Origin of the sequence: Aeromicrobium sp. PE09-221, assembly GCF_002174305.1 — a bacterium.
Taxonomy (GTDB): Bacteria; Actinomycetota; Actinomycetes; order Propionibacteriales; family Nocardioidaceae; genus Aeromicrobium.
Window position 1 is genome coordinate 1 of sequence record NZ_MIJB01000021.1, and the last position, 57671, is coordinate 57671.

Annotated in this window: 54 protein-coding genes, 1 pseudogene and 1 riboswitch (1 of these 56 running past the window's edge); of the genes and pseudogenes, 24 read left to right on the plus strand and 31 right to left on the minus strand. The window is 68.8% G+C overall.

All coding sequences use genetic code 11. The features are described 5' to 3' along the window. Positions 1-45: 45 nt before the first annotated feature. On the minus strand, positions 46-696 hold the full coding sequence (phoU, locus tag BHE97_RS11290; RefSeq protein ID WP_087624146.1) for a phosphate signaling complex protein PhoU: 651 nt from the start codon (positions 694-696) through the stop codon (positions 46-48). A gap of 134 nt (positions 697-830) precedes the next feature. Between phoU and BHE97_RS11295 the strand changes: the two genes are divergently transcribed. Both BHE97_RS11295 and BHE97_RS11300 read left to right on the plus strand, forming a co-directional pair. After that, on the plus strand, positions 831-1964 hold the full coding sequence (locus BHE97_RS11295) for an ATP-binding protein (protein ID WP_087624147.1): 1134 nt from the start codon (positions 831-833) through the stop codon (positions 1962-1964). Then, positions 1961-2644: a response regulator transcription factor gene (locus BHE97_RS11300; protein ID WP_087624148.1), complete on the plus strand. Its 684-nt coding sequence runs from the start codon at positions 1961-1963 to the stop codon at positions 2642-2644. The genes BHE97_RS11295 and BHE97_RS11300 overlap by 4 nt, the downstream gene beginning before the upstream one ends. 101 nt (positions 2645-2745) lie before the next feature. Here BHE97_RS11300 and BHE97_RS11305 read toward each other — a convergent pair whose 3' ends face one another. Next, a complete protein-coding gene (locus BHE97_RS11305; RefSeq protein ID WP_087624149.1) occupies positions 2746-3489 on the minus strand; it encodes a phosphoglyceromutase in 744 nt (247 codons plus the stop codon). 388 nt (positions 3490-3877) lie between these two features. On the opposite strand from BHE97_RS11305, the gene BHE97_RS11310 reads away from it, so the two are divergent. Further along, on the plus strand, positions 3878-4228 hold the full coding sequence (locus BHE97_RS11310; RefSeq protein ID WP_087624150.1) for a hypothetical protein: 351 nt from the start codon (positions 3878-3880) through the stop codon (positions 4226-4228). Between the two features lie 6 nt (positions 4229-4234). Here the strand turns inward: BHE97_RS11310 and BHE97_RS11315 are convergent, their stop codons facing one another. The 4 genes from BHE97_RS11315 to BHE97_RS11330 are packed head-to-tail and all read right to left on the minus strand — an operon-like array spanning position 4235 to position 7554. Continuing rightward, positions 4235-4810, minus strand: a complete 576-nt coding sequence (locus tag BHE97_RS11315) for a DsbA family protein (protein ID WP_170931375.1) — start codon at positions 4808-4810, stop codon at positions 4235-4237. Between the two features lie 19 nt (positions 4811-4829). Then, positions 4830-5327: a YbjN domain-containing protein gene (locus tag BHE97_RS11320; RefSeq protein WP_087624152.1), complete on the minus strand. Its 498-nt coding sequence runs from the start codon at positions 5325-5327 to the stop codon at positions 4830-4832. Next, the gene (gene mshA / locus BHE97_RS11325) at positions 5324-6574 is read right to left on the minus strand and encodes a D-inositol-3-phosphate glycosyltransferase (RefSeq protein ID WP_343286117.1); all 1251 of its coding nucleotides are present in this window, start codon (positions 6572-6574) and stop codon (positions 5324-5326) included. The genes BHE97_RS11320 and mshA overlap by 4 nt, the downstream gene beginning before the upstream one ends. A gap of 50 nt (positions 6575-6624) precedes the next feature. Next, a complete protein-coding gene (locus BHE97_RS11330; RefSeq protein ID WP_170931376.1) occupies positions 6625-7554 on the minus strand; it encodes a putative sulfate exporter family transporter in 930 nt (309 codons plus the stop codon). A 70-nt stretch (positions 7555-7624) separates the two neighbouring features. Between BHE97_RS11330 and BHE97_RS11335 the strand changes: the two genes are divergently transcribed. From BHE97_RS11335 to BHE97_RS11345, 3 genes are all read left to right on the plus strand, one after another. Then, the gene (locus BHE97_RS11335) at positions 7625-8503 is read left to right on the plus strand and encodes a LysR family transcriptional regulator (protein WP_087624154.1); all 879 of its coding nucleotides are present in this window, start codon (positions 7625-7627) and stop codon (positions 8501-8503) included. Between the two features lie 15 nt (positions 8504-8518). Then, entirely contained in the window at positions 8519-9283 is a 765-nt protein-coding gene (locus BHE97_RS11340; protein ID WP_087624155.1) for an SDR family NAD(P)-dependent oxidoreductase, read from the plus strand. Between the two features lie 78 nt (positions 9284-9361). Continuing rightward, positions 9362-11092 (plus strand): BCCT family transporter, encoded by a 1731-nt coding sequence (locus BHE97_RS11345; protein ID WP_236757653.1) that lies wholly within the window; start codon positions 9362-9364, stop codon positions 11090-11092. Between the two features lie 66 nt (positions 11093-11158). On the opposite strand, the gene BHE97_RS11350 is transcribed toward BHE97_RS11345, so the two are convergent. The 4 genes from BHE97_RS11350 to BHE97_RS11365 all read right to left on the minus strand — a co-directional run bounded on the left by BHE97_RS11350 (position 11159) and on the right by BHE97_RS11365 (position 14972). Beyond that, positions 11159-12706: a DHA2 family efflux MFS transporter permease subunit gene (locus BHE97_RS11350; protein WP_087624157.1), complete on the minus strand. Its 1548-nt coding sequence runs from the start codon at positions 12704-12706 to the stop codon at positions 11159-11161. Further along, positions 12699-13157, minus strand: coding sequence for a MarR family transcriptional regulator (locus tag BHE97_RS11355; protein WP_087624158.1), 459 nt, complete (start codon positions 13155-13157; stop codon positions 12699-12701). Before BHE97_RS11355 ends, BHE97_RS11350 begins: the two co-directional genes overlap by 8 nt. Positions 13158-13342: 185 nt before the next feature. Beyond that, positions 13343-14596, minus strand: a complete 1254-nt coding sequence (locus BHE97_RS11360; protein ID WP_170931377.1) for a DUF6596 domain-containing protein — start codon at positions 14594-14596, stop codon at positions 13343-13345. 16 nt (positions 14597-14612) lie between these two features. After that, positions 14613-14972 carry a YciI family protein gene (locus BHE97_RS11365; protein ID WP_170931378.1) on the minus strand — a complete coding sequence of 120 codons (360 nt, stop codon included), beginning with the start codon at positions 14970-14972 and terminating at the stop codon, positions 14613-14615. A gap of 78 nt (positions 14973-15050) precedes the next feature. On the opposite strand from BHE97_RS11365, the gene typA reads away from it, so the two are divergent. The 8 genes from typA to BHE97_RS11405 all read left to right on the plus strand — a co-directional run bounded on the left by typA (position 15051) and on the right by BHE97_RS11405 (position 26882). Continuing rightward, complete coding sequence (typA, locus tag BHE97_RS11370; RefSeq protein ID WP_087624161.1) at positions 15051-16916, plus strand: translational GTPase TypA; 1866 nt, start codon at positions 15051-15053, stop codon at positions 16914-16916. A gap of 93 nt (positions 16917-17009) precedes the next feature. Beyond that, on the plus strand, positions 17010-19655 hold the full coding sequence (locus tag BHE97_RS11375; RefSeq protein WP_170931379.1) for a LuxR C-terminal-related transcriptional regulator: 2646 nt from the start codon (positions 17010-17012) through the stop codon (positions 19653-19655). 159 nt (positions 19656-19814) lie between these two features. Beyond that, on the plus strand, positions 19815-20432 hold the full coding sequence (locus BHE97_RS11380) for a hypothetical protein (RefSeq protein WP_140400106.1): 618 nt from the start codon (positions 19815-19817) through the stop codon (positions 20430-20432). A 10-nt stretch (positions 20433-20442) separates the two neighbouring features. Beyond that, a complete protein-coding gene (locus tag BHE97_RS11385; RefSeq protein WP_140400108.1) occupies positions 20443-21930 on the plus strand; it encodes a hypothetical protein in 1488 nt (495 codons plus the stop codon). Then, on the plus strand, positions 21927-22550 hold the full coding sequence (locus BHE97_RS11390) for an LPXTG cell wall anchor domain-containing protein (RefSeq protein ID WP_087624165.1): 624 nt from the start codon (positions 21927-21929) through the stop codon (positions 22548-22550). The genes BHE97_RS11385 and BHE97_RS11390 overlap by 4 nt, the downstream gene beginning before the upstream one ends. Further along, the gene (locus BHE97_RS11395; protein WP_087624166.1) at positions 22547-24181 is read left to right on the plus strand and encodes an RCC1 domain-containing protein; all 1635 of its coding nucleotides are present in this window, start codon (positions 22547-22549) and stop codon (positions 24179-24181) included. Before BHE97_RS11390 ends, BHE97_RS11395 begins: the two co-directional genes overlap by 4 nt. Positions 24182-24306: 125 nt before the next feature. Further along, on the plus strand, positions 24307-24747 hold the full coding sequence (locus BHE97_RS11400; protein WP_140400110.1) for a hypothetical protein: 441 nt from the start codon (positions 24307-24309) through the stop codon (positions 24745-24747). 23 nt (positions 24748-24770) lie between these two features. Beyond that, positions 24771-26882, plus strand: a complete 2112-nt coding sequence (locus tag BHE97_RS11405; RefSeq protein WP_140400113.1) for a hypothetical protein — start codon at positions 24771-24773, stop codon at positions 26880-26882. A 20-nt stretch (positions 26883-26902) separates the two neighbouring features. Here the strand turns inward: BHE97_RS11405 and BHE97_RS11410 are convergent, their stop codons facing one another. From BHE97_RS11410 to BHE97_RS11425, 4 genes are all read right to left on the minus strand, one after another. Continuing rightward, positions 26903-27604, minus strand: coding sequence for an energy-coupling factor transporter transmembrane component T (locus tag BHE97_RS11410; protein ID WP_236757654.1), 702 nt, complete (start codon positions 27602-27604; stop codon positions 26903-26905). Between the two features lie 223 nt (positions 27605-27827). Continuing rightward, positions 27828-29201 carry an ATP-binding cassette domain-containing protein gene (locus BHE97_RS11415; RefSeq protein WP_087624170.1) on the minus strand — a complete coding sequence of 458 codons (1374 nt, stop codon included), beginning with the start codon at positions 29199-29201 and terminating at the stop codon, positions 27828-27830. Then, positions 29202-29813, minus strand: coding sequence for an ECF transporter S component (locus BHE97_RS11420; protein ID WP_087624171.1), 612 nt, complete (start codon positions 29811-29813; stop codon positions 29202-29204). Then, a riboswitch (TPP riboswitch) is annotated at positions 29803-29912 on the minus strand. (Overlaps the previous gene by 11 nt.) 182 nt (positions 29913-30094) lie before the next feature. Next, positions 30095-30472: an ankyrin repeat domain-containing protein gene (locus tag BHE97_RS11425; RefSeq protein WP_087624172.1), complete on the minus strand. Its 378-nt coding sequence runs from the start codon at positions 30470-30472 to the stop codon at positions 30095-30097. A gap of 92 nt (positions 30473-30564) precedes the next feature. Between BHE97_RS11425 and BHE97_RS11430 the strand changes: the two genes are divergently transcribed. The 4 genes from BHE97_RS11430 (at position 30565) to BHE97_RS11445 (ending at position 36238) form a co-directional block, all read left to right on the plus strand. Next, complete coding sequence (locus BHE97_RS11430) at positions 30565-31227, plus strand: GPP34 family phosphoprotein (RefSeq protein ID WP_087624173.1); 663 nt, start codon at positions 30565-30567, stop codon at positions 31225-31227. Positions 31228-31286: 59 nt separating this feature from the next. Continuing rightward, the gene (locus tag BHE97_RS11435) at positions 31287-31832 is read left to right on the plus strand and encodes an NUDIX hydrolase family protein (protein ID WP_087624174.1); all 546 of its coding nucleotides are present in this window, start codon (positions 31287-31289) and stop codon (positions 31830-31832) included. A gap of 84 nt (positions 31833-31916) precedes the next feature. Beyond that, positions 31917-33107, plus strand: a complete 1191-nt coding sequence (locus BHE97_RS11440) for an MFS transporter (protein WP_201791422.1) — start codon at positions 31917-31919, stop codon at positions 33105-33107. Positions 33108-33292: 185 nt separating this feature from the next. Beyond that, positions 33293-36238, plus strand: coding sequence for a heterodisulfide reductase-related iron-sulfur binding cluster (locus BHE97_RS11445; RefSeq protein WP_170931381.1), 2946 nt, complete (start codon positions 33293-33295; stop codon positions 36236-36238). A gap of 55 nt (positions 36239-36293) precedes the next feature. Here BHE97_RS11445 and BHE97_RS11450 read toward each other — a convergent pair whose 3' ends face one another. The 12 genes and pseudogenes from BHE97_RS11450 to BHE97_RS11505 form a co-directional block, all read right to left on the minus strand. Then, positions 36294-38201: an ABC transporter permease gene (locus tag BHE97_RS11450; protein WP_087624175.1), complete on the minus strand. Its 1908-nt coding sequence runs from the start codon at positions 38199-38201 to the stop codon at positions 36294-36296. After that, positions 38198-38953, minus strand: coding sequence for an ABC transporter ATP-binding protein (locus BHE97_RS11455; protein ID WP_087624176.1), 756 nt, complete (start codon positions 38951-38953; stop codon positions 38198-38200). Before BHE97_RS11455 ends, BHE97_RS11450 begins: the two co-directional genes overlap by 4 nt. 127 nt (positions 38954-39080) lie before the next feature. Further along, a complete protein-coding gene (locus BHE97_RS11460) occupies positions 39081-39752 on the minus strand; it encodes a response regulator transcription factor (RefSeq protein ID WP_087624177.1) in 672 nt (223 codons plus the stop codon). Then, on the minus strand, positions 39749-40984 hold the full coding sequence (locus BHE97_RS11465) for a histidine kinase (protein ID WP_087624178.1): 1236 nt from the start codon (positions 40982-40984) through the stop codon (positions 39749-39751). The genes BHE97_RS11460 and BHE97_RS11465 overlap by 4 nt, the downstream gene beginning before the upstream one ends. 72 nt (positions 40985-41056) lie before the next feature. Then, positions 41057-41374: a DUF4342 domain-containing protein gene (locus BHE97_RS11470; protein WP_087624179.1), complete on the minus strand. Its 318-nt coding sequence runs from the start codon at positions 41372-41374 to the stop codon at positions 41057-41059. 108 nt (positions 41375-41482) lie between these two features. Then, positions 41483-42680 (minus strand): annotated as a pseudogene (locus BHE97_RS11475) (IS3 family transposase). A gap of 225 nt (positions 42681-42905) precedes the next feature. After that, positions 42906-43787: a sugar kinase gene (locus tag BHE97_RS11480; protein WP_087624180.1), complete on the minus strand. Its 882-nt coding sequence runs from the start codon at positions 43785-43787 to the stop codon at positions 42906-42908. Beyond that, positions 43772-44674: a pseudouridine-5'-phosphate glycosidase gene (locus tag BHE97_RS11485; RefSeq protein WP_087624181.1), complete on the minus strand. Its 903-nt coding sequence runs from the start codon at positions 44672-44674 to the stop codon at positions 43772-43774. Before BHE97_RS11485 ends, BHE97_RS11480 begins: the two co-directional genes overlap by 16 nt. Positions 44675-44717: 43 nt before the next feature. After that, positions 44718-46307 carry a PH domain-containing protein gene (locus tag BHE97_RS11490; protein WP_087624182.1) on the minus strand — a complete coding sequence of 530 codons (1590 nt, stop codon included), beginning with the start codon at positions 46305-46307 and terminating at the stop codon, positions 44718-44720. Continuing rightward, positions 46304-46828, minus strand: coding sequence for a PH domain-containing protein (locus BHE97_RS11495; protein ID WP_087624183.1), 525 nt, complete (start codon positions 46826-46828; stop codon positions 46304-46306). Before BHE97_RS11495 ends, BHE97_RS11490 begins: the two co-directional genes overlap by 4 nt. A gap of 110 nt (positions 46829-46938) precedes the next feature. Beyond that, positions 46939-47517 carry a dCTP deaminase gene (dcd, locus tag BHE97_RS11500; RefSeq protein ID WP_087624184.1) on the minus strand — a complete coding sequence of 193 codons (579 nt, stop codon included), beginning with the start codon at positions 47515-47517 and terminating at the stop codon, positions 46939-46941. A gap of 9 nt (positions 47518-47526) precedes the next feature. Further along, positions 47527-48678 (minus strand): SGNH/GDSL hydrolase family protein, encoded by a 1152-nt coding sequence (locus BHE97_RS11505; RefSeq protein ID WP_087624185.1) that lies wholly within the window; start codon positions 48676-48678, stop codon positions 47527-47529. Positions 48679-48759: 81 nt separating this feature from the next. Here BHE97_RS11505 and BHE97_RS11510 point away from each other — a divergent pair, with 81 nt between their 5' ends. Beyond that, on the plus strand, positions 48760-49728 hold the full coding sequence (locus tag BHE97_RS11510) for an SDR family NAD(P)-dependent oxidoreductase (RefSeq protein WP_087624186.1): 969 nt from the start codon (positions 48760-48762) through the stop codon (positions 49726-49728). A gap of 9 nt (positions 49729-49737) precedes the next feature. Here BHE97_RS11510 and BHE97_RS19760 read toward each other — a convergent pair whose 3' ends face one another. The 5 genes from BHE97_RS19760 to BHE97_RS11530 form a co-directional block, all read right to left on the minus strand. Further along, positions 49738-49923: a hypothetical protein gene (locus BHE97_RS19760; RefSeq protein ID WP_140400114.1), complete on the minus strand. Its 186-nt coding sequence runs from the start codon at positions 49921-49923 to the stop codon at positions 49738-49740. 70 nt (positions 49924-49993) lie between these two features. Next, on the minus strand, positions 49994-50737 hold the full coding sequence (locus tag BHE97_RS11515; protein WP_087624187.1) for a sulfite exporter TauE/SafE family protein: 744 nt from the start codon (positions 50735-50737) through the stop codon (positions 49994-49996). 137 nt (positions 50738-50874) lie between these two features. Further along, on the minus strand, positions 50875-51483 hold the full coding sequence (locus BHE97_RS11520) for an MBL fold metallo-hydrolase (protein ID WP_087624188.1): 609 nt from the start codon (positions 51481-51483) through the stop codon (positions 50875-50877). Further along, complete coding sequence (locus BHE97_RS11525; RefSeq protein ID WP_087624189.1) at positions 51480-52583, minus strand: S-(hydroxymethyl)mycothiol dehydrogenase; 1104 nt, start codon at positions 52581-52583, stop codon at positions 51480-51482. Before BHE97_RS11525 ends, BHE97_RS11520 begins: the two co-directional genes overlap by 4 nt. A gap of 148 nt (positions 52584-52731) precedes the next feature. Continuing rightward, positions 52732-53316, minus strand: coding sequence for an NAD(P)H-binding protein (locus BHE97_RS11530; RefSeq protein ID WP_236757655.1), 585 nt, complete (start codon positions 53314-53316; stop codon positions 52732-52734). Positions 53317-53628: 312 nt separating this feature from the next. Between BHE97_RS11530 and BHE97_RS11535 the strand changes: the two genes are divergently transcribed. From BHE97_RS11535 to BHE97_RS11555, 5 genes are all read left to right on the plus strand, one after another. After that, positions 53629-54117: a hypothetical protein gene (locus tag BHE97_RS11535; RefSeq protein ID WP_087624190.1), complete on the plus strand. Its 489-nt coding sequence runs from the start codon at positions 53629-53631 to the stop codon at positions 54115-54117. Beyond that, positions 54114-55163, plus strand: coding sequence for an acyl-CoA dehydrogenase family protein (locus tag BHE97_RS11540; RefSeq protein WP_087624191.1), 1050 nt, complete (start codon positions 54114-54116; stop codon positions 55161-55163). The genes BHE97_RS11535 and BHE97_RS11540 overlap by 4 nt, the downstream gene beginning before the upstream one ends. Before the next feature lie 92 nt (positions 55164-55255). Then, complete coding sequence (locus BHE97_RS11545) at positions 55256-56497, plus strand: PIG-L family deacetylase (protein WP_140400118.1); 1242 nt, start codon at positions 55256-55258, stop codon at positions 56495-56497. After that, positions 56490-57287, plus strand: coding sequence for a glycosyltransferase (locus tag BHE97_RS20125; RefSeq protein ID WP_170931382.1), 798 nt, complete (start codon positions 56490-56492; stop codon positions 57285-57287). The genes BHE97_RS11545 and BHE97_RS20125 overlap by 8 nt, the downstream gene beginning before the upstream one ends. Positions 57288-57600: 313 nt before the next feature. Then, positions 57601-57671, plus strand: partial view of a bile acid:sodium symporter gene (locus tag BHE97_RS11555; protein WP_087624193.1) — the beginning only. It continues 889 nt past the right edge of the window; only the first 71 of its 960 coding nucleotides appear in the window; its start codon is at positions 57601-57603; its stop codon lies beyond the right edge, outside the window.

The window sequence follows — 57671 nt, forward strand, 5'->3', positions numbered from 1 at the left end:
GGGCGGCCCGTTCTCATCGGTGGACCAGCGCGACCAGCGCGGGTCTCAGCCGCCGACAGGCAGCTCCCCGGTGACCAGGAAGACCACGCGGCGGGCCATGTTGACGGCGTGGTCGCCCAAGCGCTCGTAGTAACGGCCGAGCAGTGCGAGATCGATCGCGGGCTCGAGTCCGTGGTCCCAGGAATCATCGAGCACGATGCGGAACAGCTCGGTGCGCAACCGGTCCATCGTGTCGTCCTCGAGCTCGAGTCGGGCCGCGGCGTTGACATCGCGGTTCGCGACGATCCGCGAGGCCTGGTCGATCATGGAATCGGCCACCGAGGCCATCGACCGGATCGTAGGCTGCACGGCGAGAGGCACGGCCGATTCCGGCATCCGCCGCCGCGCGACCTTGCTGACATGCACCGCCAGGGCGTTCATCCGCTGCAGATCGGCCAGCATCCGCAGTGCGGCGACCACCTGTCGGAGATCCGAGGCCACCGGCTGCTGCGTGGCGAGCACCACGAAGGCGCGTTCCTCGACCTCGTCGATGAGCTCGTCGACATCGCGGCCTCCGTCGATGACGCGCTCCGCGATGGTCGTATCGGCATCGAGGAGCGCCGTCGTCGACTCGGCGACAGCTCGGCGCACGGTGGTGGTGAGGGAGACGAGGTCCTCGACGATCCGGTCGAGCTGCTCGTAGTACTGGTCACGCATGGAACCGACCGTACGCCGCGCGGGTGAACATTCGGCGACGAGTGGTGAACGCCGCATGAACGACAACCGAAACCCTGCCTCTATGCCAGCCACGGCGGGGACACTAGGTGAACGGCAGGCCTACGATCGTCGGTGTGGAAGCCAGCGCCAGCTATGTCATCGTCGGAATGCTCGGGGTCATCCTCGGAGCCGCGCTGACGTGGGTCTGGCGATTCAGCGAGTCCCGACAGCAGGCGCTGCCGCCCTCCGAAGAGCCGCTCGTCCCCCGCGGTGTCGAGGACGTGCTCGCGGTGTTGTCCTCCTCGGCCGTGCTGCTGGACAGCTCCGGTGCCGTCGTCCAGGCCTCGGCCCCGGCGATCGCCCTGGGCGTGGTCGCCGGTGACGAGCTGCGACCCTCCGAACTGGTCGAGCTCGCCCGCGACGTGCAGCGCGACGGCCATGTCCGTGAAGCCGATCTGCTGATCCGTCGCCGTCGACAGGCACCGCTCAATGTCCACGCGCGCGTCGCGCCGCTGACGAGCTCGCTGCGGCTCGTCCTCATCCAGGACCGCACCCGCGAGTGGCAGGTCGAGACCATCCGCCGCGACTTCGTCGCCAATGTCAGTCACGAGCTCAAGACGCCGATCGGGGCGATCAACCTGCTCGCCGAGGCGGTCGGCGAGGCCGCCGACGATCCCGAGGCCGTCGCGCGCTTCGCCGCGCGCATGCGGGCCGAGAGCGACCGCCTCACGCGCCTCGTCCAGCAGATCATCGATCTCTCCCGCCTCCAGAACGACACCGCGAGCGATGACACGGCGGTCGTCACGGTCGACGAGCTCATCGCCGAGGCGGTCGAGCACTCGGCCACTGCCGCCGACCGTCGCGAGATCGAGATCACGATGAGCTCACGACCCGAGCTCGTGGTCTACGGGGACCGCGCACAGCTGCACTCTGCGGTCAGCAATCTGGTCGAGAACGCGGTGACCTACAGCGATCCCGGCGGCCGGGTGGCGATCAGCGCGGAGCGGGACGAGGAGGACGTGCGGATCACCGTGTCGGACAGCGGCATCGGCATCCCCGATGACGAACTCGAGCGGATATTCGAACGGTTCTACCGAGTCGATCCGGCGCGTGCTCGCGCGACCGGGGGCACGGGGCTCGGTCTGTCGATCGTCAAGCATGTCGCCGCCAGCAACGGCGGCACCGTGGAAGTCTGGAGCGAGCCGGGAGTCGGCTCGTCGTTCACCCTGGTGCTGCCGGCACCGGGACTCGAAGAGGAGCACATGTGACCAAGGTCCTGATCGTCGAGGATGAAGCCTCCTACAGCGAGGCCCTCTCCTACGTGCTGCGCAAGGAGGGCTTCGAGGTGGTCGTGGCCGAGACCGGCCCGGACGCCGTGGACCTCTTCGATCGCGGCGGCGCCGACATCGTCCTGCTCGACCTCATGCTGCCCGGCATGTCGGGCACGGAGGTGTGCCGGCATATCCGGCAGTCCTCGACCGTCCCGATCATCATGGTCAGCGCGAAGGACACCGAGGTCGACAAGGTCGTCGGCCTCGAGCTCGGGGCCGACGACTATGTCACCAAGCCCTACTCGCCGCGCGAGCTCCTCGCACGCATCCGAGCAGTGCTGCGGCGGGGTGTCCCGGTGCAGGAGGCCGCCGACGAGTCGACGCTGCAGGTGGGCGCTGTGCGCATGGATGTCGACCGGCACACGGTCACGGTAGGAGGCGAGGAGGTGCGCTTCCCGCTCAAGGAATTCGAGCTGCTCGAGTACTTCCTGCGCAATCCCGGGCGAGTGCTCACCCGCGGCCAGCTCATCGACCGGGTGTGGGGTGCGGACTATGTCGGCGACACCAAGACCCTCGACGTCCACGTCAAGCGCCTGCGCGCCAAGATCGAGGACGATCCCGCCCGCCCGGTGCTGCTCACCACGGTGCGCGGGCTCGGCTACAAGTACGGCAGCTGAGCCGCCTGCGGCGGTGGCAAGTCACTCGGCATCCGCGCGAGGAGCGGTGAGTTACCCCGCACCGGCGGCGTGAGAGTGCGGGACAACCCGCCGCCCGGGACTCAGCGACCCTGGTTGGCGACCGCGGCGATCGCCTCGGCAGCCGCCTCGGGGTCGAGGTAGCGTCCGCCGGGCTGCGTGGGACGCAGGTCCTCGTCGAGGTCGTAGACGAGCGGGATGCCGGTGGGGATGTTGAGCCCCACGACCGCCTCCTCGCTCAGATCGTCCAGGTGCTTGACCAGACCGCGCAGCGAGTTGCCGTGGGCGGTGACGAGCACGACCTTGCCCGCCCGCAGATCCGGGACGATCTGGTCGTACCAGTAGGGCAACATGCGGTCGATGACCTGCGCGAGGGCCTCGGTGCGCGGCAGCAGCTCCGGCGGCAGGTCCGCGTAGCGCGGGTCGCCCGCCTGGCTGTACTCCGAGTCATCGTCGAGGGGCGGCGGGGGCGTGGCATAGGACCGGCGCCAGAGCATGAACTGCTCCTCGCCGAACTCCTCCAGCGTCGCCTTCTTGTCCTTGCCCTGCAAGGCCCCGTAGTGGCGCTCATTGAGCCGCCATGAGCGCTTGACCGGGATCCAGTGGCGGTCGATGCCGTCGAGGGTGATCTGCGCGGTGCGGATGGCCCGGCGCAGCAGCGAGGTGTGCAGGACATCGGGGAGGATCCCCGCCTCGGCGAGCAGGGCGGGAGCACGCTCGGCCTCCGCGACTCCTTGCTCGGTGAGGTCGACATCGACCCACCCGGTGAACTGGTTCGTGGCGTTCCAGACGCTCTGGCCGTGGCGCAGCAAGACGAGGGTGCTCATGGCTCCAGCGTAGTGTCCGGTGGTGATCCCCGTCTCGAGGTCTCCCCCGGGCCGGCTCCGCTCCCCACCGGACGCGTCCGCCGGGCGGTGAGCCTGTGGCCCTAGGTCGTGTCTGGTCATCCAAGGCCGTTGCGAGCGCCGCATCCACGGGATGCCTCGCAATCCCCCGAGCACTCCGCAGAGCGGAGGGGGTACCTCCCGCGAGCGCTAGCGAGGGGGGGAAAGGGAGGTGCCCCCACGCCGGAGCGAAGCCATACCGGCTGGGGCCCCCCACGCGCTTCGCGCGTAGGGGGATTGTCTTGCGAGCGACGTTCCCCCACGCACCGAGGGACCCGTCGGGTGGCGCGCAGCAGGTCAGGGATCGCCAGACACGGCCTAAGCTGGGCCCGTGGACTCCTCGTGGATCGAGCATCGCCGTGGGCGCGACGGTGAACGGCTCGGCTGGATCAGGATGCAGGATGACGGATTCGTCGCCATCGACCTGCTCGGACGCGAGCGGACCGCGATCGTCGACTGGGAGACCGCCGAGTCCACCCTCGACGAGCTCGGCATCGGCTACCTGGCCGAACTGTACGAGCTCGAACTCGAGGACGGCCGATGGCTCCGTGCGCGGATCGCCGAGGTGACCCCCGGATCGATCACGGTGAAGCAGGACGACGGCGGCGCCGTCGGCGCGCCGCAGGTGTACTATCCGCTTCCGTTCCCTGCACCCTCGACGCTTCGTCTGCTGCGCCGCTGAAGACCCTCACTCCTCCTCGCGGGCGATCCGGTGGAGTGCCTGGAGGTAGTCGTCCTGCGAGTGCACCCCGCTGATCGTCCGCGAGGCGTTGACGACGATGAACGGCGTCCGATCCACGCCCACCTGCTCCGCCGTCCGGCGTTGCTTGTCGACATCCTCGGCGTACTCGGTGCTCGCGAGGAGCCCCTCGGCGGTCTCCAGATCGAGTCCGGCCAGCCCCGCGCGGCTGACGAGGACGAAGTGCTCACTGATGTCCGCGCCTTCGAGGAAGTGCGCACGCCACAGCTGATGCAGCAACTCGCGCTGGACGGCGTCACCGGACTCGACGGCCCAGGTCAGCAAGCGCCAGGCATCCGTCGAATCGGCCGGCACGATCTCGTCGAGATTGAACTCGATGCCGCTGATCCGCGCGGCGGGCGCGACCTCGACGGCCGGCGGCCCATCGGGCAACGAACAGGCGCGGTACCCGATGTCGACGGGCTCGCCGGTCAGGATCGTGTACATCGCCGCCGCGCGCTCGAAGCGCACCGCGCCGATGTACGACCACGCATCGGTCACATCGACGAACACCGTCGCCTTCACCGCGCCACCTCCTGGACGTTCACTCGTCACCACCGGCGGGACGCAGATGGCGGAAGGCCTCCAGATTGCGAGTCGATTCACCCCGCGACTCGCGCCAGGCCCACTCCTTGCGGATCGAGCTCGCGAAACCGAGCTCGAGGATGGTGTTGAAGGACTCGTCGGCATAGGTGAGCACCGAGCCGAGCAGCCGGTCCAGCTCCTCGGGAGTGACGGCATGCAACGGCATCCGCCCGTCCAGATAGATGTCGCCCGCCGCGTCCACGGCGAAGGCCACCCCGAAGAGCTTGAGATTGCGCTCGAGCAGCCACCGGTAGACCCCCTCGTGGTTCTCATCGGGGTGCCGGGCCACGAAGGCGTGCACCCCGAGCGCGTGCCGGCCGACCTCCAGTCGGCAGGTGGTGGTGAGCTTGCGCTCCCCGGGGAGATCGACCTCGAAGACGTCCTCGCCGTGACGCACCCAGGTCAGTCCGGCATCGTCCAAGGTCGCGGTGATGATCTCGTGCACGGACGCGGTCATCGTGCCTCCTTCGCATAGCGTCGCCGTACCGCCGCCTCGTAGCACGCGATCATGCGATCGGCGGTGGCCTCCCAGCTGAACAGCTCGGCATGCGCGACGGCCTTGGCGCCGGCCGTGCTCCGCAGACCGGCATCGGTCAGATAGGGGGCGAGCGCCGCGGCGTACTGCGCCGGATCGTGGTCGTCGACGAGCGTGCCGGTCACGCCATCGGCGACAGCCGTGGTGAGGCCGCCGACCCGGGCCGCGACCACCGGTGTCCCGCAAGCCTGCGCCTCGATCGCGACCAGCCCGAAGGACTCGTTATAGGAGGGCACGCACACCACGGATGCCGCGGCATACCAGTCGGCGAGCCGCGCTTGGGCCACCGTCGGGACGAAGCGGACGTCATCGGCGATCCCGAGGTCACGTGCCAGGTCCTGCAGCTCGGTAGGACGCTCCAACCCGCTGCCGGAGGCCCCGCCGATGACGGCGACCTGGGCGGGAATGTCATAGCGCTGACGCAGGCACGCCGCTGCCTTGAGGACGAGATCGGGAGCCTTGAGCGGCTGGATGCGACCGGCGAAGACGATCAGCGGGGTCTCACGATTCAGCCCGAGCCGGTCCCGGGCCGCGTCGCGGTCCCGGGCGCTGAAGACGTCGAGGTCGACACCGGGATGGACGACATCGACCCGACTCGGGTCCGCTCCGTAGAGCTCGAGCAGCTCGCGTCGTTCCTCGTCGGTATTGGCGACGAGCCAGTCCGCGTGACGGACGATCTCCTCTTCACCCCACACCCGGCCCATCGGTTCGGGAGAGTCGCCCTCGGCGAGTGCGGCGTTCTTGACCTTGGCCATTGTGTGCATCGAGTGCACGAGGGGGACGCCCCAGCGCTCGCGCAGGACGGTGCCGACCTGTCCGGAGAGCCAGTAGTGGGAGTGGATGAGATCGAAGTACCCCGGGCCGTTCTCGACATCGACGCGCATCACATCGCGGACGAAGGAGCACAGCTGAGCGGGGAGGTCGTTCTTGGTCAGCCCGTCGAAAGGTCCGGCCGCGACATGATGCACGCGGATGCCGGGCTCGGCGTCGAGGACAGGAGGAAGATGCCGCGACGTGGCGCGGGTGAAGACATCTACCGCGACGCCGCGCTGTGCCAGCCGGCGGGAGAGTTCCAGGACGTAGACATTCATCCCTCCCGCGTCGCCGGTGCCGGGCTGCTCGAGCGGCGACGTGTGCGCCGACAGCATGGCGATTCGGCTGATGTCCACTTAGGCATTCTCGCGCATCGCCCCTGAAGGGCACTCCCAGCGGTACCTTCTCACCGCACCAGCCAGGCGACGAGCAGCAGCGAGGCCCCGGCCGCGACACCCGTGCTCACAGTCGAGAGCACCGCCAACCGTGCGGTGCCCCGCACCACCGTGCTCAGCCGCACACCGAGCCCAAGGGCGAACATTCCCGCAGCGAGCAGGGCCGTCGTGGCGAGATCCGCGATATCCAGCAGGTCCTGGGGCACCCAGCCGGTCGACCTGATCGGGACGGCCACGACGAAACCGATGACGAACCAAGGGATGCCGCGCACACCACCGGCCTGCTGGGCCACGACGAGGGACATCGGCGCGAGAGCACAGACGCGCAGCAGCTTGACCGACACCGCGATGCCCACGGCCAGCGGTGCGGCCGCCGAAGCGGCGGCCACCACTTGGGCGACCTCGTGGATGCTCGCCCCAGCCCAGACGGCCGTCTGCCGATCGCTCAGACCCAGCAGTTCCGAGACCGCGGGCACGAGCAGGATCATCGCGCTGCCGAAGAGGGTCACCATCGCCACTGCCTGGGCCGCCGCCTCTCGGCGGGCGCGCACGAGATCCTGGACTCCGGCGATCGCGGCCGCACCGCAGATCGAGAAGCCCACGGCGATCAACGTCCGCAGGTCCTCGTCGACGCCGAGCCACCGGCCCGCCAGCTGAGTCGCCGAGTAGGTCGCCACGATCGTCGCCACCACGATGAGGACGCCGACGGCGCCGATCTCTACCACCGACGCCACGCTGAGGCGCAGACCGAGGAGGATGACACCGATGCGCAGGACCGTCTTGCCGATCGCCTCCACCGCGACCGTGGACCACGCCAGCTGGGCGCAGACCACCCCCGCGACCAGGGCGAGCACCAGCGGGCTCACCGGTCCACCGTCGAGCACGAGTGCCGCCAGCCCGACCGCGAGGAGCGGCAGGATCGAACGGGCGGCGAGGGGCATGGGACCAGCCTCGGCACTTCGAGCCGCCAGCAGTAGAGCACGGATCACCCACACCTCATAAACTGCGTCTATGACTCCCGACCTCGAGGCCGCCGAGGTGCTCCTCGCCGTCGACGAGCTGGGCAGCATCGGCCGCGCCGCCGAACGTCTCGCGATCACCCAGCCGGCCGCGAGCGCGCGGCTGCGGTCGATGGAGGCGCGGTGGGGGCTCACCCTCGTAGAGCGATCCGCCCGCGGCTCGCATCTGACCGCGGATGGGCGCGCCGTGGCCGGATGGGCTGCGGCCGTGATGGAGCAGGTGACTGCCATGAACGCGGGCCTGCAGGCTCTGCGCCGCGATCACGACCGGGACGTGCGCATCGCGGCAAGCCTCACGATCGCCGGCTTCCTCGTGCCCTCCTGGCTCGGCGCCCTACGCAGCCAACGCCCCGACGCATCGCCCCAGCTGGCCGTCGTCAACAGCGCCGAGGTGACCGAACGCGTCCGTGCCGGGGCGGCCGATGTCGGCTTCATCGAGACCACCGACCTGCCCGAGGATCTCGCCACCCGGCGCGTGGGCACAGACACCCTCGCGATCGTGGCCGCGCCGGGTCATCCCTGGGCCTCCCGAGACTCACCGGTCACCGCCGAGGAGCTCGCCGCAGAACCCCTCGTGCTGCGGGAGCCCGGCAGCGGGACCCGCGGCACCTTCGACTCCGCACTGGCCCGCGTACCGAATATCGCACTCGAAGCGGGCTCCACGGCCAGTCTCATCGGAGCGGCGCAAGCGGGTATCGGCCCCGCGGTGGTCTCCGCGCGCGCCGTGCGGGGACAGCTCGACCGCGGAGAGCTCGTGGAGGTCGAGACCGACCTGGACCTGCGTCGCCCTCTGACCGTGCTGTGGTCGTGGGATCGCCGGTTGTCGGCGACGGCCGAGGCCCTGCTGCGGATCGCCACCGTTCCGGCCTGATGCGACGATGGCCCTATGACCTCACCACGTGTCGCCGTCGTCACCGGTGCCAGCAGCGGTATCGGCGCTGCCACGGCCCGCGCCCTCGCAGCGGAGGGCTTCCACGTCATCTGCGCGGCTCGCCGAACCGAGCGCATCGAGGCCCTCGCCGCCGACATCGGGGGCACACCCGTCACCTGCGATGTGACGAACCCGGAGGACATCGTGCGCCTGGCGGAGGCCTCGGGCTCTCAGGTGGAGGTGCTCGTCAACAACGCCGGCGGTGCCATCGGCCTGGACACCGTCATTGACGGCGATCCCGCGGACTGGCAGCGGATGTACGACATCAATGTGATCGGCACGCTCAACGTCACGCGCTCGCTCATCGGAGCACTGCGAGCGGCTCCGAGCGGCACCGGCACGATCGTCAACATCAGTTCGACCGCGGGTCACGCCGTCTACGAGGGCGGGGGCGGTTACACGGCCGCCAAGCACGCGCTCACGGCCATGACCGAGACCCTGCGCCTCGAGCTCAACGGCGAACCGATCCGTGTGACCGAGGTCGCCCCGGGCATGGTTCACACCGAGGAGTTCTCCCTCACCCGGTTCCGGGGCGATCAGCAACGCGCCGACCAGGTCTATGCCGGGGTCGACCAGCCCCTGCTCGCCTCGGATATCGCCGAGACCGTCAGCTGGATCGCCACCCGACCACCCCACGTCAACGTCGACCTGCTCGTCGTGAAACCGCTCGCACAGGCTGCCGCGCATAAGGTCGCGAAGGGTCCGCTGACTGCCCGCTGAGGGTCGGGCGGACTTGCAGGACGGCCGCCCCCGATGCCACAGTGGGCACGGTTTTTGCCCCCATTCCAAGGAGTGACCGTGGCCACAGCCACAAAGGACGGCGTCGCGGCCCTGCGCCGCGGCGTCTTTTACCCGGCCTTGGGCTTCCTCGCCCTGGTCGTCGCGCTCAGCATGATCTTCCCCGGCACCGTGGACGATGCCCTCGGCACATTGCAGAGCAATGTGGTCAATGGCCTCGGGTGGTACTACGTCCTCCTCGTCGCTGGATTCGTCATCTTCGCCGTGTGGGTAGGTGCCGGCAGATTCGGTGACATCACCCTCGGCAAGGACGATGACGAGCCAGAGTTCGGCATCTTCGCCTGGTTCTCGATGCTGTTCGCCGCAGGCATGGGCATCGGCCTGGTGTTCTGGGGTGCCGCCGAGCCGCTCACCTTCTTCGTGGACCCCAAGCCCGGTGTCGAAGGTTCCGAAGGCTCCCTGGTCAACTCGGCCATGTCCCAGGTCTTCCTCCATTGGGGGTTCCACGCCTGGGCGATCTACGTGGTCGTCGGTCTGACGATGGCCTACGCGATCCATCGCAAAGGTCGGCCGATCTCCCTGCGCTGGGCACTCGAACCGCTCCTCGGCGAACGCGTCAAGGGTGGTCTCGGCGACGCCATCGATGTCTTCGCCATCATCGGCACCGTCGCTGGTGTCGCCACCTCGCTCGGACTCGGCGTTCAGCAGATATCCGCCGGACTCGTCCACCTCGGCGTCATCGACGAGGCACTCGACTGGCATCTGGTGGCGTTGATCATCGTGATCACCCTGCTCGCGACGATGTCGGTCGTCTCGGGCGTCGGACGCGGCATCAAATGGCTGTCGAATATCAACCTCGGTCTGGCCGGGGCCTTCATGCTGGTCGTCCTCGTCCTCGGACCCACGTTGTTCCTCCTGCGCGACTTCGTGCAGAACATCGGCAACTATCTGTTCAACCTGATCCCGTTGAGCTTCAACACCAGCGCGCTGACCGGTGAAGCCGGGATCGAGTGGCAGGCCGCGTGGACGACATTCTATTGGGGCTGGTGGATCTCCTGGTCCCCCTTCGTGGGCCTCTTCATCGCACGGATCTCCCGGGGGCGTACGGTCCGCGAGTTCGTGGCGGGCGTCATGCTCGTGCCGGTCCTCGTGACGATGGCGTGGTTCACCGTCATGGGCGGTACCGCGATCTTCCAGCAGATGAACGGCCAGGACCTGACCGATGGCGACGGTGGTGTCACGCCGGAGAACGCGTTATTCGAAATGCTGAGTAACCTCCCGGCCGGGAACCTACTGGCAGGTATCGCTATCGTCATGATCGTCATCTTCTTCGTGACATCATCGGACTCCGGCTCCCTCGTGGTGGACATGCTCAGCCATGGCGGACACGCCGAACCACCGACGTGGAGCCGTGTGCTGTGGTCCTTCATCGAAGGCGGTGTGGCGATCGGCCTGCTGCTCGCGGGTGGCCTCACGGCGCTTCAGACCGGTGCGATCCTGACAGCGGTGCCGTTCAGCCTCATCATGATCGCCATGTGTTTCGCCACGTACAAGGCGCTCAAAGACGAATACCGGGAGATCCGCCGGCTCGGACTACGTGCCCGCCAGCGCGAACTCCAGCTCGAGCTCACCGAACAGATGGCTCCGGCGCTCACCGAGCACGTCGTCGACGAGTTGTCGGAGAACTTCGACGACCACTTCGGCGATCAGGTCGACGAGCGCGTCACGACCGCCCTCGACGACTACGACTTCGAGGCGACGGACGAGAGCGGCGGCCAGTCCAAGAACTGAGCACCGCCCTCACGCGGAACGCCCCGGAAAGCCTGTGCTTTCCGGGGCGTTCGCCGTCGACACCGGTCAGTGGACCACGACCGGCGGCTGCCCTTCGTCATCGAGCAGTCGGCTGGCCTCCCGCTTCTTGGGCAGGAAGAGCGCGGAGACGACCGTCACGGCCACCATCGCGAGGGCGACCCAGTAGGTGTGGGCGAAGGCCTCGGCGGCATCGGAGAGCCCCTCCGCGACGGCCGCGGGACCACCGATGCGGTCGACGAGCGAGGGATCGGCCTGCGAGGCGATCGCCGGCCCTGCCAGGTCGCTGCTCTTGAGACCATTGGTCAGCAGCACCGACATGACCGCCACGCCCACCGAACTCGCGATCTGCTGGGTGATGTTGAGCAACGTCGAGCCGCGGGCCACCTCGTGGTGCGTGAGGGTACGCAGCGCGCTGGTCATGATCGGCATCATCGTGGCGCCCATCCCCAAGCCCATGACGAACAGCGTCCCGATGAGAAAGGTGTACGAGGTGTCCGCCTCGATCTGAGTCAGGCCGAACATGCCGATCAGGATCAACACCAGGCCGACCGGCACGATGCGGCCGACCGGGAAGCGGTCGGCGAGCGCGCCGGCGATGGGCATCGTCAGCATCGCGCCGATGCCTTGCGGCGCCACCAGCAGCCCGGCCATCAGCACACTCTCGCCCCGCACCTGCTGAAAGTAGGTGGGCACGAGCAGCAGGCCGCCGAAGAACGCTGCCCCGAAGAGGAACATCGTGATGATGCTGACCGTCAGGTTGCGATTGCCGAACAGCCGCAGGTCCAGCAGCGGGTGCTGGGGCTTGAAGGAGTAGAACACGAAACCGATCACCAGGGCCGCACCGATCAGCATGGTGATCCACACCTTCGGGGCGGCGATCGTGCCCTCCTCGGGGATCGAGGAGATCCCGAACAGGAACAGCGCGAGTCCCGGGCTCATCATCAGCATGCCGACGACATCGAAGGACTCGCTCGGCTCGGCTCGGTCGGCGTCGAGCACGCGCCAGGCGTAGATCATGGCGATCAGGCCGATGGGCAGGTTGATGAGGAAGACCCAGTGCCAGCTGGCGACGTCGATCAGCCAGCCGCCGAGGATCGGGCCCAGGATCGGGCCGAGCAGCATCGGCACACCGAGGATGGCCATCAGACGGCCCATCCGCTGCGGACCGGCGGCACGCGTCATGATCGTCATGCCGAGGGGCATGAGCATGCCGCCGCCGAGGCCTTGGACGACGCGGAAGGCGATGAGCGCCTCGATGCTCCACGCCATCGCGCACAGCACCGAGCCGATCGTGAAGAGCGCGATGGCGATCATGTAGAGACGCTTGGTGCCGAAGCGGTCCGCCGCCCATCCGGTCAGCGGGATGACGGTCGCGAGGGCGAGCGTGTAGGCCGTGACCGTCCACGCGACGGTGGAATAGGCCAGCGGGTGGTCGACGGTGCCGAAGTCGGTCTGGAAGGTCGGCAGAGCGACATTGACGACGGTGATGTCGAGGATGGACATGATGGCACCGAGCACCACGACACCGGCCACTTTGAGGACGGCGGCGTCGATCTTGTCGGGGTACTCAGGTGCCGACTGAGCGTTAGTCATGCAGATCGTCTTTCGTGAGATCGAGGAGTGGAGCGAGCGCTGCGGAGAGCTGTTCGCACTGGCCTGGCTCGAGGCGATCGAGCATGGCGCGCAGGGAGCCGCGCTTCGCGTCCAGATGCGCACGCGCCAGATCACGGCCCTTCGTGGTCAACCCGACGAGCTTGACGCGGCGATCGTGCTCGGATTCGTCGCGTTCGACGAGGCCGAGTTTGACGAGCTGGTCGATATTGCGGCCCGCCGAGGCGACCGACAGGGAGACCAGCTGCGCGATCTCGCCGATCGGGAGGGGGTCGTCGGCCTGGGCCAGGGTGAACAGGGTCCGGGCCTGCGAGAAGGACAGATCCATGGCGAGGAAGACCTCATAGGCGTCCGACTCCGCATTGATGAACACCCGGCTGAGGAAGGTCTCGAGGTCCGAGAACGCCGCGGCGCGGGCATCCGATGCAGTCACCGAGCAATAGTAACGCTCGTGCAACTATCACGGAACCGTGACCTTTGCCACTGCGTGAGTATTGCCCTGCGGACGGATGACGATGCATTCGGGCGGCTACAGCGACCTTTGCGCATCACCATCCGTCCGCGCTCGCTCTCACGTCAGTGCCTTCGGGTCGCCATGGCAACCGTTACGCATCATCGTCAGTCTTCGGCGCGGGGCGGCGGCTCGAAGCTAGGAGGCGGGGCGAGCTCCCCGGCTCGGCGGCGATAGTGTCGGCGCAGCGGAACGCATGCGCACGTAGCCGCGGCCCGCCCGAAAAGCTCGCGAGCACGGTCGGACTCACCCGCATCGGCAGTGAGCTCCGCCAGGGCGCCGAGCATCCGATGGTCCCGCGGCTCCACCTCACCCAGCTCGGCGAGCGCTCGGCGCGCCCCGTGCACGCGTGCGTGGACCACCGCGCGGTTGAGGCGGACCACCGGATCGTCGCCGCTCAGCGCGCACAACCGGTCGTAGAACACAAGCAGTAACCGCGTATCAGTCTCCTGCTCGGTAGGGGCGATGGCATGGACGCCCGCGATCAATGCCTGGAGGCGCAGCTCCTCGGCGAGACCAGTGTCGGGCTCCAACGCCAGCAGGCGGGTCATCGCGGTGGCAATCTCATCGTGCCGCCATCGCCCGCGGTCCTGGTCGGCGAGGAGCACGAGCTCTCCCGCGGCGTCGACCCGTGCCGCACGGCGTGCATGTTGGAGTTCCAGGAGCGACCGCAGCGCGCGGATATCCGTGCGTCCGGGCAGCAGGTCGTCGAGCACCGCCACGAGACGAACGGCCTCCGCACAAATCGACGGCCGTACGACATCGTCCCCCTCGTCGGGGGCGTAGCCACTGGTGAAGAACAGGTGGATCGTCCGCAGGGCACCCGCGAGACGCTCATCGAGTGTGGTGCCCCACGGCAGGGAGAGACCATCCGGAGCCGCGACCGCACGCTGTCGCGCCCGGGTGAGGCGGGCCGCCATCGTCGGAGTGGAGACCGCGAGGAGCCCGGCGATCCGCTCGGTGCGCAGCCCGAGCACCCATCGCAGGGCGAGAGCGGCCTGGGCATGGTGCGGCACCTGCGGGTGACAGGCGAGGAAGATCAGCCGCAGCATCTCGTCGTCGACGACCTCCGGAAGCTCATCGGAGCACCGGTCGGCCAGCAGATCGGCTGCGCGCGCCAGCGCCCGATGGCCGACCGCCTCGCTCCGCAGCCGGTCGATCGCCTCCCGCTGCGCCACGCGATGCAGCCACGCGGCCGGAGACGAGGGCGTCCCGTCTGCCGGCCACCTGCGTGCGGCGGTGGCGAACGCCTCGGCGAGGGCGTCCTCCGCGAGATCGACCCGTTCGAACCGAGCCGTGAGCAGCGCCAGGAGCCTCGACCAGTGCTCGCGCCAGGCACGTTCGACCGCCTGCTCGTCCATCTCCTCCCCCGCCGGCTCAGGACTCCTCGTCGAGGAGGCGCCGAACCTCCGCGACACCGCCGTCATAGGCCATCAGCCGGCACACATCGAGGAGGTCGTCGAGATCCTCGGAGGCCACGAGGTAGAACCCGCTCAGCTGCTCGGTCGTCTCGGTGTAGGGGCCCTGGGTGACGATATGGCCGTCGCCCTCGGCCCGGACGACCCGGGCATGCTCGGAGTGCTCCAGCTCGGCCCCGCCGGTGATCTCGTGTCCGCGGGCCGTGAGTTGCTCCGCGAAGTCGCGATGCCGCTGATACGCCGCCTCGCGCTGCTCGGCAGTCATCTGCTTCCAGGCGTCCTCGCCGCCCGGCAAGAGGATCATGTAGTGGGTGGTCATGGTCGTTCCTTTCCTCATCAGTCACCACTGTGACGGTGCGACGTCGGAGAATTCGACAGTCCGACATAAGATTTCTGAGTGCCCATACGCTCTGACCTCCGCAATGTCGCCATCGTCGCCCACGTCGACCACGGCAAGACCACCCTCGTCGACGCGATGCTGCAGCAGCAGGGCGCCTACGCCGAACACCAGGAAGTGACCGAGCGGGTCATGGACTCCGGCGATCTCGAACGCGAGAAGGGCATCACGATCCTCGCGAAGAACACCGCCGTCCGCTACGAGGGTCCCGGTGCCGAGGGTGGCGTCACGATCAACATCATCGACACCCCCGGCCACGCCGACTTCGGCGGCGAGGTGGAACGCGGTCTGTCGATGGTCGACGCGGTCGTGCTGCTGGTCGATGCCTCGGAGGGTCCGCTCCCCCAGACTCGGTTCGTGCTGCGCAAGGCGCTGACGGCCAAGATGCCGGTGATCCTCGTGGTCAACAAGGTCGACCGACCCGATGCGCGCATCAGCGAGGTCGTCGATGAGGCCTATGAGCTCTTCATGGACCTGCTGCCCGAGGACGCCGCCGATGACGCCCTCGACTTCCCGGTCGTCTACGCCTCGGCGAAGGCCGGTCGGGCCTCGACCGAGCAGCCCGCCGACGGCGGACTGCCCGAGAACGACAACCTCATCCCGCTGTTCCAGACGATCATGGACTACGTCCCGGCGCCGGAGTATGACGAAGGCGCGCCGCTCCAGGCCCACGTCACCAACCTCGACTCCTCGCCCTTCCTCGGCCGCCTCGCGCTGGTCCGCGTCAAGAACGGCGAGCTGAAGAAGGGCCAGCAGGTCGCGTGGATGAAGCGCGACGGCTCGATCGACCGGGTCAAGATCACCGAGCTGCTGGTGACCGAGGCGCTGGAGCGCAAGCCCGGCGAGAAGGCCGGCCCCGGCGACATCGTCGCGATCGCCGGTATCCCCGAGATCATGATCGGCGAGACCCTGGCCGATCCCGAGAATCCGATCGCGTTGCCGCTCATCTCGGTCGACGAGCCGGCGATCTCGATGACGATCGGCACCAACACCTCCCCCCTCGCCGGCCGAGAGAAGGGCACCAAGGTCACCGCGCGCCTGGTCAAAGACCGTCTCGATGCCGAGCTCATCGGCAATGTGTCGATCCGCGTGCTCCCCACCGACCGCCCCGATGCATGGGAGGTGCAGGGCCGTGGTGAGCTGGCGCTCGCGATCCTCGTCGAGCAGATGCGCCGCGAGGGCTTCGAGCTGACCGTCGGCAAGCCGCAGGTCGTCACCCGCGAGATCGACGGCAAGCTGCACGAGCCGGTCGAGCGGCTCACGATCGACATCCCCGAGGACTACCTCGGCACCGTGACGCAGCTGCTCGCGGTCCGCAAGGGCCGGATGGAGCAGATGGTCAACCACGGCACGGGCTGGGTGCGCATGGAGTTCCTCGTGCCCTCGCGCGGCCTGATCGGATTCCGTACCGAGTTCCTCACCGACACCCGCGGCACCGGCATCGCGAACCACGTGTTCGAGGGCTACGAGCCGTGGTTCGGCGAGATCTCGACCCGCCCGTCGGGCTCGCTGGTGGCCGACCGCGCAGGTGCGGCGTCGTCCTACGCGATGACCTCGCTGCAGGAGCGCGGCACGCTGTTCGTGGAGCCGGGCACAGAGGTCTACGAGGGCATGATCGTCGGCGAGAACTCCCGTGATGACGACATGGACGTCAACATCACCAAGGAGAAGAAGCAGACCAATATCCGCTCGGCGACCTCGGACAATTTCGAGAAGCTGATCCCGCCGAAGAAGCTGTCGCTGGAGCAGAGCCTGGAATTCTGCCGCGAGGACGAGTGCGTCGAGATCACGCCGACGCATGTGCGGATCCGCAAGGTCATCCTCGACGCCGGCGACCGCGCCCGTGCCGCCCGCAAGCGGGGTTGAGCCAGGAGACAACGCACGGTCGGTGAAGTCCAGAGGCACCGGTCGCTACCGGCCGGTTCCGGACCGGTGACGACGTCTTCTACGATGGCCGTGATGACCCCGCACGGAACGAGCAGAGGACGCGCGGTAAGGCTGATCTCCACAGCGGGATGGCCGTTGGCGGACCGCTCGCCGCTGCGAGAGGCGGCCGTTCAGGCGCTCGATGAGGCCTCCGGCGCGGTGATCGTCGGAGATCCGGGCGTAGGAAAGACCACCCTCGTCCGCGAGATGACGACCGGTCTTGAGCGCGCTGCGACGGAGCAGACCGTTGTCTGGCTGCGCACGCCGGCCAAGCTCATCGCCACCCCGTGGGGCATCCTCGAGCCTCTTATCGGTGCCGAACACGGTCCCGAGCCCGGCGTGGATGAGGTCGGCCGGCTGATCGAGCGATGTCGCCGGGCGCTGCGGGATCTGCCCGGGCGGCCCCTGCTGGTGATCGACGATCTTCACCTGGTCGATGCCGTCACCGCCGTGGTCGTGGCGGAGATCGCGCAGACCCAGGCCGCCCAGATCCTCGCGACCTGCCGGCGCCAGCCCGGGCCTCCGGCCGCGGTCGGCACGCTGTTGCGGCAGAACCTCCTGCACCAGGTGGACGTCGCCGGCCTAACCTACGACGAGGTGGAGGCGGTCCTCACCACTGCTCTGCAGGGCCCGGTGGCCCTTGAGACGATCTGGAAGACCTGGGAGGTGACTGGCGGAAACCCCCTCTACCTGCGCGAGCTGGTGCGTTCGCTGCGCGATGCGGGGGCCATGGTCGAGGTGGACGGCGCCTGGGTGTGGAACGACCGCGGCGTGGTGGGACGCCGACTCACCGACCTGATCCAAGCTGAACTCGCGACGTTGAGTCCGGCCGAACGCGATGTCGCCGACTTGCTGGCCCTGGCCGGGCCGACGGCGATCGAGCTCCTGGCAGGGGCCATCGAAGACGCCGCGCTGACGGCGATGACCGACCGTGGCCTGGTGGTGCTCGAAGCCGATCAGCATGACGGCGTGCTGCGCGCCCGGCTCGTCCACCCGGTGCATGTCGACGTCATCCGCGCCACCGTTCCCCCAAGGCGACGCCGAATCCTGTATGAGCGTCTACAGAACGAAAGCGCGGATGTGACGCATCCGGCAGCCCTCTTCTCTACCGTGGACTGGGCACTGAGCTGCGGCGTGACACCGCCGGTGGAGGATCTCATCGCCGCTGCCCGCGCGGCGGCGAAGCTCGCGGATGCGCGATTGGTCCGACGGCTCACCGAGGCTGCTCTCGCGCACCTGGAGCCCGCCGATCCGCGCGCCCTCGATCTGAGGATGACGCGGGCCCAGTCGGATCGGTTCGCCGGCAATTTCCGCGCCGCACGTGAGGACCTCGACGTGGTCGCCGCGCATCTACCTGCAGGTGTGGAGGGCGAGCAGTTGCGATGGAGACATGCCCGTCTGGTGGCGAATCTGCAGCAGTACGGCGCGGACGATGTCGATGCGGCGTTGACCACGATCGAGCATGTCGAACTGACGACTCCGCCGTTGTGGCAGGCGCGCCAGGTCGACCGATTGGTCCGGCTCGCCTGGGCCGGGGACTACCGGCGCGGACTCGGCGAGCTGGAGCGTTTCGCCGAGCGCAAGGATCATCCGCAGGCCCTGCGCGCCAGCATGCTCGGTTCACTGATCGCCGGGCTGGGGCAGGCGGGACGCCTCGAGGAATCCCTCCGGCTCGCCGACGACGCCCTGCGATCCTGGCAGACGGACTCCGAGCGCTACCCCTGGCTCCTCTGGGAGGTGCTGGGCACGCGCTTCCTGGCGGCGTTGTGGATCGGCGACCCCGAGGGGGCGATGAACCCTCCGCACATCGACGATCCGATGGCGAAGGTCGATGACGCGGTGGTCCAGGTCGGTCACGGCCGCTACCACGCGGCTCGCGGGGAGTGGAGCCTGGCGACGGCGCAGTTCCGCGGCGCCTTGTCACGATTCGCCGTGCGCGATCCTTCCGGCTTCGGTCCGACGGCTTCGGCCAATCTCAGTTACAGTCTGGCGGCTTTGGGTGACCGCGAGGGGGCCACCCGGGCTCGTCGGGACTACGAGACCGCGCAGTCCGGGGCGTCCCGGGTGGTCTACGGCGACAGCCAGATGAGGGTGGCGGCCGCCTCCGTCGCTCTCGGCGAGGATGATGCGGCACAGCGCTGTGCCGATCTTGACGCGTGGAGTTCCCACCAGGGCCTGTGGTTGTGGGCGATGCACGCCAGGCACCTGCGCTGTGTGGTCGAGGCGGCGTCGAACCGACCCACCAGGATGCAGGTCGACCACCTGACGCATGCCGCTCGGCGCGTTGAGGGGCCACTCGGCCCGCTCGTCGTCGCGCATGCGCAGGCGCTCGCGGAGGGCGACGCGGTTCTCGCCGGACGTCTCGCCGGACGTCTCGCCGAGCGTGGTGTCTGGATCCCCGAGTGTCGTGTCACTCACTTGACGTCGCGCCAGCGCGAGATCGCGCTCCTGGTGCGCGCGGGGCTGTCGAATCGGGAGATCGCCGAGCGTCTGACGCTGTCGGTGCGCACCGTCGACACGCACGTGGGCAATATCTTCGAGCGTCTCGGCGTCGGGACGCGTTCGGACCTCGCGAGCGTTCTGGGGGGGTTCCGAGCGCGGCCACGGCACCGGCTGACGGTCAGCGGATCGGTCGGGCTGGTGGAGCCTGTGGCGGTCGGTTTACGTAGTACTTACTGAGGCGCGAACAGGTGCCCGCTCTCTACGCTGCTGGAAGCCAGAGTTCCGGCGCCGTTCCCGTCACTCCGTCTCGGCCTCGCGCCGATCTCCTGGACGGGCTCCAGCGGCACGTGGAACACCATCGCCGGCGCACCGGCCGGCCGAGCGGAGAGAATCTCGATGCGTACACCCGAAGCGGACATGGTCGACGAGAACCGGCCGGAAGGTCGGCCCCGGCAGACCGAGCGAGCACGGTGGGTCAAGCTCGCCGTCGCGGTGCTGGCGGGCGTCGCCGCGCTGGTTGGCGGGATCTTCGCCGCGGGCGCGCTGTTCACCTCGCAGGCCACGGTTGCGGGCCAGCAGGTCGGCACCGCGACGGTCGAGATCGCCGCGGACACCGTTGCGTCGTCTGCTCCGATCGACGTCGACAGCCTGTTGCCCGGTGACTCGGAGTCGACAGTCATCGAGGTGGCCAACACGGGGAACGAGGACGTCTACTACGCGGTGTCGCTCAAGACCACCGAGGGCGGCGATGAGGCACTCGAAGAAGTGCTGCAGGTGACGGTCGAGGTCGGCGAACAGTCGCAGACCCAGACAGTGGCTGACTGGCCATCAGGTGTCTTCCAGCTGGGGGACCCGCTCAGCGCCGGAGCCACGCAGGAGGTCGAGGTCTCGATCCAGTTCCCGGAGAACGCAGACAATGAACTCCAGGGCCTGAGCACCGAGTTCAGCATCCAGGTCGAGGCGATCCAGGCGCGGAACGTGCCCGAGCCGACCCCCGGCTGGGTCGTTGACTAGGCGCGCCCCGGTGCGGTCCAGCATGCGGGTGGTGCTGGTCGGCCTGCTTGTGGCCCTAGCGGTTCCTGCCGGTGTCGGCACGGCCGGGGCGGTGTTCACCGCCACCACCTCCAGCGAGACCCAGCAGGCCGGGACCGCCACCCTGCCCGCCGTCGACGGCGCCCAGGCGACCCGCACTCCCGACGGCACCGCGGACCTCTCCTGGACCACCCCGATCGTGCGCACCGACGTCGCGCCTGACTACACCATCGAACGCGCCATCGGCGACGACACCACGACCCTGACCCCCGACATCACCGCCGACAGTGGCGGCACCACCGCGGGGTTCACCGACGACCTGACCACCCCCGCCGAGATCGAGGGCAAACCCGTCACCGCCGTCACCGCCGGGGGCTTCCACACGTGCGCCATCGCCGACGCCCGCGCCTACTGCTGGGGCTGGAACGCCTACGGGCAACTCGGCAACACCACCACCGACAGCTCCGTGCCCGTCGCCGTCACCGGCCTCGACGACCCTGTCACCGCCATCACCGCCGGCTGGGCCCACACGTGCGCCGTCACCGACGCTGGCACCGCCTACTGCTGGGGCCTCAACGGCGGCGGGCAGCTCGGAATCAACACCACCACGACCAACAGCGCCGTGCCCGTCGAGGTCGCCGAGCTCGACAACCCGGTCACCGCCATCACCGCCGGCTTTTACCACACCTGCGCCATCACCAACACCGCCCACTGCTGGGGTTACAACCTCTACGGGCAACTTGGCAACGACAGCACCGAGAACAGCAGCACGCCCGTCGCCGTCACCGGGCTCGACGACCCTGTCACCGCCATCACCGCCGGCGGCTATCACACCTGCGCCATCGCCAGCACCGACCCCAGCGCTGGTATCGCCCACTGCTGGGGCAACAACAGCGACGGGCAACTCGGCAACAACACCACCACCAGCAGCGCCGTGCCCGTCGAGGTCGCCGAGCTCGACAACCCGGTCACCGCCATCAGCACCGGTCTCTATCACACCTGCGCCATCGCCAGCACCGACCCCAGCGCTGGTATCGCCCACTGCTGGGGCAACAACAGCGACGGGCAACTCGGCAACAACACCACCACCAGCAGCGCCGTGCCCGTCGAGGTCGCCGGCCTCGACAACCCGGTCACCGCCATCACCGCTGGTGATACCCACACCTGCGCCATCGCCAGCACCGACACCAGCGCTGGTATCGCCCACTGCTGGGGTTACAACGGCTACGGGCGACTCGGCGACGGCACCACCATCGATCGTGCCGTTCCGGTCGATGTTGATGTGGAGATCGGCGTGCTCGGAAGGAACTGGACGTGCGCCCAGGAGGACTGGCAGCTCATCGGAGACCCCGACGACCCCGAGCCACAAGCCTGCGCCCCCGGGCCCAACATCCCAGTCGCCTACCGCCTCGCCTACACCAAGGCCGGCTGGGAGTCCCCGAATACCAGCGTGACCACGATGTGGAGTGACGATCAATGACGCAAGCACTGTCAGCGGCTTCAGCCGGCGACCCCCAGGTCTGCGAGGCGGTGGTCGCGGCCCTGCCCCAGACCGGCGCCTCCCTGACAACCGGGGTCCTGACTGCCGGGCTGATCCTGCTGCTTGTCGGCGGCGTGACCATAGTGCTCGCGACTCGCCGGCGCCGAGGAGTCTCGACTCTGGCCGCGGTCGCGCTGCTGGCCATCGCCACCGGCACAGCGGTCTTCCTTCCTGCACCGTCGGCCCATGCCGCGGGCGACGCCCGCGTGGACTACAGCGACGGCTGCACCCTGATCAGCGTCGACCAGGTCCGGTTCACCGAGCAGGCCGCACGTCTGCTGCCCGGTGACGATGCACCCGCGATCGATGCCGTGGTGACCAACGAGTACGACGCTCCGATCTCGGTCTCCGGCACCGCCACCATCGAGGACCCCGCCACCGCCGATGCCTTGACTGTCGCTGTCGCTTTCGAGAGCACCACCGATGCACCGGTCACCCTCGAGCCCGGACAGAGCACCCCGGTCACCGTCACCGTCACCGTGCCCACGACCACCGATGACACCGCCCAGAACCTGACCAGCCCCCTCACTCTGGTCCTGACCGCAGCCGAGGCACCATGACCACGCCCGCCCACCAGACCCGACGCACCCGGCTACGAGTGGTGCTGGCCGGCCTGCTCGTGAGCCTGGCGGTTCCTGCCGGTGTGGGCACGACCGGGGCGGTGTTCACTGCCACCGTTTCCGGGGAGACCCAGCAGGCGGGCACCGCCACCCTGCCTGCCGTCGACGGGGCCCAGGCGACCCGCACGGCCGGCGGGACCGCTGAGGTGTCCTGGGCCACTCCGGCCGTGCGTCCCGACGTCGCCCCCGACTACACCATCGAACGCACCATCGGCGGCGACCCCGCCCCGGTCGAGGGCCTCGACCTCACGGTCGATGATGACGGCACGACGGGGTTCACCGACGACCTGACCGCCCCCGCCGAGATCGACGGCAAACCCGTCACCGCCATCGCCGCCGGCGGCGTCCAGACCTGCGCCCTCTCCGAGACCGGCGACGCCTATTGCTGGGGCTCCAACCGCTACGGGCAACTCGGCGACGGCACCGATGACGCCAGCCTCGTCCCCGTCCAGGTCACCGGGCTCGACGATCCCGTCATCGCCATCACCGCCGGTGACTGGCATACATGCGCCCTCACCACCACCGACGCCGGTACCGTCTACTGCTGGGGCTACAACGGCTTCGGGCAACTCGGCGACGGCACCACCACCGACAGCTTCGTCCCCGTCCAGGTCGCTGGGCTCGACGAGCCGGTCATCGCGATCACCGCCGGCGTCACCCACACGTGCGCCCTCACCGATACCGGCGACGTCTACTGCTGGGGCGACAACGGCTACGGGCGACTCGGCGACGGCACCGATGACGCCAGCCTCGTCCCCGTCCAGGTCACCGGGCTCGACGAGCCGGTCACCGCCATCGCCGCCGGCAGGACCCACACGTGCGCCCTCACGGACACCGACGACGTCTACTGCTGGGGCGACAACGGCTACGGGCGACTCGGCGACGGCACCGATGACGCCAGCCTCGTCCCCGTCCAGGTCACCGGGCTCGACAAGGTCACCGCCATCACCACCGGCTTCACCCACACGTGCGCCCTCACCACCACCGGCGACGCCTACTGCTGGGGCTACGGGCGACTCGGCGACGGCACCGATGACGCCAGCCTCGTCCCCGTCCAGGTCACCGGGCTCGACGAGCCGGTCACCGCGATCACCGCCGGCTGGTACCACACGTGCGCCCTCACCACCACCGACACCGCCCACTGCTGGGGCAACAACGGCGACGGGCAACTGGGCAACGGCACCGATGGCGCCAGCCTCGTCCCCGTCCAGGTCACCGGGCTCGACGATCCCGTCACCGCGATCACCGCCCGCGTCACCCACACGTGCGCCCTCACCACCACCGGCGACGCCTACTGCTGGGGCAACAACGTCCACGGACAACTCGGCAACAACAGCACCGACGGGAGCCGCGTTCCGGTCGAGGTTCACGTCGCGGCCGGGGGGCTGGGCCGCTGGACGTGTCAGGAGGAGAACTGGCAGCTCACCGGAGACCCCGACGACCCCGAGCCACAGGCCTGCGCCCCCGGCCCCGACATCCCAGTCACCTACCGCCTCGCCTACACCAAGGCCGGCTGGGAGGCCCCTGTTTCAACCCAGGTCGAGGCCCACATGCAAGGAAACCGCCCCTGACTTCCTCACCAGCGCGTGTCGACGCCACTCCGCCATCATCCTCCCGGCGCACGGCCATCCTCGCCCGCATCGCGCATGCTGTACGACCACAGGCGCGTTGGATCGCCATCACGGCGATAGTGCTGGTGCTCACCGGACCCCATCTGTTCGCGCTGACCGGCCACCGGCTCATCGCGGTCGACGGAGGCTCCATGGCCCCCACCTATCTGCCCGGCGACATCGTGATCACCAGCCCACCGACCGGAGACGACCTCCACGTCGGTCGGATCCTCGTGATCGGCACACCACCTGACCTGTACACGCATCGCGTGGTCGAGGTCCGTGATCGGGGTGCCACGGTAGTCGCACGTCTGCAAGGCGATGCCAATACGGTCCGCGACCCCGGCTGGATCGAGCAGACCGACGTCCACGCCATCCCCACCGCCCGACTCACCGGACCGGCAGCCGACGCGCTCGGCGCGGTCAGTAACCCGATCGGTCGCGGCGCCCTGGTCGCCGGCACCGCCGCGCTGCTCTGGTGGCCGCGCAGCAGTACGCGGACGCGAGACCGCTCGACGCCGAGATGACCGCCGCCCCAGAGGAGAAGACCATGAGTCACAGAGACGGAGAACGGCGCCTCATCGGGCAACGACACCCCCGACACCGAGGCCGCCGGCTCACTGTCATCGCCCTCATGACCTGGTTCGCCATTCTGTCTCCCTGGACGACCGGAGTGGCTTACGCCGCTGATCTCCTCTTCGACGAGCCCGAAGGCATCGCCACTGGGCTGAGCGGTCTCGGGTACCTGACCCCGAACGATCCGGCCGTCCAACCGAGCATCGAATTCAGCGGACGGCTCACCGGCGACCTCGACGGTGCGGTACCGCGGATCGTCGTCTACATCCAGCCGATCGTCCTGGACGCCCCCGAGCTCGAGGTCTGCTCCTGGACCCCCGGTGACTCCGACAACGACGCCAACGGCGACATCGCCTGGAGCTGCACGCACTCATTCACCCAGGACGGCCCCCTGCCGAGCTCCTACTGGATCGAGGCGCGACTCTTCCTCGACGGCTCCACCACACCCGACACCATCGTGTGGGTCGACGCAGGCATCCTTGCCCCTCCGAGCTATGACAGCACCCGCATCGTCACCGACACCTCAACCGTCACACTCAGCGGCGATCGCGAGTACGGCATGGCCGTGGAGGTGCACCCCGGACAACTGGATTCTCGTCGAGACACCCCCGCGGATTCCGGCGCCGTCTGTGTCGACGCCGACCCGACCTCGGCACGCTGGTCCTGCACCTTCGCGCTGCCCGAGGACACCAACGGAATCCACCCCTTCAGTGCCCGGCATGTGCCCATCGAGGGCAGCTCTCAGGACAACTTCGACGTTCCGTCAGGATTCAGCTGGGCCGACGTCGAGCGGATCGGCGCACCTGAACCGCCACCGCCACTTGAACCGCCACCGCCACCGACGGTGCCCTCGGAGCCACTACCCGCGCCGGAGCCTGGTCCCACGTCGCCTGACCCAACGCCCGTGCCCGACTACCCGCCCCCGCCTCAGGAGCTCACGCCTCCACCGGGACCCGAACCGGCCCCGGGCTTCGACAGCGCCACCACGCCGGACCCTCTCCCGGATTCAACGGAGGATTCCGGCACGGATGAGGCGCCGGCAGCCGGGGATGCACCCGCCGCTGCGGTCGGCGACAGCACGGAGCGTCCCGAGACCGGTTGGGACACCCCCACGGAATACGGAACAGCACTGAGGACCCCCGCCACGCTGACCGAGGACCTCGTGCGGAACATCGTCTCGGCCGGCGCCGTCGCTACGGCCTTCGTCTTCTTCGTCGCGCTGCCCGCCGAATTGCTCTACGCCACACTCCAGAAGAACTATGCGCGAGCCTTCGGCTGGACGACGGGCCTGCGTCGCCTCTGGACCGGGTCGAGCTCGAGATGGACGGGACCCTCCCGTCAGTGGACGGGAATTGCAGGCGTCCTGGCCGCGGGAGCGGCACTGGCGACTCTCTCCGAGTCCGGCCCGGCGAGCGGCGCCGTCGTCATCCGCCTGTTCCTGGCAACCCTGTTCTCGATGACGATCATGAATGTCGGTGCAGTTGTGATGTCCTGGGTGATCTTGCACGGCCGCTACGGCAGCCCGACTCGGCTGAGGGCGATGCCGGCATTCCTGATCATCGCTGCGGCCAGCGTGCTTGCCTCGCGGGTATTCGACCTCCGCCCAGGTCTACTGTTCGGGCTGTTGCTCTCGGTCGTGGCGCTGAGGGGTCTGGACCGGGCCCGCGCGGGAAGGACATCGGCGGCGATCAGCGCAGGGTTCCTCCTCCTCGGGGTGGTGTCCTGGCTCGCATATGCGGCCCTGGACCCCGAGACCGGCGGCTTCATGATCCAGCTACAACGTGAAGTCCTCACCAGCCTCACCATCGGTGGCATCGGGACCACCATGATCTCCCTGCTGCCCGTCACCTTCATGGAGGGGCGAAGCATCGCCGCGTGGTCGAGGACGGTCTGGGGGTGCTTGACCATCGTCGCGGTGATGGCCTTCTGTCTCATCGTGGCGCCTCTGCCCGACTCCTGGGTGGAGGCGAACGAACAGACGCTGCTGTGGAGCGTGGTATTCGGGGCTTTCGGAATCGTCTCTATAGCGGTGTGGGCCTGGTTCCGTTTCCGGCCAACGCCGGATCCGGTTCGTCAGGATGTCTGAGGTGAAACATCTCGCACGGCTCACAGCCCGGAGAAGAAGAGCATGATCGGCAGGGCTCCGAGAACGACGGCGAGGGACAGGCCGACGAAGTCGAGTCTGGTCCAGATGGCGGGTTCGGCCCAGGTGCGGGTCGCGGCTGAGGCGAAGCCGCGGGCGTCCATCGCGATCGAGGACGATGACGCGCCGCGCAGCGCCTGCACCAGCAGCGCGAATCCCATCGATCCGCTGTAGCGGGTCATCGCGATCGGACTGCGACCTGGGGCGACTCCGCGAGCGCGACGAGTGCGCTCCAGGTCAGTCCAGGTCTGCGCGAATCCGGCGAACCGCTGGAGCGCCGCCGAGAACGCCGCCACCGGCCGCGCCGGCAGCCGAAGCGTCTGAGCGGCGTAGTCGCCGAGACGTCCCGGATCGAGGAAGCCGACGACCACCGAGCCCGGCCAGGCGAGCACGAGGATGCGCAGACCCGCGACCACGGCGGTCTCGGTGTCCTGTCCGCCGAGCCGCCACGTCGAGTACACGATCGTCACCGCAGCGAAACCCGAGAACGCCAGGCACAGCAGCGGATAGCGCCAGGTGGGCAACAGCAGCAACGCCGCCACCGCGTAGGCTCCGACTGCGGCGAGCGCGATCGGCAGCGAGCGAATCGCGAACGAGCCGACCAGCGAGCACGCGCCCACGGCGAGCAGTACCAGCGGGTTGACCCGCGTCACCCAGTCCCTCACCTCCCCCGCCTCCGCGCCGGGGAACGGAAGATGTGCTTCCGTGGTCGCCATAGCGACCCGCGAGTCACATCTTCCATCGCGAGCTCACGCAGGATGTGATTTGACGGTCGCCAGGACAACCACCGAGTCACATGCTCCGTCGCGGAGCGGAAGATGTGACTCTGCGGTTGCGATAACAACCATCGAGTCACATCCTTCGTCTCCCAGGGACGGGCGAGGGCGGTCACAGGACCACCTCCACGTCGCGGGGAGCGTCTGGATCGTGGGTCGCGAGGGCGACCGCGGCGCCGGCTCGGGCGGCTGCCGTGTACCAGCCGGCCACCATCGCCCAGGTGTCGCGATCCTGGCCCACCGTCGGCTCATCGAGCGCCACCAGCCCCGGTCGGTGAGCGAGCGCACTGATCATCGCCAGCCTCCGCTGCTCGCCACCGGACAGCCGATAGGGATGCGCGGGGCCGAGATGCGCCAGCCCGACGAGCTCGAGCAGCGCGTCGACATCGACCGATACCCCAAGCCCCGTCGCCGTCCTCGCCACCTCCTCACGCACCGAGGTGGTCAGGAAGCCCAGCTCGGGATTCTGCGGCACCCAGCCCATCCCCCGGGCCAGGTCGCGCGAGCGGAGACGACTGAGATCGGGCGTGACCGTGCCGGTGGCCGGCCGTACCAACCCCGTCATGGCCATGAGGGCCGTCGACTTGCCGGACCCGCTCGGACCCTTCACCGCCAGCACCCTGCCGGGATCCATCCGCGCGTCGAAACCGCTCAAGGCCGTCGAACGCCGGGACCCGCGGATCGTCCGCGTCACCAGCTCGACCGTCAAGTCACGGGCCACCACCGGCTCGGGATCGGCGGACGGCTTCACCAGATCGAGAGGGACGTCCAGAGGTTCGGGTGGCGGCGCGCCGGGCATCCAGAGACCCGGGACGCCACCCGATGCGAGAAAGGCCTCCACCGATCCGTCGAAGGCGATGGTGCCCCCGGGAGCCAGAACGATGATGCGATCCACATGGTCGAGCCACGGCTCGAAGCGGTGCTCCACCACGAGCAAGGTCCGTCCGCCGAGGGCGCCGACGACCGCATCGCGTACCTGACTCGCCGTGGCGGAGTCGAGCATCGAGGTCGGCTCGTCGAGCAGCACGAGGTCCGGCTCGATGGCGAGCACCCCGGCGAGCACGAGTCGCTGCTGCTCGCCGCCCGACAGCGCCGAGGTGAACCGATCCCGCCCGTACGACAGTCCAACCGCCGCGAGGGCGGCATCGACTCGACGCCAGGTCTCGCGACGGGGCAGACCCAGGTTCTCCGGCCCGAAAGCCACGTCACGACCGATCCGCTCAGCGACGATCGCATCCGCCGGATTCTGCAGCACGAGCCCGAGCCGTCCGTCGACCTCGACCTCACCGGTCGCCTCCCCGGAGATCGTCGTGCCGAGCGCTCCGGCCAGCGCATGCAGCAGGGTCGACTTCCCGCTGCCGCTCGACCCGACCATGAGCACGCGCTCCCCCGCCCGGATGTCCAGGTCGACGCCGGCGATCGTCGCGTGCTTTCGCCCCACCGGGCGCCAGGAGAATCCGCGGAAGCGCGCGGCCCCGCGGCTCACCTAGACCTCGACGGTGTGCTCGCGTCCCGCGGCGAAGGAGTCGAGCACACCCGCCTTGGCGAAGGCACGCGTCAAGGCCCAGCCGCCCACACCGGCCACCAGCACACCCGAGGCGACGAAGAAGCCCAGATGCGCGAGCTTGTAGCCGAAATCCCAGTCGGCGTAGTAGGAGAACCACTCGTAGACCGACTCGAAAGCAGCGGCCATCGCCCCGGCGAGGACGGCGACACCGATCCCGAAGCGGCGGTAGAAGAACAGCAGGAAGATCAGCTCGGCACCGAGCCCCTGGAAGAAGCCCGCGGCGAAGACGCCGAACCCCCACTGCGTACCGCCGACGATGATCGCCGAGACGGCGGCCGCGATGAACTCGGTCGCGAAGGCAGCACCGGGCTTGCGGATGATCAGGCCGCCGACGACACCCGCGAGCAGCCAGACGCCACCGAGGAAGGCCGAGGACGGCGGGAAGGCGAACAGCGCGAGATTGCTGATCGGCTCATAGAGCTTGCCCCACGCCCAGAAGACGACGCCGAAGGCGACGCCCAGGGTGGCGATGGTGACCAGATCGATCGTGCGGTACCGCAGATCGGTCGATGAACGGGTTGCAGAACTCATCGTGACTCCCTTCGCCGGTGCTAACCGGAGCAGGTTCAAGGGTCTGCGGCTTCTCCGCACTCTCAGCGCCCTCTGCTTGGCGCTCCCCTGTCGTTGTGCCACCCACCGTACACGGCCACGTCCGGTACGCGGGCGTGCGCTTCTCGCATCGCGCGCCGGATGATGATGCGTTGGGGCTGCCATGGCGACCCCAACGCATCTTCATTCGTCCCCACCAGCTCGAAACTCGATGCATTCGGGTCACCCCAGCGACCCTGACGCATCATCATCTATTAAGGCGATCACTCCACCAGGTCGGGGCGGCCGAACATCTCGGCCGTCGCGCGTGCCGAGGGGGTGCCGGCGTCGAGGTCGGCACCGTGCTCGCGAAGCAGCCGGACGACCTCGTCCTCGCCTTTGAAGATCGCCCCGGCGAGTGGACTCTGGCCGCGGTCGTTCACACGGTTGACATCGGCACCTCGCTCGGCGAGCACGGCGACCGCATCGCCGTGCCCGTGATAGGCGGCGAGCATGAGCAGGGTGTTGCCCGCCGCGTCCGTCAGATCCACCGGGGTGCCCGCATCGATATAGGCGGCCAGTCGTTCCGCGTCGCCGGTGCGCGCGTCGTCGAACAGTCGATGAGCGAGCTCGACGAGCTTCGGATCGGGTTCGGTCGCCATCGGTCCAGGATAACGACCGGGGACGCGCCACGCGGGCCGACGACTGCGCCGCCGAGTCTGCTGTCGGGCCCTCCTCGTCCTAGGCTCGGAGCATGAGCATCGCGACCGATCTGGTGCTGATGGCCACCGATCCCATCACCCACAAACTGACCCTGAGCAGCGTCAACAACGATGCGATCATCGGCGGTGCCCACCTCCTCGACCTCGTCGCCGCCCGCCGGGTGGCCGTCGAGGGGACCGCCAAGAAGGTGCGCGTCCGGGTGATCGACGGCTCCCCCTACCCCGACCCGGAGGTGGATGAGGCACTCAGCCGGTTGCGTGACGGCAAGACCCGCAAGGCATCGGATGCCGTGACCCGCCTCGGCAAGAACGGGGTCCAGAACGCCTATCGCCGCCTCGTCGGCACCGGGCAGGTGCGCGATCGGCAGGAGAGCGTCCTCGGCTTCGGACTGCGCCGTCACGAGGTGCTCGACATCGCCCGCCGTGACGACCTCATCGCCCGCGTCCGCGACGCCCTTCTGCAGGGGCTGCCCGTCGACGCCACTTCGGGTCCCCTCATCGGACTGCTCCAGGCCAGCGATCAGCTCAAGCTGGTGACCAGCCGCGACGAACGCAAGACCGCGAAGACCGCCGCCGCAGCCATCAGCGCCGAGGACTGGGCCAGCGCGGGCGTGAAGGACGCCATCGCCGCGACCCAGACCGCGCTCGCCGTCGCAGTGTTCACCCCCACGGTCATCGCCGCGACCAGCTCTTGAGGTCAGGCTCCTGGCCGCGTCGCCGCTCCATCGGTGGACCCGTCCACCACAATGGGGGCATGTCTTCGGTGCGTACCCCTGACCCGAATCCCGGCTGGCTGTCGGATTTCCAGCTCGACGAGACACGCTCGCGCGTCCCGATCCTCTATGTCGAGGCCGTGCCCGTGCGCGTGGACGCACTGGGGCAGGTCGAGCACATCGGGCTGTTGCTGCGGGGCTCTCCGCAGACCGGGGACATCGTCCACACGCTGGTCTCCGGGCGGGTCCTGCACGGTGAGTCCGTGCGCGGTGCCCTGATGCGCAATCTGGAGAAGGATCTCGGGCCCACCGCCTTTCCCCGTCTCCCGGCCACCATCACGCCGTTCACCGTCGCCGAGTACCTGCCGGTGCCCGGCGTGACCCCGATGTACGACCCGCGTCAGCATGCTGTCGCCCTCGCCTATGTCGTCCCCGTCACGGGAGAGTGCGCTCCACGTCAGGATGCCCTCGAGTTGTCGTGGCTGACGCCCGAGGACGCCGCGAGCCCCGCGGTCCTGGACCAGCTCGAGGGCGGACGGGGGCATCTCCTGAAGCAGGCACTCGCCCACCTGGGCGTGCCCGCGTGACGCTGGCGATCCGCGCCGCTTCGACCTACCCCTCTCCCCGCGGTGCCGCGCACCGGCCTCTGACCCGCCTGCGACGATGAGGGGGTGCCCGACCGTCGAGTGAACCCCTGGCTGATGCTCACGGTCGGGATGGCCGGGCAGTGGGCCGGCACGCTGGTCATCAGCGCACCACCGTTCCTGATCCCTTATCTCCACCTCTCGCAGGGGGTGAGCCTGGTGAGCGCCGGTGCGCTCGCATCGGCTCCGGCCATGGGCACGATGCTGACGCTCGTCGCCTGGGGCCTCGTCGTGGATCGTTATGGCGAGCGCCGCGCGATGCTGGCCGGCCTGAGCCTGGTGACACTGGGCGCTGTCGGCACGACGATGGTCTCGTCTCTGGGGCCGCTGGCCCTCTGGTTCTTCGTCTGCGGTGTCGGTGTCGCGAGCACGAATGCCGCAAGCGGTCGGCTCGTCGTCGGTTGGTTCCCGGCCCATCGGCGGGGTCTGGCGATGGGCATCCGTCAGACCGCCCTCCCCCTCGGCGTCGGCTCCGCCGCCCTGATCATCCCCAACACCGTCGCGGCTGCCGGCCTGCGGACCGCCTGCATCGTCGTGGCGACAGCGGCGCTCGCGGCCACTCTCGCCGCATTGTTCATCGTGGATCCGCCGCGACCCCCGCGACCGGCGCCTGGAGCCGCGACACGCGCCGCCAATCCCTACAGGCAGGATGCCGTGCTGTTGCGGATCCACCTCGCGTCGGCTCTCCTGGTGATCCCCCAGTACGCGGTATGGACCTTTCTCCTACTGTGGCTGGTCGACATCCACGGCTGGTCGGTGGCGGCGGCGTCCATCCTCGTCGGTGCGACCCACGCCCTCTCAGCGGCGGGGCGGATCGCGGCGGGCTGGTGGTCCGATCGGCTCGGATCGCGGTTACGCCCCCTGCGCTGGATCGCCGTGACAGCCGCGCTGGTCATGGTCGTGCTCGGTGTCGCGCAGTCCTCGCCGGTCGGTATCGCTCTGGCCGTCCTCGCGACCGTGGTGACGGTCTCCGACAACGGGCTGGCCTTCACGGCGGTCGCCGAGCGGGCCGGCGCCTACTGGTCCGGGCGAGCCTTCGGGCTGCAGAACACCGGGCAGTATCTGACGGCCGCCGCCGTACCTCCGGTGCTCGGTGCCGTGGTCACCCATGCGGGTTACGGATGGGCCTTCGGCGGAGTCGCGGTCTTCGCGGCACTCGCGGTGGCCTTGCTCCCTCGTGACGCTCCCAGCCCGCAGGGCCGCTCCACCCTCACTTGATTACCCTCGGGTAACATTTCCGTGGCTGGCAGTGACGCTACCGTGTTTGGCTTGCCTTAGTGAGGCAGGTCGCCCGGTCGGCGCTAGTGTCGGCAGCATCTGTACGGTCCGATCCGGAGGATCTCCATGAATGAGCGCCAGCGAGTGAGCGACCTATCGTGCGGCTTCTTTGAGGCGGTGACAGCATGAGCACGATCTCCCTGGTAGCAGGCATCATCTCGCTGGCCGTCACAGCCGTCGCGGTCTCTCTCGCCGTCGTCGGCATCCGCCAGATGCTCCGGGTCATCCGCGCCGGCCAGCCCGCGGTCGGCCGTACCGACCAGCCCACCAAGCGCCTCGGCACCATGCTCAAGGAGACGGTGCTGCACACGCGCATGCTCCAGTGGACCTGGGTCGGCATCATGCACTGGTTCGTATTCGCGGGGTTCATCTACCTCAGCACCGCCGTGCTCACCGGTTACTTCCAGGTCTGGGATCCGCACTTCCTGCTCCCCATCATCGGCACCTGGTACCCCTTCGTCTGGCTGACCGAGATCCTTTCCTGGCTGACCGTCATCGGCATCGCCTACCTCATCTACATCCGCCAGAAGAACCACCCGCGCAAGCTGGACCGCAAGAGCCGCTTCTTCGGTTCCACCTTCTGGCAGGCCTATTTCGTCGAGCTGATCATCCTCGGCGAGGGTCTCGCGGGCATCTTCATCCGCGCCGCGGAGTACCGCCTCCTGCAGGTCGAGGGCTCGGACCACGCGAACTTCGCGCACTTCCCGCTGACCGGCTGGATCGGCGAGACCCTCTTCGGCGGACTCTCCGCCTCGGGCGCCGAGACCGTCATCGTGCTGGTGGCCCTGTCCAAGATCCTCATGGCGATGGTGTGGCTGGCGGTCATCGCGCGCAACATCACCATGGGAGTCGCCTGGCACCGCTTCAGCGCCTGGTTCAACATCTACTTCAAGCGCGAGGCCGACGGCGGCACCGCCCTCGGCGGTCTCGTCCCGCTGTACCTCAACGGCGAGCGTCTCGACATGGAGAAGATGGAGGACCTGGAGGAGGAGGACTTCGAGAAGCTCGGCGTCGGCAAGGTCGAGGACTTCTCCTGGAAGGGCATCCTCGACTTCACCACGTGTACCGAGTGCGGCCGCTGTCAGAGCCAGTGCCCCGCCTGGAACACCGAGAAGCCGCTCTCCCCCAAGCTGCTCATGATGGGTCTGCGCGAGCACGCCTACGCCAAGGTGCCGCTGCTGGAGAAGGACGCCGACACGCTGACTGAGGACGAGAAGCGCGAGCTGGAGCGTCCGCTGATCGGCGACGAAGACCTCTTCGGCGTCATCGACCCCGATGTCCTGTGGTCCTGCACCAACTGCGGCGCCTGCGTCCAGCAGTGCCCGGTCGACATCGAGCACGTCGACCACATCGACAACATGCGTCGCTACCAGGTGCTCGTCGAGTCGAACTTCCCGACCGAGCTGAACAACATCTTCAAGGGCCTGGAGCGCAAGGGCAATCCGTGGGGCATGAATCCCAAGAACCGGATGGACTGGGCCAAGGATCTCGATTTCGAGGTCAAGCAGGTCGGTGAGGACGTCGAGAGCCTCGACGAGGTCGAGTGGCTGTTCTGGGTCGGCTGCGCGGGTGCCTTCGAGGACCGCGCCAAGAAGACCACGCAGGCCGTGGCCGAGCTGCTGAACATCGCGGGCGTGGACTTCGCCGTGCTCGGCGACGGGGAGACCTGCACCGGCGACTCCGCTCGTCGCGCGGGCAATGAGATCGTCTTCATGCAGCTGGCGATGGAGAATGTCGAGGTCTTCAAGGAGACCAAGGTCAAGAAGGTCGTCTCCACCTGCGCCCACTGCTTCAACACGCTCAAGAACGAGTACAAGGAGTTCGGCGTCGAGCTCGAGGTCGTCCACCACACCCAGCTGCTCAACCGTCTCGTGCGTGAGGGCAAGCTGAAGCCGGTCGCCCCCGCCGCCGGTGAGGCCGAGAAGACGATCACCTACCACGACCCATGCTTCCTGGGCCGCCACAACCAGGTCTATGAGCCACCGCGTGAGCTGCTCGGCGCGATCCCCGGATCGACCTATGCCGAGATGCCCCGCCACAGCGAGAAGTCCTTCTGCTGCGGCGCCGGCGGCGCGCGCATGTGGATGGAGGAGACCATCGGCTCGCGCATCAACATCAACCGCACCGAGGAGGCCATCGCCACCGGGGCCGACCAGATCGCCGTGGGCTGTCCCTTCTGCCGGGTGATGTTGTCGGATGGCCTGACCGCCAAGCAGGCCGATGGGGAGGCCCGCGTGGAGGTCGAGGTGCTCGACGTCGCGCAGATGCTCCTGGCCTCGGTCAAGCGCGAGCCCAGCGCCGAGGAGTCCGAGGCCGTCGTCAGCGAGGCGGAGGCCGCCACGGGTGCCGCAGCCGCCACCGGCGGAGGCGACGAGGACAAGGCCACGGAGGCCGAGCCCGATGTGGAGGCCGAGGCCGATCCGGGGACCCTCACCGACACCTCCGATGTCGGTGCCGCTGCTGAGGCGACCGAGACCGGTGAGTCCGAGTCGGAGGCGAATGCCGAGCTCGACGAGCCCGTATCGGCCGGACGCGAGGAGGATATCGCCATCGCGGCGGAGAGCAATATCGTCGTCGACGATGAGGGCAAGGGCCACGGTGCCGTGGAGGCTCCGTCCACGCAGGAGCCGGAAGAAACCGCCGAGGCGGGGGAGCCTGCGAAGTCGTCTGAGTCGGAGGACACTGAGAACGTGTCCGACACTCTGACGACCACCGGGGCCACCGCCGCCGATGAGGAGCCCACGCCCGATCCCGAGCCGGAGGCCGGTGACGCCACTGATCCCGAGGAGGAGTCGGTCCCGTCGAAGGACGACCGTCCCGAGATCCCGGCCACCAAGGAGAACGACCCGGACGAATCCCCGGCCGAGGAGATCTTCGGCGGCTCCCCCACGTCCGATGATGACTCCGATCGCGAGGAGGAGCGCGGTGCTATCACGCCGGTCGAGGACGCCGCGGAGCCCGATCCGGTCGCCGAGGATGTCGCCCAGCTCAGCGAGGGGAATCCCTCCGGGAGCGAGCTGAGCGATAGCGCGACGCAGGCAGCCGCCGACGAGGACGACGACAAGTCCTGATCGTCGTTCCATGACGAGGTCCCGCACCGACCGGTGCGGGACCCTCGCCTCCGTGTCACGACGCCAGCACCAGCGGGATCCGTCGAGACCGTCCCGCCACCACCGCGGCCGACACCATCGACAGCACGGCGATGCCCATGACCACTCCCGCGAGGATCGCCACCGGAACGATTCCCGCGCCGAGTGTGAACGTGCCCAGGATCGCCCAGGACATGCCGAGCAGCGCCGGGAGAACGCTGGCAGCACCGATGCCGATGGCCGCGAGTCCCACGAAGAGCGACTCGGCCAGCACGGTCGACAGCAACTGGCGGGTCGTGGCCCCCGTTCGGCGCAGGAGTTCGAACTCGCCCCGGCGAGCGGCGGTCATCATCATGAGCGTATTGGCCGCGGCCACTCCGACGAAGACGAGCAGGACGAGGGTCGCGCCGGTCGACAACCGCTGTTCGCCCTGGGCATCCTCCATGGTCGCCTGCGCATAGCCTTCGCCGGTCATCAACCGCAGCCCGAGGTCCGCGAGCTCACTCCCGACGGCGGACTCCTCACCGTCCCGCACGTTCACGAAGATCGTCGAGTCCCCCGATTCGGCGACTCCCGTGAAATGCGGGCCGACGAGGTAGTCGCCGAAGGCGAGCCCGCCGTCGTAGATCGCGACGATGGTGGCCCGCGCAGGCCGGCCGTCCTCGCCGACGTCGAGGTCCACCGAGTCGCCGATCGAGGAGAAGGACATCATCGCGGCATCCGAGCTCATCGCGATGGTGTCCGCGCCGTGCAGCTCCTCCCATGACCCGTGCGTGAGATCGGGAGCGAGGAACTCCTCACCAGGGAACACCGTCAGGGTCGTGTGCTCCCACGACAACGCGTCGAGGAGACCGACCCCTGTCGGTTCCTCGCTATCGCTCCACACCGAGGCCGGCACGCCGGTACTGGACCCGACCGCCTCGACACCGGGGATCTCGCGGATCCGTGCGGCAACCCCGGCGTCGGATGTCTCGGCGACGAGATCGACCCGCAACGCGGCGTCCAGGTGATGGCGGGCGCCCTGGAAGGTGATGTGATTCGAACCGGTCTGCACGAGGGCGATGGCGAATAGCAGCGCTAACGGGGTGATCGCGGCGGTGAGACGACGCGATGAGCCGCGGGCGAAGCGAAGCGCCAGGTCCGCCCCCACGCTGCCCCGGTCGAGCGCCAATCGGCCGGCCAGCCGCGCGCCCCGCTGGACGATCACCGGTCCCGCCACCGCCGCGGCGATCACCAACAGGATCCCGGACATCGCCGCCGCGCTCAGTCCGGCGACCCCGCCCAGGCCGAACGGCACAGTCGCCGACGCCAGGCCGAGCAGCGCGAAGACCACGGCAGTGATCGCACGTGGCCGCGCGATCTGGACGTCATCGGTGGCCCGGCGAGTCCTCGCCTCGACCGAGCCGGCACGGGTCACGGACCGGACCGACAGCCTGGTCGCGAGCATCACCGCCGGGGTGAGCACCAGCAGCGTCCCGAGGATCGCGAGCGGTGAGAACGCCGGGACGAATCCTTCGGGCACGACGCCGCTGGCCGCGAGCGCGCCGCTGACCGCCCGCGCCGCGAGACCCCCCGCCACCGCACCCACAGGGGCTGCCATCAGGAAGACCACCAGCGTCTCCCCCGTCACCAGCCACCTCACCTGGCTCGGTGTCGCACCGATCGTGCGCAGGAGGGCGAGTTGACGCGACCGAGGCCGCAAAGCCTGTGTGAGGACGGACATCACGATGAAGATCACGACGACGATCGTCGTTCCGGCGAAGGACGAGGCCAGGGCGAGCAGCTCACCGCTCCCCTGTTCTCCGCTCAGTCGGACACCGGCGTCGATCCACGTCCCGGTGAGCGCCAGCAGCAGAGCTGCCAGCAGTATCGTCACGAAGGCGCCGATGAGCGATCCGCGGTTCGCCGACGCGGAGGACCGGGCATAGGATGCCGCGCCGTTCATCCGCGCAGCTCCGTCACGCGGGCCGCGATCTGCGCGGTGGTCGGGGAGATCAGGTGGCCGGCCCAGCGCCCGTCGGCCAGGAAGAGCACCTGCTCGGCGGCGCTGGCGATGTGCGCGTCGTGTGTGACCATGACGACGGTCTGGCCGAGGGATGCGGCCGTCGCCGTGAACACCTCGAGGATCTCGTCACCCGTGTGCGAGTCCAAGGCCCCGGTGGGCTCATCGGCGAACACCACGCTGGGACGGGTGATGAGCGCTCGCGCGATCGCCACCCGCTGCGCCTGCCCGCCGGAGAGCTCGGACGGCGCCCGCCGTTCCTTGCCCCCAAGGCCCAGCGACTGGACCAACCACCGCTCCCATTCCGGTTCCGGGTGCGCCCCGGCCAGCATCAGGGGCAGCCGGATGTTCTCCTCGACGGTGAGGTGATCGATCAGGTTGTACGCCTGGAAGACGAAACCGATGTGATCCCGCCGGAACCGGGTCAAGCGATCCGGGGACAACCTCGACAGATCGATGTCGCCGATGACGATCGACCCGGAATCGGGGCGCTCCAGCCCGGCGATGCAGTTCAACAGGGTCGACTTGCCGGACCCGGACGGGCCCATCACCGCGGTGAAGGATCCCGGTCTCAGCGCCAGGGAGAGGCGGTCCAGGGCACGCACGGTGTCGGGGCCGTTGGGATAGGTCTTCGTCACCTCGGTCAGGCGTACAGCGGTGGCCGTGGTGGTGGCCGTGGTGATCGATGAAGGCATGAGGCTCCTCGGGCGTGGTGCGGTGGCACGTCCACCGTCACCCCCACGCTAGGAATCGGGGCCGGATGTCCTCTAGCCGCGCGAGGAGGAACCCTCGGGCTTGCATCCTTGGATGCAAGCCCGTAGATCAACGCTCGTCGGGGACCGTCACGATGCGGTTCTGATAGGCCCAGACCACGGCCTGCAGGCGCGACCGGACGCCGAGCTTGGGCAGCATGCGCGCCAGGTGCGACTTCACCGTCGAGACCTCGATCGTCAGTTCGCCCGCGATCTCCTCATTGGACATGCCCTCGGCCAGCAGCAGCAGGATCTCCCGTTCGCGCGAGGTGAGCAGCTCGTCGGCGCGACTGCCGGTCACCGGCTGAAGCCTGCGGCGGTCCACGAACTCACGGATCACACGGCGCGTCAAAGCGGCGTCCAAGGTGCCGCGACCCGATGCGACCTGGCGGACGGCCTGCGTGATCTGCTCGGGTGGCGCGTCCTTCAGGAGGAAGCCGGACGCACCCGCCTCGAGCGCACCGAAGACGTAGTCGTCGAGATCGAAGGTCGTCAGGATCAGCACCGGCACCTGTACGGGGCCGTCTGACCCGCACAGCTCCCGCGTGACACTGATGCCGTCCCGACCCGGCATGCGGATGTCCACGCAGGCGACATCGGGACGCAGGTCCCTCGCCAGGGACACCGCCTCGTCGCCATCGGACGCGACGCCCACCACCTCGATATCCGTCTCGGCGTCGAGCAGGGTCTTCAACCCTGCCCTCACCAGGAACTGGTCATCGGCCACGATCACTCGGATCACGGTCTCACCTCCTCGACACTCGTCGCCTCCCGCGGCACCCGCAGTTCCACGTCCCAGCCTCCGTCGAGGCTCGGACCGTACGCCAGCGTCGCCCCCACCAGCTCGGCGCGCTCGGCCATGCCGCGCAGTCCGAAACCTGGTGCCCGCGCGGTCGGCGCGGATGAACTGGGGGCATTGTGCACACGGACCTCCAGCGCCGCCTCCTCACGATCGTCGATGACGACCGCGCAGGGGGCGGAGGGGGCATGGCGCACGGCATTCGCGAGGGACTCCTGCACCATGCGGTAGGCAACGAGCTGACCCAGCGGCCCGATGCCCGTGCCCAGCTCCGGCCAGCGCCCGCGGTGCACCTGTAGCTCCACATCGGCCGCACTGCCGTCGACGAGCTCGGGGATGGTCGACAGCGTGTACACGCTCATCTCGGCCTGATCACCCTCGCGGAGGAGGCCGACCAGCCTCCGTAGGTCCTCGAGCACCAGACGGCTCTGATCGCCGATCGCCCGGGCTCCGCCCTTCGCCTTCGCGGGAGCAGCGTCGATCTGCCGCTCGATCGCCGCGGCCATCAACGCGATGCCGGACATGTGATGCGCGGCGATGTCGTGCAACTCCCGCGCGAGCGCGGTCCTTTCGCGAGCCACCGCGGACTCGACCCGGGCCTCCTGCTCACGCATCAGGGCGTCGTGTTCGCGGGCACCCGCGCTGCGGACGTCACGACGCGCCCGCACCACGGCGGCGACGGCGGCCGGGATCGCCACGAGGGCGGCCGCCTGAACCATGGCTTGGACCGTGAGGGCCGCGAGGTCCTCGCCGGGCCGACCGGCCACGGTGTAGGCACCGGCCGAGACGATGACGACAGTGGGGAGGATGAATCGCAGGCGCCGGTACTCCGCGCTGAGCACGACGACATAGACGCCGATCGCCGTCGGCAGCGACGTGAGACTGTACAGATCCCAGGTGCCGAGAGAGGCCAGCGGAAGCGACACCGCCACGACGAGCGACAGGGCCTTCACAGGGCCGCGCGAGGCGAACCACAGGACGACGGCCTGGGCGGTCAGCACCGCCGCCGTCGCCCACCACATCGGGACCCCCAGCTCCGGCCACGTCAGCTCGGCTTCGCGGGGCTCGATCCAGGGGACGAGGAACAGCGCCGTCACGCACAGGAGCCACCCGACGACTGCCGCCACGCGGAACGCGATGGGCTCTCGCCGTCTCTCGCGCTGTCCGGGATTCATGTCCCGATGCTCCCACGGTGGTCCGTCCGGGAACCGGGGGAGATGCCGCGCAGGGTGGACACCCGCCCTGGGTCAGTCCTCGACGACCACGTGATCGTCGCCGGGACCGTCATCGGCCGATGCCCGGCGCTCGACGCCCACCGTCGCCTGCGTGAGCAGTGCGGCGATCGCACCGACCGCGACGAGCACCGGCGAGACCACCGCTGCGAGAGCCGTCACCGCCACCCCCGCGGTGAGAGGGATCTCGAGCAGGACATCACCCTTCTCGTTCTTGATGAAGACGCGCCGGACATTGCCCTCGCGGATCAGCTCGCGCACCTTGGCGACCAGACCGTCTCCAGAAACCTTGAACTCCTCGTACCGTGTACCGGTGTCATGGGACTCGCTCATCGTCACGCTCCTCACCGACCCGTCACCGGGCCTCGTCATCGGGTGCTTTCAGCATGACAGGGCGACTAGTACGCGGGGGACTGTTGCACGATCGTGTGACATGTTGGGTCACGCAGCCTGAGTGGCTGACGTGGTCATGATGGTCTCGTACTCGATGGTGGTCAATCGGGCGAGACCGGCCTGGCGACGACGCCGGTGGTAGGTGCGTTCGATCCAGGTCACGATCGCGATGCGCAGGTCCTCGCGGGTCGCCCAGGCGCGGCGGTTGAGGACGTTCTTCTGGAGCAGTGCGAAAAAGCTCTCCATGGCAGCGTTATCGCCCGCGGCTCCGACCCGGCCCATGGAGCCGACCATGCAGTGACGCCCGAGGGCGGCCACGAATTTCCTGCTTTGAAATTGCGATCCTCTGTCCGTGTGGACCACGCAGCCGGCGACATCACATCACCGCGTCTGGCGACGGCGTTGTTGAGCGCCTCGACCGCCAGCCGTGACTTCATCCGCGAGTCCATGGAGTAGCCCACGATTCGGTTGGAGTAGACGTCCTTGAACGCGCACAGGTAGAGCTTGCCTTGGGCAGTCCAGTGCTCGGTGATGTCGCCAATCCACAGCTGGTTCGGCTTCTCGGCGGTGAAGGCGTGGCGGGTCACGCCGTGCTCATCGACGTAGGCGCACAGGTCGTCGTGGACCGGCGGGCCGGGCTTCTTCGACTTGCCCTTCTTGGGCTTGCCGAACACGCTCCACCAGCCGTTGTCCGAGCAGATCCGCCAGGCAGTCCGCTGCGCCATGACCTCACCGGCATCAGCGGCCTCGTCGATGAGGACCCGGTAACCGAACTCGGGGTCTTCGCCGTGGGCGTCGAACAATGCATTGGCCCTGTGTGCCTCGACCAACTCGGCGTCGGTGACCGGCTGCGCCAGCCAGCGGTAGTAGGGCTGGCGGGCGATCTCGAGCACCCGACACGTCACCGTGACGGGAATCCCGTCGACGGCCAGCTCGCCGACGAGCGGGTACATCATTTTCCCGGCAGGTTCGCCTGCGACAGATAGGCCGCCGCGCGGCGCAGGACCTCGACCTCCTGCTCCAGGAGCCGGTTGCGGCGCTTGAGCTCACGCAGCTCACTCGCCTGGTCCTCGGTCATCCCGGGCTTCACGCCCTCTTCGACATCGGCCTTCTTCAACCAACCCGCGAGCGTCGCGGCGTGGATCCCGAAGTCCTTCGCGACTTCCTCGAGCGTGGTCTTCGAATCCCGGTTCCGAGCGACACGGACAACGTCTTCGCGGAACTCCTTGGGGAACGACTTGGGCACAGTGACATCCCTCCAGCCCGGCCTCTCGACCAGACAGATCAGTTGACACCTATCCGTGCAGCAGTCCCCGGCGAGCCGATCTACGGTGGGCCCGGCCGGTCCCTGGTTCAGGGAGGATGTGATCTCGCGGTTGTCATGACGACCGTCAACTCACATTCTCCGTCAGCGACCGACGGAAGATGTGTCTCTGCGGCTGCCAGAGCAACCGCGAAATCACATCCTGGGTCAGGGACGGGCGCCGCGCATCGTGATGCACCGCTCGGCGGTCGCGGTGCCGGCAGTGAGCGCCGTTCGCGGGTCACGGGTCCGCACCCATGCGGCGAGGAAGCCCGCGGTGAAGGCATCTCCGGCACCCGTCGTGTCCAGCACCTGAACGCGAGGCGCCGTCACCTGGGTGCGGTCCTGGGCATCGACATAGGCCGCCCCCATCACCCCCAGCGTCACCACCACATGCCGGTAGGCGGCCGCGAGCGCATCGAAGTCGACCACCGGTCCCGTTGCCCCGGCGAGCAAGCGCGCCTCGTCGATATTGGGCAGGACCAGGTCGACCCCAGCGGTCCACTCCATGAAGTCCGCGACCCCGCATTGCCGCAGGAAGCCCGTCGAGCTCGGATCGACGCTGATGCCGATCCCGCGCTCACGCGCGCCGCGAACCAACCCGGTGGCGACCGGACGGGTCTGCGGATCGAAGAACGTGTATCCCGTCAGATGCAACCATTCCACACGCTCCCAGACGTCCTCGGCGATGTCCTCCGGCGCGAGCGTGGCATTGGCCGCGCGGTCGACGTACATCGTGCGATCGCCCTCCGCGTCGAGCGTCAGCACGATCGTCGCCGTCGGCAGCAGCGGATCGGCGACGAGCCGTGCGTCCACACCCACATCCCGCAGCGCGTCTCCGTGCCGTTCGACGCCGTCCGCGCCGACCTTGCCGACGAAGCGCGTGGGCGCCCCGAGGTGGCCGAGCCACGCGGCAGTGTTGGCGGCGGAGCCACCCGCCGTCATCCGGATCTCGGCATTGGTGTCGCTGCGCGGGGTGACGGGCTCCAGCGGACGCACCCCGATGTCATCCACGACATCGCCGACGACGAGGATCATCGGCTCGCCCACGCGGCGGCGATCTCCGCGGCCACCCGGATGTTGTTGCGGGCGATGTCGAGGTTGACCCGCAGGCTCTGGCCGCCGGTGATGTCGACGATCGTCTGCAGCAGGAAGGGCGTGACGTCCTTGCCGGTCAATCCCTCATCCGTGGCACGGCTCAACGCCTCCGCAAGCGCCTCGTCATGGACCTTCGGGGCGAGCTGCTGGGCCAGCGGCAGCGGATTGGCGACGAGGATGCCGGCTGCCTCCCCGAGAGCGTCGCGGGCGGCCATCACCGACGCCACCGCCGCGGCATCCGGGACGCTCCAATCGAGTTCGTGTCCCGAACTCGCGAGCCAGAAGCTCGGGAATTCAGTCGTGCGGTAGCCGAGCACCGGTACCGACAGCGTCTCCAAGCGTTCGAGCGTCGCGCCGATGTCGAGGATCGACTTGACCCCCGCCGACACGACCGTGATCGGCACGCGCGACAAGATGGTGAGATCGGCCGACTCGTCGAAACTCTGGCTGGCGCCTCGGTGCACTCCGCCCAGACCGCCCGTGGCGAAGACCCGGATGCCGGCGCGATCGGCGATGAACGAGGTCGCCGCGACGGTCGTGGCGCCGCTCGCACCCGTGCCGACGGCGACCGGGAGGTCGCGCACGGAGAGCTTGGCGATGTCCTCATTGGCGATACGGTCGAGCTCGTCCTCGGTCAGGCCCGCCTTGAGCCGGCCATCGAGCACCGCGACCGTCGCAGGCGTGACCCCCACATCGCGCAGCATCTGCTCGAACTCCCGCGCCGCGACGAGATTGTCCGGGCGCGGCAGCCCGTGGGAGATGATCGTGGACTCCAAGGCCACCACCGGGCGGCCTTGGGCGAGGGCGTCAGCGACATCGGGGGCAAGATCGACGTTCATCCGTCGAGGCTATCCACCACCCAGGGAACGCCCGACAACCCGGTCAACCGAATGCGGCACCCGCCCTTCGTCGGCCCGGATCACCTGGAGCCGAACCCTCCGGCTCCTCACCACCGGTCACGGTGACGAAGGGATCCAGCAGACCGGGTGCGGCTTCGAGGGCGAAGCTCAGCCCGTCTTGCGCGTCGATGTCGGGGGTGTCGTAGCCGCCGTAGCCAGCAGCCGTCATCGCTGAGACGGTGCACAGGCCGAGACGCCGTTGCAGGAGCGATTCACGGACCACGATGGTGCTCACCGCCGTGCGCTGCAGGACCGTGGTGGCGCGACTGACCAGACCGGACCGGGTGACGAGATAAGGCCCGCGGATCGCGTGGCCGAGTGCACGAAAGGCGACGACCGCCGCCCCCAGCGACACCGGCCAGATCACGGCCGCCGGCCACAGCACGGCGACGGGCACGACTCCGGCCACCGCCAGCCCGACCAATGGCAGCGCCATCGCTGCGCTCAGGCCGGTGGCCCACCAGAGCCGGCGCCACAGCGCCGCCCGCGGATGCCTCGCGAGCGGTGCCTCGAAGAGATTCTCCTCGGTGCCGAGCACCTCGGTCACGACCCGCCGAGCGAACGCCACCGGCCCACGAGGCAGGATCGCGGCGGGCTGGCTCATCGACCACATGCTCAGCCCCGTGGTGATCACCGTGGTGTCGCTGACCCCCATCCAGCGCCACAGCACCGGCTCGGATATCTGGGCGCCGCGAAAACGGTTCTCATCGCGGCCGACCTCGCGGGTAGTGAACAGCCCGTGACGCGTCCGCAGCAGTGTCCCCTCGGCGCCGCGGACTCGGGCGAGCTCGAAGTTCCAATACTCGGTGAAGTAGTTCACGGCGAGTCCTGCGGCGCCGAAGACGCTGACCGCGAAGAATACGATCGCGACCGTGCCCGCCCAGCCGATGGCCGACCAGTCCAGCAGGCCCAGGATGAACCCGCTGACATCCAGCCCGAAGCTGTCCAGCAGCCAGAACCCGCCCCATCCGAGACCGAGGGCGAGCAGATACGCCCAGGCGTTGAACACATTGCAGATCACCCAGCGGGGATCGAATCGGGCGAACACGCGAAGCGGCTCGTCGCGCCCCGGCCCCACCTCGGACGGCACCGGATCGCCGATCGCTGTGTCCCGCGGGTCCAGGAGCCGGTCCTGCAGCACTCGGGCATCGGCGGCGCTCAGGGCATCGAGCTCGAGAGCCGACTCGCCATCGGAGGCCTGCTGTCCCGCACCGATCTTCACGACCCGCAACCCACCGAGGCGGTGGCGCAGTCGGGCCTCCACGTCGACGCTGCGAATACGGTCGCGCCGGATGGACCGATGCCTGCGTACGAAGACCCCGCTCTTCAGCTCGACATGCGCGGGACTGATCCGATAGCGGGTGAACACCCACCTCCAGGCATCGGCGATGGCACCGATGATCCCGAATGCCGCCAGCCCGATCAGCGGCCAGATCTGCCCGCGACCCGCACCTGTGAGACCGACCGCCACCACCGCGGGCAGCGTCGCCAGGAGGCTCTGCGTCAGGTCGACCAAGACCATCCGCACGCTCAGCTGCTCCCACCGTCCCGCGTGCTCGCTGCGTTCGCTCATGTGGCGTCACCCGGGGTGAGCTGCGCGATCCGGGTCAGCTCCTCGGCGACGCGGACCGCGGTGTCACGGTCCAATCCGCCGATATCGATGGCACCTCGCGATGATGCCGTGGTGACGCGCAATGTCGACAACCCCAGGAGCTGTTCGAGGGGACCCTGGACCGCGTCCACCGTCTGCACGCGGGCCAGCGGCGCGGCGCGCCACTCCCGCACCAGCCACCCCGTACGGGCGTAGACGGCTTCGGCACTGGTCTCCCATCGGTGGACCCGGTAGCGCCACAGCGGCTCGACCACCAGATCGACGACGAGCAGCACGGCCACCGCCACGACGACGAAGCCGAGCCACGATCTGGCGCCCTCCCAGAACAGATAGCCGATGACAGAGACCGCAAGCAGCGCACCACCGAACAGCAGTGACTGCAGCATCCACCAGGCGATAGCCCGCCGCTCCACCGCATGCGCGGGCGGCCTGAGACTCACCGTGCCCTGTGCGGCACCTGCAGCCGGCCATAGATCACCCATGCCTCGACTCTAGGGACGACGACCGCCACCGCGCATGTGCCGCTGGTCAGGGATCCGGCCCATGACTTCCGGCACCCCGGTGCCGGGGCCCAGTCGGCGGATGGAGAGGGTCAGCCGATCTCGGTGCGGTAGAAGTTCGCGTGCGAACGCGACGGGGTCGGGCCTCGCTGACCCTGATAGCGCGAGCCGTACTTCTCCGAGCCATAGGGATGTTCGGCGGCGGACGAGAGCTGGAAGAAGCACAGCTGCCCGATCTTCATGCCCGGATAGAGCTTGATCGGGAGGGTGGCCACGTTCGCGAGCTCCAGCGTGATGTGCCCGCCGAAACCCGGATCGATGAAGCCGGCGGTGCTGTGGGTGAGCAGGCCGAGACGGCCGAGCGAGCTCTTGCCCTCCAGCCGGGCCGCGATGTCATCGGGCAGCGTCACATACTCATAGGTCGAGCCGAGGACGAACTCCCCTGGGTGCAGCACGAAGGCGTCTTCGCCCTCCACCTCGACGGGACGCGTCAGATCCGACTGATCGGCGGCCGGATCGATGTGCGGATACTTGTGGTTGTCGAAGACCCGGAAGAGGCGGTCGAGACGCACGTCGATGCTCGACGGCTGGATCATCGTCGGCTCGAAGGGATCGAGGGCGACCCGTCCTCCGTCGATCTGGGCCAGGATGTCACGGTCGGAGAGCAGCACGTGCTCAACCTAACGTATGGCGAGGCACCCGTTGAGGCCCTGATCGGCGAACCGGGCGCCGATCAGGCGGTGCGCGGCGGCATTCGGATGCAGGCGATCCGGCAGGGGCTCGCGCTCATGATCCTCGGGGCCGAACAGCGCCAGACCGTCGAGGTACGCGATGCGGGGGTCGTCGGCCTGCCGTCGCTCCACGATCCGGCGCAGGTCCTCACGCACGACCTCCATGGTCAAGCGACCGGCGGAGACCTCCTCGGGATCTCCCGTGGCTTGGAATGCCAACCGTCCCTCGGAAAAAGCTTGCGGATCGAAGGCTCCCGGCCCCGGGGTCTGCTCGTGGATCGGACAGTAAACCGAGGACATGACGAGCAGGGGGGTGTCGGGATGTCCGTCGCGGATCGTGTCGAGGAAGCCGTCGACGGCCGGACCGAAGGCGCGCCGCCGCATCAGATCCGCGTTGACGATATTGATGCCGAGCTCGAGGCTGATGACATCCGCAGGGGCATCGCGCATCACCCGGGCGACGAAGGGGTCGAGCAGGGCACTGCCTCCGAATCCGAGGTTGGTCAGGTCGAGCCCCACCGCACGGGCAGCGACGACCGGCCAGCTGTCCGTCGGATGGATGGCATTGGATCCCTGGCTCACCGAGCTGCCGTAGTGCAGCCACGACCTCCGGTCCGACAGCGGACGTATCGGGGCGTCCGCACGCAGTCCGACCAGCTCGATCCGCTCGAAGTGCGGGAGCCAGATCTCGACCTCGTGCTCACCGGGCGGCAGCTCGAGGTCGAGGACCATCGAGGGTCCCTCGCGGACATCGGTGCTCCCGCTCGACAGATCGACCACTCTGCGGTCACCGCCTGTGGAGACGCGCTGCTCGACCAGCTCGCCGTCTACGGTCACGTCATAGCTGGCGTCCGGCCGCGGGGGCACGCCGGCGAAGACGACGGTGGTGCGGTGCGCCGTCAACTCCACCCGATCGGCACGCGTGCCGAAGGCCACGCGGACACCAGCCGGCTGCTCCTCGACCATCGCGAGCTGGGCGTCGGCGAGGGCACGCGCAATCGCGGGCAGGCGGTGGATGAGGAACCCTCGCGCGGTGCGTTGGAGCTCCGCGCCCCCTCGGACGAGACTCGTGTCGAGAGCGACATCGGTCCAGTCGGTCATCGGGCCAGTCTTTCACGCGCCGCGGACGGTCACGCACCGCGGTGATCTGCACGAGACCATGAGCATTCCTAGGCTGATCACATGCCCCTTCCCTCACCGCTGGTCCGTGCCGTCGAGACCCTGCTGGACAAGTCCCTGGTCCTCGGATACTCCTCGATCGGCTGGTACATCCGACAGCCGTGGCTTCCGCCCTCCCCCGAGCCGGGATCGCTGACCGGACGGACGGTGATCGTGACCGGCGCGAGCTCCGGACTCGGTCGCGCCTCCGCCGCGGGTGCCGCTCAGCTCGGAGCCCGCGTGCGGCTCATCGGGCGCACGGCAGCCCGCCTCGAGGACGCCGCACGAGCGATCCGCCGCAGCCTGCCGCATGCCGATCTGGTGGTCGATGTCTGTGATGTGAGTGATCTCGACGCCGTCCGGGCGTGGTGCTCGACCATCGAGGAGCCGCTCCACGCCATCGTGCACAGCGCCGGCATCATGCCGCCGGAGCGATCCGAGAGCGCCCAGGGCCACGAGCTGGCATTGGCCACGCATGTCCTCGGGCCACTGCTGATGAACGATCTCCTCCGCCCCCGGCTCCGCGAAGACGGCGACGCGCGGATCGTCTGGATCTCCTCGGGAGGCATGTACGCCGCGCCGCTGACCGAGGGTCTGGTCGCTGACCCCGAGTACCGGCACGGGGAGTACAACGGCACCCGCGCTTACGCCCGCACCAAGCGCCTCCAAGTCGTCATGGCGCAACGCGAAGCCCGACAGCTGGGTGGTGACGGCATCACCGTCCACGCCATGCACCCCGGGTGGGCCGACACTCCGGGTGTCACGGCCTCGCTGCCGCGGTTCGCGGCGGTCGCCAAGCCGATCCTCCGGACCGCCGAGCAGGGTGCCGACACCGCCGTCTGGCTCACCGCCGCTCCTGAGGTGGGGACCGGCGACTTCTGGCAGGATCGCCGTCCTCGCTCCACGGACTTCCTCCCCTGGCAGCACACCTCGCGGGAGCTTGCCGACGTGGTGTGGCGCTACTGTCGCTCCGCTGCGGGGCTCGACGGCTGAGACGGACTGTCAGAAGGCCGCCGGGCGGTGCCGGGACCGCGGCTCGAGACGCCACAGTCCGCCGTAGGAGCACTCGAAGAACCGGTCCGCGTCCCACGTGGTGGCGACCACGCGTCCAGGCTGAGCAGCGTGGACGCACCCCATCGCACCGCAGACACAGCGCAGCATCGAGCGTCGCGGAGTATCGAAGGGCATGGCGAAAAGCTACCGGCCCGGGCTCCCGGACGCATGCCGACCACGCATCCGCCCGCCGATGAGTCCGGGCCTACAGATCGGCGATGCCCTTGACGAGCGCGGCGAACGCTCCGATGAACGACATGACGATCAGCGCGATGCGCGCGTGGTGGTCACGCACATAGCGCTGACAGCGATCACCCACCACCACACCCGCCACGATGAGTGCCACGATCCCCAACCAGGTCGACACCCCGAAGGACGGGCTCTGCGCGGGGTCCACGGCGAACTTGACGGACAGCGCGACGACATTGACCAGCACGAAGTACGGCTGGAGGGTCGCGGCGAATCCGCGTTGGGGCCAGCGCGAGATCACCGCGTACGCACTCACCGCCGGACCGCTCACACCGGCCAGCGCGTTGGTCGCGCCGGATATGACTCCCGTCAAGCACATCGGGAGCCGCCCACGCACGGTGAACTCCGTGCGATGGAGCAGCAGCGAGATGACGAGTGCCGCGAGCACCAGCACGCTGACGACGATCGCGAGGGGCGCGGGCGGCAGCCGACGGGCCAGGAAGGCGGCCGGCACCGTGGCCGCCGCGGCCGGGACGGCGAGCCACCACAGTGAGGACCACTCGACGTCGGCCCAGACCCGCGCCATGATGATCGCCGACGAGACGAGACCGCAGACGAGCACCACGATCACACCCTCGTGCGCCCCCAGCACCATCACGAGGAAGGGCGCGACGAAGAGGGCGAAGCCGAGACCGGCGATCCGCTGGGCGATCGCACCCGCGAACACCGCCACGAGCACCGCTATCAGACCGACCGACACCCGATGACCCTACGCGTCACCCGCCCGCACGCAGCGAGCGGTGGGGAGGCGTCCATCGACTCGAGGTCATCGGACGCTCACCCACCGCTCGAGACCGGGAACGGACGCCTACTCACCGCGCCGGGCTGCAGGGGAGATCAGGCGAGGGCGGCCTTCTCGTCGCCGATCCGGGTGTCGTCCCCGTGGCCGGTGTGGACGACGGTGTCCTCGGGCAAGGCGAACAGGCGTTCCTTGATCGAGGCCACGATCGTGTCGTGGTCCGAATAGGAACGGCCCGTGGCGCCGGGTCCGCCGTTGAACAGGGTGTCCCCGCTGAAGACCACGCCGAGATCGGCCGAGTAAAGGCATGTGCTGCCGGGCGAGTGCCCGGGGGTGGCGATGGCGACGAGCTCGCTGCCGGCCACCTCGAAGCGGGCGCCATCGGTCAGGTCCTGGTCGGGCGAGGCCTGAGTGTTCTCGGCCTCCCAGAGCATCGTGTCCGCTGAGGGGAACCAGATCGGCGCGCCTGTCAGCCCCCGAAGCTCGACCGCGGCGTTGATGTGGTCGTTGTGCCCGTGCGTGAGGACGATGGCGAGGACCCGGCGCGATCCCACCGCCTCCGCGATCGCCGCGGCATCGTGCGGGGCGTCGATGACGATCACCTCGGAGTCGTCGCCGACGATCCACACATTGTTGTCGACATCCCAGGTGCCGCCGTCGAGGCTGAACTGCCCGGACGTCACCACCTTCTCGATCCGCGCGCTCACAGGACCACGACCGAACGCAGGACGTCGCCGTGGTGCATCTTCTCGAAGGCAGCCTCGATGTCGTCGATACCGATCTCCTCGGTCACGAAGGCATCGAGGTCGAGCCGGCCCTGGCGGTAGAGGTCGACGAGCATCGGGAAGTCGCGCTTGGGAAGGCAGTCGCCGTACCAGCTGGACTTGAGCGCGCCGCCGCGACCGAACACGTCGATCAGCGGGATGTCCGGCACGGTCATGTCAGGCGTGGGGACGCCGACGAGGACGAGCACGCCGGCGAGGTCGCGGGCGTAGAAGGCCTGCTTCCAGGTCTCGGGACGGCCGACCGCCTCGATCACGACATCGGCACCCTCCGAGCCGTCGTGGCCGACGATCTCGCGGATCGCCTCCACCGGATCGACCCGGCTGCTGTTGACCGTGTGGGTTGCCCCGAGCTGACGAGCCGTCTCGAGCTTACGGTCGTCGATGTCCACGGCGATGATCGGCGACGCGCCGGCGAGGGCCGATCCGACGATCGACGCGGCACCGACACCACCGCAGCCGATGACGGCCACGCTCTTGCCGCGGGTGACGGCACCGGTGTTGATCGCCGCGCCGACACCGGCCATGACGCCGCAGCCCAGCAGGCCGACGGCCGCCGCGCGTGCCTCGGGATCGACCTTGGTGCACTGTCCCGCCGCGACGAGGGTCTTCTCGGCGAAGGCGCCGATCCCGAGTGCGGGGCTCAGTTCCGTGCCATCGGTCAGCGTCATCTTCTGGGTGGCGTTGTGGGTCGCGAAGCAGTACCAGGGCTCACCGCGGTCGCAGGCGCGGCAGTCGCCGCACACCGCGCGCCAGTTCAGCACGACGAAGTCGCCCGGCTGCACCTCGGTGACGCCTTCGCCGACGGACTCCACGACACCGGCGGCCTCATGCCCGAGCAGGAACGGGAACTCGTCGTTGATGCCGCCCTCGCGGTAGTGCAGGTCGGTATGGCACACACCGCAGGTCTGCACCTGGACGACCGCCTCACCGGGCCCAGGGGCCGGGATGACGATGTCGACGACGCTCACGGGCTCGGACTTCTTCAGCGCGACGACGCCCTTGACGGTCTGGCTGTTGCTCACGTGCTTCTCCTCGAAGTCCAGGTCGATGGTGGGGTTCGACTCGATCCTCCCACGCCTCCGCAATGTGGGCCGGAGGGGAGGTCAGCAGGGGTCGGAGAGCAGCACCCGTTCGAGGCTCATCGGAGCGCGCCCGGTGAGCCTCTCGACTTCACCGGTGACGTCGGCGACCTCGCCGCAGGCGATCGCGGTGTACGTACTGACCCACGCGTCGTACTGCCATGGCGGAGCGGGCCACACGGACCGCGATGCGTAAGCCTCCTCCAGCGTCTCGTCGTGGAAGGTGACCGTGCGGCCGGTGACGCGCCACCGCGGCGACCCGCCCCTCTCCGGCCGGCCCGCGGATCACTCCGTCCTCACCGGCGAAGAGCGGGAGCAGGTCGAGATAGAAGCTGTCCCGCAGGAAGGTCCACGCCATGGCGGACCGTTCCACGTGCTGCTCGGTGGCCCAGTGGTCGCGTGCGAGGGTGAAGGTGGCATCCGGCGCGGCCCCCTGAAACGAGGTGTAGACGATGTGCCGTACCCCGGCGTCCGCGGCGGCGTCGACGAAGGTGCGGTGCTCGTCCAGGCGATCGGCGCTCTCAGAGGCGGAGACCATGAAGACCGTGTTGATGTCATCGAGCGCGCGACGGGCCCCCGCCGCATCGGCATAGGCGCAGACGGCGACCTCGCTGTGCTCCACGCGAGGGGTCCGCGCCGGGTCGCGCACGAGCAGCCGGGTGGTATGGCCGGCCACGCCGAGAGCGCGGGCGACCAGGCCCCCTCCGACCCCGGTGGAGCCGGTGACGGCGATCGACGGGGGGCATGTCGGACTCCTGCCGGTCGGTGTCCTTGAGATCGTCAGCCTACGCCCGTCCCGGTCGCCTGTGGCCGCACCTCCATCGGGGTGCGCCGTCGTGGTGTCGGCTTTAAGCTCAACGAGAAGCCGGTCCCGTCCTCACCCATCGCATGCGCTGTGAAGGTGGTGACGGGGCCGCACCAGCCGCAACTAGAGCTTCACCCTCAAGGGTGGAGCAGATGACGCTTTCGATAGAGCAACATGGAGCCTATGTCCTCGACGATCCGGCCTGTCCCACCCGCTTCTCTCAGGGGTGCCTCCGGTGCGGTGGGCACCGTGGGTCTCGTGGTCGATCCGGAGACCGACTCCTGGCGTCTCGGCTCGGTCGTCGCGGAACTCGCGCACGCCGAGCTCCGACCACAGGTGATCGGTGCGGAGGCCGAGGCGGTCGGGATCGGCCAGAGCGCGCTCGCCGAGACCACCGCGGATCAGCTCGACGCACTCGTGCTCCTCGGCGCACCGTCCGATGAGAACGGGGACCCCGACACCGGGTTGATCACCCTGTTGCTCGACGGGTTCGCGCGTCCATGCGCGATCCTCGCCCTTCGGGAGGTCGCGGACTCGCTCGCCATCGCCGGCATCGACGAGACCGCAGCCGGCGTCGAGATCCTCGACGAACCCGCTCAGATCGTTCCTCGACTGGCCGACCTGCTCCCCCAGCGCGATCGATGGAGCACACGTCGCCGCGGTGCCCGATGACCAGCACCACCGGCGATGGCAGGCCCATCCTGTTCGAAACCGGTGATGCGCGCGACGACGTGGTCGCCGGGTGGCTCCGGGAGGCCGGCGGGCCACCGCTCGACCGCGATACCCGTACCGGCCTGGACTGGATCGCCGACATCGCCGACGAGGTACCGATGCCGGGCTCGGGTAACACGCTCCTACGTTGGGAGTTTCTCGCCCGCCTCGGCCACGCCGATCTGGTCCTCGCACGCGCCGTCGAGCCGCATCTCGACGCGCTCGCCATCCTCGACGAGGCCGGGATGACGCCGGCGCCCGGTCGCTGGGCCGTGTGGGCCGCCGAGGCCCCGGGGACGCGGCTCACCGCCACGGACCGCGGGGGAGTGTGGTCGCTATCGGGTGTCAAGCCATGGTGTTCGCTCGCCGGAGAGGTCGATCACGCGCTTGTCACCGCGTGGGTCGACGACACCCGTCGCGCGCTCTTCGCCCTCGATCTGTCGTCCGCGGGGATCGCCATCGACACCTCCTCCTGGACGCCCCTCGGGTTGGAGCCGATCGTGACCGGTTCGGTGTCCTGCGACGATGTCCCGGCCACGCCGGTGGGCGACCCCGGTTGGTACCTGCGGAGGCCGGGATTCGCGTGGGGTGGCATCGGGGTAGCCGCGGTGTGGCTCGGCGCCGCGAGTGCGCTCGCCGATGAGGTGCTCGCAGTGATGACACGCCGGGACGCCGACACGCTCGGGTGGTCGCTCGTCGGCGCGATCGACGCCGCACTCTGGCCGGTGCGAAGGGCGATGGCGAGTGCCGCGGCGAGCATCGACTTCTCCGAAGCGAAGGGTGCCGGGCCCCGAGAGCTCCTAGCCGCGAGGCTGCGGCAGGCGACCGCGGTCGCGGCGGAGCGCGTACTGACAACGGCCGGACACGCGCTGGGGCCCGGACCGCTGACGACCGATGCTCGCCTCGTCCACCGGGTCCGCGATCTCCAGCTCTACCTCCGTCAGCACCACGCCGAGCGGGACGCCGCTGCCCTCGGGCTCCTGCTGCGGGACGAGAGGGAGCCGTGATCCCGCGACCGTTCACCCACGACCTGCCGGGGACCTCGTCTGTCTCCTGGCATCGACGTTTCAGACAGACGGCCCTGCCTCTCCTGTCCGACATGTCCGGTTTCGAGCAGCTCGAGCGTCTCGTCGTCGTGGCCGCTCACCCCGACGACGAGACACTCGGTGCCGGCCTCATCAGCGCGGACCTCGCCGGGCAGGGATGGGAGGTCGAGGTGGTGATCCTGACGCGCGGCGAGAACAGTCATCCTGGATCCCCTACGACCACCGCCGAAGAGCGTGCCGCGATGCGCGCGAGGGAGTCGGCGATCGCGGCCCGGCTCCTCTCCCCCTCCATCCGCCTGCATCCGGCGTCCTTCGCCGACGGCGGCCTGGCCACGGAGCACGATGCCCTCGTCACGACGATCGTGGACATCGTCGGCGATGGCCGCCGTACGCTGCTGCTGGCTCCATGGCGCCATGACGGTCACAGCGATCACGAGGCGGCAGGGTGGGCAGCCGCGGCCGCCGCGGTGCGCACCGGGGCGATACTCGCCGAGTACCCCGTCTGGATGTGGCACTGGGCTGAGCCCGAGGAGTTCCCGTACGCGTCGGCGCGGCGATGGAGTACGAACGCGACGGTGCGGGAGCAGAAGGCGGCAGCCATCGCGGCACACCGCTCGCAGATCGCCCCGCTGTCCTCCGAGCCCGGGGATGAAGTCCTGCTCGACGGTGCCTTTCTCGAGCATTTCGGTGGTGCCGACGAGTACTTCATCCTCGACCAGCCGTTCGACGACGCCCTCGACCGGTTGCATGCGGACGACGACGATCCCTGGGGGCTCGACGATCGGTGGTACGAACACCGCAAGGCCCAACTCCTCCTGGCCTGCCTCCCCCGTGAACGCTACGGCCGAGCACTGGAGGTCGGCTGCTCGCGAGGCTCCCTGAGCACGCTGCTCAGCCGACGCGCCGGTCGGGTGCTCGCGGTCGACGCGAGCGAGCACGCGGTGGCGCTGGCGCGCGAGCGCGTCCCCTCCTCCGTCGATGTCGCGCACCTGCGAGTGCCCGACGAATGGCCCGAGGACCGGTTCGATCTCATCGTCGTCTCCGAGCTCGGTTATTTCCTGTCCCCCGTCGCGCTCGAGCGGCTGTGGGTGACGATCGCGGCCTCCCTGGAGCCAGACGGGACGGTCGTGCTGTGCCATTGGCGCGGCGAGGTGCGTGGCTGGCCGCTCGACGGGCCGCAGGTCCATGCGAGCGCGGAGAAGAGCGGTGAGCTTCCGCCGGTCCAGGCGCGCTATCGCGACGACGACGTGGAGATCCTCGTGATGACGCGGGAATGGATCGCCACAGATGCGTGATGCGAACCGCTCACCCCGCGAGGTCGCCGTCGTGATCCCCGTCCATGACGAGGAATGCCTGCTGGAGCGCTGTCTCAGGTCGGTCCGGACGGCAGCCGATCGCCTGATGGACCGCCTCGGCACGGCCGCGCGGATCGTGGTGGTCCTGGACGCCTGCAGCGACCGATCGGAGGAGATCGCCACAGCACAGCAGGTGGAGACGGTGCGCATCGCCCGGCGGTGCGTGGGCGCGGCCCGTGCCGAGGGAGTCGATCACGTCATCCGGACTGCCGCTACCACCCGCCTGTGGATCGCCTGCACGGATGCTGACAGCAGAGTCCCTGCCGACTGGTTGATCACCCACTGCCGGCAGGCCACAGCCGGGGCGGACCTCGTCCTCGGCCGAGCCCGTCTCGATCCGGTCGATGTGAGCATCCCGGTCTATCGACGGTGGGCACAGCACTATGGCGGAGGCTCGGCGACACGGCACATCCATGGAGCCAATCTCGGGGTATCGCTGGAGGCCTATCGGCAGGTCGGCGGCTTCGCCGACCTGAAGGAACACGAGGATGTCGATCTGGTCAGTCGGCTGCGCCAGGCCGGGGCGCGGGTGGCGTCGGCGCCCGATGTCCTGACCTCGGGACGCCTCTACGGCCGTACGCCCGGTGGTTTCGCCGGGTACCTACGCCGCCTCGGGGCCGGGTCAGAGGGTTGTGGGGTCGATACGTCGGACGGGCCAGGGACGGAAGCCGTGGTCGACGCCCCAGAGCGCCGCCTGCGTTCGAGTGGTCACCCCGATACGCGCGTATAGGCTGCGGATACAGGTCTTGACCGTGTCTTCACGAGCTCGGGGTCGGTGTGCCGGCTGAACACGATGCCGGGCCTTCGAGGATCCGACCAGCTGCTCCACGTCGATATCGCTGCCTTGTATCGGGCTGAAGGTGCCGTAGAGCACGACACCGGCATCGCCGACCACCGCAGTCCGCTCTCCTGCTCCACGACGGCCACCTTGACGGGCGTCACATCTCGACTCTCGCCAGTTCCGGGGAGACCGGCGTGGCCGAGAGATGCGCGGCTCCTACGATGGCCTCGACCGCCGCCGGTGGGCGAGAGGAGGGTGATCCGTGATCGAGCGTGAGGTGCTGGAGCGTCATCAGGTCTGGTGTTATCTGGGCGGAGCGGGCGCCGGGCTGTT

Coding starts and splice junctions, on each gene's coding strand:
- BHE97_RS11485 (WP_087624181.1), bottom strand. CDS start 44,674: ATGAACGTCGATCTTGCCCCCGATGTCGCTGACGCCCTCGCCCAAGGC.
- BHE97_RS20125 (WP_170931382.1), top strand. CDS start 56,490: ATGCGTGATGCGAACCGCTCACCCCGCGAGGTCGCCGTCGTGATCCCC.
- BHE97_RS11360 (WP_170931377.1), bottom strand. CDS start 14,596: ATGGACGAGCAGGCGGTCGAACGTGCCTGGCGCGAGCACTGGTCGAGG.
- BHE97_RS11470 (WP_087624179.1), bottom strand. CDS start 41,374: ATGAGCGAGTCCCATGACACCGGTACACGGTACGAGGAGTTCAAGGTT.
- BHE97_RS11375 (WP_170931379.1), top strand. CDS start 17,010: ATGACCCCGCACGGAACGAGCAGAGGACGCGCGGTAAGGCTGATCTCC.
- BHE97_RS11430 (WP_087624173.1), top strand. CDS start 30,565: ATGAGCATCGCGACCGATCTGGTGCTGATGGCCACCGATCCCATCACC.
- BHE97_RS11395 (WP_087624166.1), top strand. CDS start 22,547: ATGACCACGCCCGCCCACCAGACCCGACGCACCCGGCTACGAGTGGTG.
- BHE97_RS11425 (WP_087624172.1), bottom strand. CDS start 30,472: ATGGCGACCGAACCCGATCCGAAGCTCGTCGAGCTCGCTCATCGACTG.
- BHE97_RS11390 (WP_087624165.1), top strand. CDS start 21,927: ATGACGCAAGCACTGTCAGCGGCTTCAGCCGGCGACCCCCAGGTCTGC.
- BHE97_RS11405 (WP_140400113.1), top strand. CDS start 24,771: ATGAGTCACAGAGACGGAGAACGGCGCCTCATCGGGCAACGACACCCC.
- BHE97_RS11450 (WP_087624175.1), bottom strand. CDS start 38,201: ATGAACGGCGCGGCATCCTATGCCCGGTCCTCCGCGTCGGCGAACCGC.
- BHE97_RS11340 (WP_087624155.1), top strand. CDS start 8,519: ATGACCTCACCACGTGTCGCCGTCGTCACCGGTGCCAGCAGCGGTATC.
- BHE97_RS11490 (WP_087624182.1), bottom strand. CDS start 46,307: ATGAGCGAACGCAGCGAGCACGCGGGACGGTGGGAGCAGCTGAGCGTG.
- BHE97_RS11335 (WP_087624154.1), top strand. CDS start 7,625: ATGACTCCCGACCTCGAGGCCGCCGAGGTGCTCCTCGCCGTCGACGAG.
- BHE97_RS11510 (WP_087624186.1), top strand. CDS start 48,760: ATGCCCCTTCCCTCACCGCTGGTCCGTGCCGTCGAGACCCTGCTGGAC.
- BHE97_RS11350 (WP_087624157.1), bottom strand. CDS start 12,706: ATGACTAACGCTCAGTCGGCACCTGAGTACCCCGACAAGATCGACGCC.
- BHE97_RS11435 (WP_087624174.1), top strand. CDS start 31,287: ATGTCTTCGGTGCGTACCCCTGACCCGAATCCCGGCTGGCTGTCGGAT.
- BHE97_RS11330 (WP_170931376.1), bottom strand. CDS start 7,554: ATGCCCCTCGCCGCCCGTTCGATCCTGCCGCTCCTCGCGGTCGGGCTG.
- BHE97_RS11545 (WP_140400118.1), top strand. CDS start 55,256: ATGTCCGGTTTCGAGCAGCTCGAGCGTCTCGTCGTCGTGGCCGCTCAC.
- BHE97_RS11505 (WP_087624185.1), bottom strand. CDS start 48,678: ATGACCGACTGGACCGATGTCGCTCTCGACACGAGTCTCGTCCGAGGG.
- BHE97_RS11380 (WP_140400106.1), top strand. CDS start 19,815: ATGCGTACACCCGAAGCGGACATGGTCGACGAGAACCGGCCGGAAGGT.
- BHE97_RS11535 (WP_087624190.1), top strand. CDS start 53,629: ATGTCCTCGACGATCCGGCCTGTCCCACCCGCTTCTCTCAGGGGTGCC.
- BHE97_RS11420 (WP_087624171.1), bottom strand. CDS start 29,813: ATGAGTTCTGCAACCCGTTCATCGACCGATCTGCGGTACCGCACGATC.
- BHE97_RS11445 (WP_170931381.1), top strand. CDS start 33,293: ATGAGCACGATCTCCCTGGTAGCAGGCATCATCTCGCTGGCCGTCACA.
- BHE97_RS11540 (WP_087624191.1), top strand. CDS start 54,114: ATGACCAGCACCACCGGCGATGGCAGGCCCATCCTGTTCGAAACCGGT.
- BHE97_RS19760 (WP_140400114.1), bottom strand. CDS start 49,923: ATGCCCTTCGATACTCCGCGACGCTCGATGCTGCGCTGTGTCTGCGGT.
- BHE97_RS11495 (WP_087624183.1), bottom strand. CDS start 46,828: ATGGGTGATCTATGGCCGGCTGCAGGTGCCGCACAGGGCACGGTGAGT.
- BHE97_RS11305 (WP_087624149.1), bottom strand. CDS start 3,489: ATGAGCACCCTCGTCTTGCTGCGCCACGGCCAGAGCGTCTGGAACGCC.
- BHE97_RS11365 (WP_170931378.1), bottom strand. CDS start 14,972: ATGACCACCCACTACATGATCCTCTTGCCGGGCGGCGAGGACGCCTGG.
- BHE97_RS11455 (WP_087624176.1), bottom strand. CDS start 38,953: ATGCCTTCATCGATCACCACGGCCACCACCACGGCCACCGCTGTACGC.
- BHE97_RS11465 (WP_087624178.1), bottom strand. CDS start 40,984: ATGAATCCCGGACAGCGCGAGAGACGGCGAGAGCCCATCGCGTTCCGC.
- phoU (WP_087624146.1), bottom strand. CDS start 696: ATGCGTGACCAGTACTACGAGCAGCTCGACCGGATCGTCGAGGACCTC.
- BHE97_RS11320 (WP_087624152.1), bottom strand. CDS start 5,327: ATGACCGCGTCCGTGCACGAGATCATCACCGCGACCTTGGACGATGCC.